General features: G+C 71.3%; 40 protein-coding genes. 24 read left to right on the top strand and 16 right to left on the bottom strand.

Annotation, left to right across the window (positions count from 1 at the left end; all coding sequences use genetic code 11):
* Positions 1–142 precede the first annotated feature (142 nt).
* From ABT025_RS29005 to ABT025_RS28995, 3 genes are read right to left on the bottom strand one after another with little or no spacing between them, the layout of a single operon-like run.
* Positions 143–1,078 (bottom strand): aminoglycoside phosphotransferase family protein, encoded by a 936-nt coding sequence (locus ABT025_RS29005; RefSeq protein WP_351000706.1) that lies wholly within the window; start codon positions 1,076–1,078, stop codon positions 143–145.
* A 27-nt stretch (positions 1,079–1,105) separates the two neighbouring features.
* The gene (locus ABT025_RS29000) at positions 1,106–1,624 is read right to left on the bottom strand and encodes a ferritin-like domain-containing protein (RefSeq protein ID WP_351000704.1); all 519 of its coding nucleotides are present in this window, start codon (positions 1,622–1,624) and stop codon (positions 1,106–1,108) included.
* A complete protein-coding gene (locus tag ABT025_RS28995) occupies positions 1,621–2,148 on the bottom strand; it encodes a hypothetical protein (RefSeq protein ID WP_351000701.1) in 528 nt (175 codons plus the stop codon). The genes ABT025_RS29000 and ABT025_RS28995 overlap by 4 nt, the downstream gene beginning before the upstream one ends.
* A gap of 177 nt (positions 2,149–2,325) precedes the next feature.
* Here ABT025_RS28995 and rimP point away from each other — a divergent pair, with 177 nt between their 5' ends.
* From rimP to ABT025_RS28950, 9 genes are all read left to right on the top strand, one after another.
* Positions 2,326–2,823 carry a ribosome maturation factor RimP gene (gene rimP / locus ABT025_RS28990; protein WP_351000698.1) on the top strand — a complete coding sequence of 166 codons (498 nt, stop codon included), beginning with the start codon at positions 2,326–2,328 and terminating at the stop codon, positions 2,821–2,823.
* A 2-nt stretch (positions 2,824–2,825) separates the two neighbouring features.
* On the top strand, positions 2,826–3,866 hold the full coding sequence (gene nusA / locus ABT025_RS28985) for a transcription termination factor NusA (RefSeq protein WP_351000695.1): 1,041 nt from the start codon (positions 2,826–2,828) through the stop codon (positions 3,864–3,866).
* 160 nt (positions 3,867–4,026) lie between these two features.
* The gene (locus tag ABT025_RS28980; RefSeq protein WP_351000693.1) at positions 4,027–4,305 is read left to right on the top strand and encodes a YlxR family protein; all 279 of its coding nucleotides are present in this window, start codon (positions 4,027–4,029) and stop codon (positions 4,303–4,305) included.
* Between the two features lie 148 nt (positions 4,306–4,453).
* Complete coding sequence (gene infB, locus ABT025_RS28975) at positions 4,454–7,597, top strand: translation initiation factor IF-2 (protein ID WP_351000690.1); 3,144 nt, start codon at positions 4,454–4,456, stop codon at positions 7,595–7,597.
* Between the two features lie 137 nt (positions 7,598–7,734).
* Positions 7,735–8,031, top strand: a complete 297-nt coding sequence (locus tag ABT025_RS28970; protein ID WP_136329549.1) for a DUF503 domain-containing protein — start codon at positions 7,735–7,737, stop codon at positions 8,029–8,031.
* 24 nt (positions 8,032–8,055) lie between these two features.
* Positions 8,056–8,505 (top strand): 30S ribosome-binding factor RbfA, encoded by a 450-nt coding sequence (gene rbfA, locus ABT025_RS28965; protein WP_351000687.1) that lies wholly within the window; start codon positions 8,056–8,058, stop codon positions 8,503–8,505.
* Entirely contained in the window at positions 8,502–9,398 is an 897-nt protein-coding gene (gene truB, locus ABT025_RS28960) for a tRNA pseudouridine(55) synthase TruB (RefSeq protein ID WP_351000684.1), read from the top strand. Before rbfA ends, truB begins: the two co-directional genes overlap by 4 nt.
* Positions 9,399–9,661: 263 nt before the next feature.
* Positions 9,662–13,369, top strand: coding sequence for a trypsin-like peptidase domain-containing protein (locus tag ABT025_RS28955; RefSeq protein WP_351000681.1), 3,708 nt, complete (start codon positions 9,662–9,664; stop codon positions 13,367–13,369).
* A gap of 43 nt (positions 13,370–13,412) precedes the next feature.
* Positions 13,413–14,366, top strand: a complete 954-nt coding sequence (locus ABT025_RS28950; protein WP_351000679.1) for a bifunctional riboflavin kinase/FAD synthetase — start codon at positions 13,413–13,415, stop codon at positions 14,364–14,366.
* Between the two features lie 78 nt (positions 14,367–14,444).
* Here ABT025_RS28950 and ABT025_RS28945 read toward each other — a convergent pair whose 3' ends face one another.
* The gene (locus tag ABT025_RS28945; protein ID WP_351000676.1) at positions 14,445–15,809 is read right to left on the bottom strand and encodes an MFS transporter; all 1,365 of its coding nucleotides are present in this window, start codon (positions 15,807–15,809) and stop codon (positions 14,445–14,447) included.
* 467 nt (positions 15,810–16,276) lie between these two features.
* On the opposite strand from ABT025_RS28945, the gene ABT025_RS28940 reads away from it, so the two are divergent.
* Positions 16,277–16,876 (top strand): MarR family winged helix-turn-helix transcriptional regulator, encoded by a 600-nt coding sequence (locus tag ABT025_RS28940; RefSeq protein ID WP_351000674.1) that lies wholly within the window; start codon positions 16,277–16,279, stop codon positions 16,874–16,876.
* A gap of 60 nt (positions 16,877–16,936) precedes the next feature.
* Entirely contained in the window at positions 16,937–18,046 is a 1,110-nt protein-coding gene (locus ABT025_RS28935; protein WP_351000671.1) for an XdhC family protein, read from the top strand.
* Between the two features lie 149 nt (positions 18,047–18,195).
* On the opposite strand, the gene ABT025_RS28930 is transcribed toward ABT025_RS28935, so the two are convergent.
* From ABT025_RS28930 to eccE, 8 genes are all read right to left on the bottom strand, one after another.
* Positions 18,196–19,191, bottom strand: coding sequence for an ABC transporter ATP-binding protein (locus ABT025_RS28930; protein WP_351000669.1), 996 nt, complete (start codon positions 19,189–19,191; stop codon positions 18,196–18,198).
* Positions 19,188–20,210, bottom strand: a complete 1,023-nt coding sequence (locus tag ABT025_RS28925; RefSeq protein WP_351000666.1) for an ABC transporter ATP-binding protein — start codon at positions 20,208–20,210, stop codon at positions 19,188–19,190. The genes ABT025_RS28930 and ABT025_RS28925 overlap by 4 nt, the downstream gene beginning before the upstream one ends.
* Positions 20,207–21,175 (bottom strand): ABC transporter permease, encoded by a 969-nt coding sequence (locus ABT025_RS28920; protein WP_502972052.1) that lies wholly within the window; start codon positions 21,173–21,175, stop codon positions 20,207–20,209. The genes ABT025_RS28925 and ABT025_RS28920 overlap by 4 nt, the downstream gene beginning before the upstream one ends.
* Positions 21,172–22,254: an ABC transporter permease gene (locus tag ABT025_RS28915; RefSeq protein ID WP_351000662.1), complete on the bottom strand. Its 1,083-nt coding sequence runs from the start codon at positions 22,252–22,254 to the stop codon at positions 21,172–21,174. Before ABT025_RS28915 ends, ABT025_RS28920 begins: the two co-directional genes overlap by 4 nt.
* Before the next feature lie 117 nt (positions 22,255–22,371).
* A complete protein-coding gene (locus tag ABT025_RS28910) occupies positions 22,372–24,249 on the bottom strand; it encodes an ABC transporter substrate-binding protein (RefSeq protein ID WP_351000659.1) in 1,878 nt (625 codons plus the stop codon).
* A 197-nt stretch (positions 24,250–24,446) separates the two neighbouring features.
* Positions 24,447–27,362, bottom strand: a complete 2,916-nt coding sequence (locus tag ABT025_RS28905) for an SCO5717 family growth-regulating ATPase (protein WP_351000656.1) — start codon at positions 27,360–27,362, stop codon at positions 24,447–24,449.
* A gap of 310 nt (positions 27,363–27,672) precedes the next feature.
* Positions 27,673–28,395, bottom strand: coding sequence for a hypothetical protein (locus ABT025_RS28900; RefSeq protein WP_351000653.1), 723 nt, complete (start codon positions 28,393–28,395; stop codon positions 27,673–27,675).
* The gene (gene eccE / locus ABT025_RS28895; RefSeq protein ID WP_351000650.1) at positions 28,395–29,711 is read right to left on the bottom strand and encodes a type VII secretion protein EccE; all 1,317 of its coding nucleotides are present in this window, start codon (positions 29,709–29,711) and stop codon (positions 28,395–28,397) included. The genes ABT025_RS28900 and eccE overlap by 1 nt, the downstream gene beginning before the upstream one ends.
* A gap of 223 nt (positions 29,712–29,934) precedes the next feature.
* Between eccE and eccB the strand changes: the two genes are divergently transcribed.
* The 4 genes from eccB to ABT025_RS28875 all read left to right on the top strand — a co-directional run bounded on the left by eccB (position 29,935) and on the right by ABT025_RS28875 (position 33,629).
* Positions 29,935–31,482 carry a type VII secretion protein EccB gene (gene eccB / locus ABT025_RS28890; RefSeq protein WP_351000647.1) on the top strand — a complete coding sequence of 516 codons (1,548 nt, stop codon included), beginning with the start codon at positions 29,935–29,937 and terminating at the stop codon, positions 31,480–31,482.
* Between the two features lie 53 nt (positions 31,483–31,535).
* Positions 31,536–32,756 (top strand): type VII secretion-associated serine protease mycosin, encoded by a 1,221-nt coding sequence (gene mycP, locus ABT025_RS28885; RefSeq protein WP_351000645.1) that lies wholly within the window; start codon positions 31,536–31,538, stop codon positions 32,754–32,756.
* Positions 32,757–32,932: 176 nt separating this feature from the next.
* Complete coding sequence (locus ABT025_RS28880) at positions 32,933–33,283, top strand: hypothetical protein (RefSeq protein WP_351000642.1); 351 nt, start codon at positions 32,933–32,935, stop codon at positions 33,281–33,283.
* A 40-nt stretch (positions 33,284–33,323) separates the two neighbouring features.
* The gene (locus ABT025_RS28875) at positions 33,324–33,629 is read left to right on the top strand and encodes a WXG100 family type VII secretion target (RefSeq protein ID WP_351000639.1); all 306 of its coding nucleotides are present in this window, start codon (positions 33,324–33,326) and stop codon (positions 33,627–33,629) included.
* A gap of 82 nt (positions 33,630–33,711) precedes the next feature.
* Here the strand turns inward: ABT025_RS28875 and ABT025_RS28870 are convergent, their stop codons facing one another.
* Entirely contained in the window at positions 33,712–33,945 is a 234-nt protein-coding gene (locus ABT025_RS28870; protein ID WP_351000634.1) for a DUF397 domain-containing protein, read from the bottom strand.
* A 139-nt stretch (positions 33,946–34,084) separates the two neighbouring features.
* On the bottom strand, positions 34,085–38,038 hold the full coding sequence (gene eccCa, locus ABT025_RS28865) for a type VII secretion protein EccCa (protein WP_351000631.1): 3,954 nt from the start codon (positions 38,036–38,038) through the stop codon (positions 34,085–34,087).
* A gap of 207 nt (positions 38,039–38,245) precedes the next feature.
* On the opposite strand from eccCa, the gene eccD reads away from it, so the two are divergent.
* From eccD to ABT025_RS28835, 6 genes are all read left to right on the top strand, one after another.
* Positions 38,246–39,721 (top strand): type VII secretion integral membrane protein EccD, encoded by a 1,476-nt coding sequence (gene eccD, locus ABT025_RS28860; RefSeq protein ID WP_351000628.1) that lies wholly within the window; start codon positions 38,246–38,248, stop codon positions 39,719–39,721.
* 176 nt (positions 39,722–39,897) lie between these two features.
* Positions 39,898–40,188: a 30S ribosomal protein S15 gene (gene rpsO / locus ABT025_RS28855; protein ID WP_018551846.1), complete on the top strand. Its 291-nt coding sequence runs from the start codon at positions 39,898–39,900 to the stop codon at positions 40,186–40,188.
* 271 nt (positions 40,189–40,459) lie between these two features.
* Positions 40,460–42,673, top strand: a complete 2,214-nt coding sequence (locus tag ABT025_RS28850) for a polyribonucleotide nucleotidyltransferase (protein WP_351000709.1) — start codon at positions 40,460–40,462, stop codon at positions 42,671–42,673.
* Complete coding sequence (locus ABT025_RS28845) at positions 42,670–44,049, top strand: M16 family metallopeptidase (RefSeq protein ID WP_351000623.1); 1,380 nt, start codon at positions 42,670–42,672, stop codon at positions 44,047–44,049. Before ABT025_RS28850 ends, ABT025_RS28845 begins: the two co-directional genes overlap by 4 nt.
* A 23-nt stretch (positions 44,050–44,072) precedes the next feature.
* Complete coding sequence (gene dapB / locus ABT025_RS28840) at positions 44,073–44,825, top strand: 4-hydroxy-tetrahydrodipicolinate reductase (RefSeq protein WP_351000621.1); 753 nt, start codon at positions 44,073–44,075, stop codon at positions 44,823–44,825.
* 14 nt (positions 44,826–44,839) lie between these two features.
* A complete protein-coding gene (locus ABT025_RS28835) occupies positions 44,840–45,310 on the top strand; it encodes a tetratricopeptide repeat protein (RefSeq protein ID WP_351000618.1) in 471 nt (156 codons plus the stop codon).
* Between the two features lie 83 nt (positions 45,311–45,393).
* Here the strand turns inward: ABT025_RS28835 and ABT025_RS28830 are convergent, their stop codons facing one another.
* Both ABT025_RS28830 and ABT025_RS28825 read right to left on the bottom strand, forming a co-directional pair.
* Positions 45,394–45,945 carry an SCO5741 family PH domain-containing membrane protein gene (locus ABT025_RS28830; RefSeq protein WP_351000615.1) on the bottom strand — a complete coding sequence of 184 codons (552 nt, stop codon included), beginning with the start codon at positions 45,943–45,945 and terminating at the stop codon, positions 45,394–45,396.
* 94 nt (positions 45,946–46,039) lie between these two features.
* Complete coding sequence (locus tag ABT025_RS28825) at positions 46,040–46,279, bottom strand: hypothetical protein (RefSeq protein WP_351000613.1); 240 nt, start codon at positions 46,277–46,279, stop codon at positions 46,040–46,042.
* Between the two features lie 186 nt (positions 46,280–46,465).
* Here ABT025_RS28825 and thyX point away from each other — a divergent pair, with 186 nt between their 5' ends.
* From thyX to ABT025_RS28810, 3 genes are all read left to right on the top strand, one after another.
* On the top strand, positions 46,466–47,203 hold the full coding sequence (thyX, locus tag ABT025_RS28820) for an FAD-dependent thymidylate synthase (RefSeq protein ID WP_351000610.1): 738 nt from the start codon (positions 46,466–46,468) through the stop codon (positions 47,201–47,203).
* A gap of 152 nt (positions 47,204–47,355) precedes the next feature.
* Positions 47,356–48,255, top strand: coding sequence for a 4-hydroxy-tetrahydrodipicolinate synthase (gene dapA / locus ABT025_RS28815; RefSeq protein WP_351000607.1), 900 nt, complete (start codon positions 47,356–47,358; stop codon positions 48,253–48,255).
* 131 nt (positions 48,256–48,386) lie between these two features.
* Positions 48,387–50,072 carry a ribonuclease J gene (locus ABT025_RS28810; protein WP_351000605.1) on the top strand — a complete coding sequence of 562 codons (1,686 nt, stop codon included), beginning with the start codon at positions 48,387–48,389 and terminating at the stop codon, positions 50,070–50,072.
* Positions 50,073–50,487: the final 415 nt, after the last annotated feature.

Here is a 50,487-nt window from a genome sequence, read left to right as displayed (position 1 = left end):
GCCCCCGCCGCCGGGCCGTGCGGGTGGCGCTCCCGGTCCGCTCGGGTGCCGCCCGAGACCCGTAGCTGGGATGACCCCCCCCCCGCCCTCGCCGGGGGGGCGCCGCACGGACATCCGTGCGGCGCCCTCCGGCGTACGGGCGCTACAGCCAGCCCGCGAACTCCAGCGTCACTTCGCCTTCCTGGCGGCGCCCGGCCGCCAGCGCGCGGGTGCCCGACTCGACCGCACGGAACAGCGTCCAGCCGTGCAGCCGCTCACGGTCCACGTCCAGCGCGTCCGCGAGCTTCTTGATCCTCCGCCGGGCGGTGACCGCACCACTGGGTGAGGCGATCAGGTCCTCGACCCGGTCCCGCACCAGCCGCGCCAGATCGTAGGCCCGCTCCCCGACCACCGGCTCGGGGCCGACGGTCAGCCAGGGTGCGCGTTCGCCCGACAGCACCTTGCTCTGCCGGAAGTTGCCGTGCAGCAGCAGATCGTCCTCGGGGGAGTGGGCGACCAGCTCCGCGCGCGCCGCCAGGGCCGCAGAGACCAGGGGCTCCAGGGCGGGATCGGCCGCCGCGGAGGCCCGCATTCCATCGATCCGGAGCCCGGTCCGCCCGGCGACGGTCTCGAAGGCGTGCCCGGCGGGAGGTTCGACCCAGAGCCGCCGCACCGTCCCGGCCGCCTCCAGCAGCGCCTTCGCCTCCGGGAGCGAGCGCAGCGACACCTCGGGATGCAGCCGCTCCAGCAGCAGGGCACCCTCCGCGGCATCCGTGGCGGGCACCTCGTCCGGGGGAGCGATCAGCTTCACCGCGCCCCAGCCGTTCCAGTGCGCCAGCGCCGCCCTTTCGAGCTCAGGCGCCGCCCCCGCCGGGGCGAGCTTCAGCGCTGCCCGGGTGCCGTCGGCCCCGCGTACCAGCAGGACCAGGCTGCTGCGTCCGCCCGGGGCGGCGACCCGTTCCACGGTCGCTTCCCGCCCGGTCGCGGCCAGCGCCTGCTCGGTCAGGCCGGGAAGCCGTGCGAGCCAGTCCCCGGCGGCCGTATCCCCGTACGACTCGCCGAGCGCTCGCACCAGACGCTGCGGCGGTTCAAAACCCATACGTGCCGTGTTCCCTTTCAGAGTTCCTCAGTGCGCCGTGCCGGCCTGGGCCTCGGACCGGCCTGCCGTCACCTCGTCGCTGTCAGCGGTCCCGTCGGTGCGGGACCCGTCCGCGGCCCGCTCGGCGAGCCCGGGAAAGGGTACGCCGCTGCCGCGCCAGCGGACCGCGCGCACCGCTGCCTCCCGCAGGGCGTCCGCCGCCGACCGCCGCAACGGCCCCTCACAGGCCCGCACGAGGTCGGAGTAGACGTCCGCGACCCGGTCCTCCAGCACGGCGGCGAGGCGCACGGCCGAGGCGGCGTCCGGTACCGCGAAGGGCAGAGCGTACGCCGGACCCGCGGCCACCGGCTCGCCGCCCAGGTCGCGCACCGTCCGCACCAGCGCGTCGCGCCTGGCCCGGTGGGCGTTGTACGCGGCGGTTGCTTCGGTGCGGCGGTCCGCGGCGACCCGGGCGCCCGCCACGCCGTATCCGTACACGGTCGCGTGTTCGGCGGCCAGCGCGGCCTGCGCGGCCTCCAGGACCCCGTCGTCGCTCTCGTCGCTCATGCCTTCGTCTCCTTGGCCAGTTCGGTCAGCAGATAGGCGTGGGCCGAGGCCGCCGCGGCGACCGACGCGAGCAGCCGGGCGAGCTCCGGCGGGGCCTTCATCAGCGCCTGGGTGTGGGAGGCCGCGGCACGGCGTTCCGCGGCGGCCAGTTCCCTGACCGCGGCCGCGGCGTCACCGGTGCCGGGCCGGGTCCGGACGAGGCCGAGCGCGTCGCCGGGTCCCAGGGCCGTGATGTGGGCGCGGACGGCGTCCCGCAGGGGGGTGAGCCCGGCCGCGGTCGCCGGATGGGCCCGGACCACGTGCTCGTACTGGGCGAACAGTGACGTGCTCACGCTGCGGGCCTGGGTCCGGAGCGACGTCTCGGCCGACGACCGGGCGGCCGCGGTCCGCGCGTCGGCCCGTGCGGAACCCTTGCGTCCGGCGCTCTCGTCATCGCCGCTGCCGCAGCCGGCCAGCACCGCCCCCATGGCGATCGCTCCCGTCGCGGTCAGGGCTCCCCTGCGCGTCGTCCCCGTGCGCCGCACTTGTTCTCCTTCGGGCCTGGACCTGTCTTGACTGGATCTGTCCGGAAGTGATCACCGTGGGCGAGCGTACCCGCGCCCCGGGGGCCGGCGGACAGCAACACCCCCTGGGACCGGATACCCTTTGACCAGACACACGACGATCCCCACAACAGCACACGCGGCCGAGGAGTCACCCGGATGAGCACCACCCAGAGCGAGAGGCTGCGCGGGCTGGTCGAACCGCTCGTCAGCGCCGAGCAGCTGGATCTGGAAGAGATCGAAGTGTCCCGGGCCGGCCGTCGCCGGGTGCTGCGGATCATCGTGGACTCCGAGGAGGGCGTGGAGCTCGACGCCTGTGCGGATCTGAGCCGCGCGATCTCCGAGAAGCTCGACGAGACCGACGCGATGGGCGAGGAAGAGTACGTCCTGGAGGTCAGCTCTCCCGGTGCCGACCGCCCGCTGACGGAGCACCGCCACTACGTACGTGCCACGGGCCGCCTGGCCAGGCTGACCCTGAGCGAGGGCGGCGAGCTGGTGGCCCGCATCCTCGCGGTCGACGAAGAGGGTCTGGATCTTGAAGTGCCGGGCGTCAAGGGCCGCAAGCCCACGTCCCGCAGGATCGCCTTCGCCGAGATCGCCAAGGCGCGCGTGGAGCTGGAATTCAACCGCAAGGACAAGAAGGAAGAGGAGGCGTAGCCGTGGACATCGATGTGAAGCTTCTGAAGGGCTTGGCGCAGGACAAGGAGATCCCGTTCGACGTGCTCGTCGAGGCGATCGAGTCGGCCCTCCTCATTGCGTACCACCGCACGGACGGCAGCCACCGCAAGGCGCGTGTCGAGCTGGACGAGCGCGGCCATGTGACCGTGTGGGCCAAGGAGGACCCGGCCGACCTCGAAGAGGGCCAGGAGGCCAAGGAGTTCGACGACACCCCGTCGGGCTTCGGCCGGATCGCCGCGACCACCGCCAAGCAGGTCATCCTGCAGCGGCTGCGCGACGCGGAGGACGACCGGACGTTCGGCGAGTACGCGGGCCACGAGGGCGATGTCGTGACCGGCGTCGTCCAGCAGGGCAAGGACCCGAAGAACGTCCTGGTCGACATCGGCAAGCTGGAAGCCATCCTGCCGGTCCAGGAGCAGGTGCCCGGTGAGGAGTACACCCACGGCCTGCGGCTGCGCACCTATGTCGTACGTGTGGCCAAGGGTGTCCGCGGCCCGTCCGTGACGCTGTCGCGGACCCACCCCAACCTGGTGAAGAAGCTCTTCGCGCTGGAGGTCCCGGAGATCGCCGACGGTTCCGTCGAGATCTGCGCGATCGCCCGCGAGGCCGGCCACCGCTCCAAGATCGCCGTCCGCTCCACCCGCTCGGGCCTCAACGCCAAGGGCGCCTGCATCGGCCCGATGGGCGGGCGTGTGCGCAATGTCATGGCCGAGCTGCACGGCGAGAAGATCGACATCGTGGACTGGTCGGACGATCCGGCCGAGATGGTCGCCAACGCACTGTCGCCCGCGCGGGTGAGCGAGGTCGAGGTCGTTGACCTCGGCGCCCGTTCCGCCCGGGTCACCGTGCCGGACTACCAGCTCTCGCTGGCGATCGGCAAGGAGGGGCAGAACGCCCGTCTGGCCGCGCGTCTGACGGGCTGGCGCATCGACATCCGCCCGGACACCGAGACCGATGCCGAGCGCGACGTCGCGGACCGTGAGCGGGCCGAGCGGGCCCGGGAGCGCTCCGAGCGGCGCTGACCGACGACGACCCCGAAGACCCCGTCGGACCCCGGTCCTGACCGGGGTCCGACGGGGTGACAAGGAATAGATCTCGTCGGCGCGCCGCTGAGATCACGACAACATCCGTTCGATTTTTGCCCCAAACGGGTGAGGTCGGTACGGGGAGGTAGACTTAAACGTGTCTGGCCGGACGCACGCCCGCGCTTGCCCCGAACGAACCTGTGTGGGATGCCGGGAGCGAGCGACCAAGAGCGAGCTGCTGCGCATCGTGGTGGACGGGGACGCATGCGTCCCTGATCCTCGCGGTACGCTGCCCGGCCGGGGTGCATATGTACACCCCGTCTCCGACTGTCTGGACCTGGCGGTTCGCCGCCGGGCATTCCCCCGGGCCTTCAAGGCCAAGGGGCCGTTCGACCCCGCTGCGGTGCAGCGGTTCGTCGAGCGGGTGACACCGTAAGAAATTGAACGGCACGGGTCCCCGTGCGGTCAGGTACCTCGCGAGTTGGAAGTAGGTCGAGATTGCGATGAGCACTCGATGAGTACGCGATGAGTACGCCCATGAAGTAGCGACGGTCCGGCGGTAACCCGGACCTAAAAGGAGCGAAGTGGCTAAGGTCCGGGTATACGAACTCGCCAAGGAGTTCGGGGTTGAGAGCAAGGTCGTCATGGCCAAGCTCCAAGAACTCGGTGAATTCGTACGTTCGGCGTCCTCGACGATCGAGGCGCCGGTTGTACGCAAGTTGACTGACGCACTGCAGGGGCCCGGCGGCAACGCCGGCAAGTCCGCTGCGAAGCCCGGCGCGCCCCGCAAGGCCGCGCCCGTGAAGCCCGCAGCGCCCTCCCCGGCCGCTGCGGCACGTCCTGGTGCCCCGAAGCCCGGCGCACCGGCTCCCAAGCCGGCCGCCGCCGAGGCCCCGGCGAGCACCACCCCCGCTGCACCTTCCGCGCCGTCGGCGGGCCCGCGTCCGGGCCCCAAGCCCGCGCCGAAGGCCGCCCCGGTCACCCCGGTGCCCGCAGCCGAGTTCTCGGCTCCGGCCCCGGCCCAGCCGGCAGCGCCGCAGCAGCAGCAGGCCCCGCGTCCCGCGGGTGCCACCCCGGGTCCCCGCCCCGCCCGTCCGGCTCCGGCCGGCGGTCAGCGTGACGGTGGCCGCGAAGGTGGTCAGCGTGACGGCGGCCGCGGTGGAGAGCGTGGCGCCGAGCGCCCCGCCCGCCCCGCAGGCCAGGGCGCCCCGCGCCCCGGCGGCGCACGTCCGGCGGGTCCCCGTCCGGGCAACAACCCCTTCACCTCCGGTGGCTCGACGGGCATGGCCCGTCCGCAGTCGCCCCGTCCCGGTGGCGCCCCGCGTCCCGGTGGCGGCCAGGAGCGCCCCGGCGCCCCGCGTCCGCAGGGCGGCCCCGGCGGCGCCCCGCGCCCGCAGGGTCAGGGCCAGGGCGGCGCACGTCCGTCTCCCGGCGGCATGCCGCGCCCGCAGTCCCCTCGTCCCGGCGGCGCCCCCGGCGCCGGCGGTAACCGTCCGAACCCGGGCATGATGCCGCAGCGTCCCGCTGCAGGCCCGCGTCCCGGTGGCGGCCCCGGCGGTGGCCGTGGTCCCGGTGCCGGCGGCGGCGGTCGTCCCGGCGGCGGTGGCGGCGCAGGCCGTCCCGGTGGCGGCGGCGGCTTCGCAGGCCGTCCGGCCGGTCCCGGTGGCGGTGGCGGCGGCTTCGCCGGTCGTCCCGGTGGCGGCGGTGGCGGTGGCGGCGCAGGCCGTCCCGGTGGTGGCGGCGGCTTCGGCGGTCGTCCCGGATTCGGTGGCCGTCCCGGCGGCCCCGGTGGCCGTGGTGGCACACAGGGCGCCTTCGGCCGTCCCGGCGGTCCCGCGCGTCGTGGTCGCAAGTCGAAGCGGCAGAGGCGCCAGGAGTACGAGGCCATGCAGGCCCCGTCGGTGGGCGGCGTCATGCTGCCCCGTGGCAACGGACAGGCCGTCCGGCTGTCGCGCGGTGCCTCCCTCACCGATTTCGCCGAGAAGATCAACGCCAACCCGGCGTCGCTCGTCGGCGTGATGATGAACCTCGGCGAGATGGTCACTGCCACGCAGTCCGTCTCCGACGAGACGCTGAAGCTCCTCGCGGACGAGATGAACTTCGTCCTGGAGATCGTCAGCCCGGAGGAGGAGGACCGCGAGCTGCTCGAGTCCTTCGACATCGAGTTCGGCGAGGACGAGGGCGGCGAAGAGGCCCTGGTCTCCCGTCCGCCGGTCGTGACCGTCATGGGTCACGTCGACCACGGTAAGACCCGACTGCTGGACGCGATCCGCAAGACGAACGTCGTTGCGGGCGAGGCCGGCGGCATCACGCAGCACATCGGTGCGTACCAGGTCGGCGCCGAGGTCAACGGCGAGGACCGCAGGATCACCTTCATCGACACCCCGGGTCACGAGGCGTTCACCGCCATGCGTGCACGTGGTGCGAAGTCCACCGACATCGCGATCCTCGTGGTGGCGGCGAACGACGGTGTGATGCCCCAGACGATCGAGGCGCTGAACCACGCCAAGGCGGCCGACGTGCCGATCGTGGTCGCGGTCAACAAGATCGACGTCGAGGGTGCGGACCCGACCAAGGTGCGCGGTCAGCTCACCGAGTTCGGTCTGGTGGCCGAGGAGTACGGCGGCGACACGATGTTCGTCGACATCTCGGCCAAGCAGGGCCTCAACATCGAGGCGCTTCTGGAAGCCGTCGTCCTCACCGCCGACGCCTCGCTCGACCTGCGGGCCAACCCGGAGCAGGACGCGCAGGGTATTGCGATCGAGTCCCACCTCGACCGCGGCCGTGGTGCCGTTGCGACCGTCCTGGTCCAGCGAGGCACGCTGCGGGTCGGCGACACGATGGTGGTCGGCGACGCGTACGGCCGAGTCCGCGCGATGCTCGACGACAAGGGCGAGAACGTCGAGGAAGCGGGTCCCTCGACCCCCGTCCTCGTGCTGGGTCTCACCAATGTCCCGGGTGCCGGCGACAACTTCCTGGTCGTCGACGAGGACCGTACGGCCCGTCAGATCGCCGAGAAGCGTGCCGCTCGTGAGCGCAACGCCAACTTCGCCCGCAAGGGTGTCCGGTTCTCCCTGGAGAACCTGGACGAGGCGCTCAAGGCCGGTCTGGTCCAGGAGCTCAACCTCATCATCAAGGGCGACGCGTCCGGTTCGGTGGAGGCTCTCGAGTCCTCGCTGCTCCAGCTCGACGTCGGTGAAGAGGTCGACATCCGGGTCCTGCACCGCGGTGTGGGTGCGGTCACCGAGTCGGACATCGACCTGGCGACCGGCTCCGACGCCATCGTGATCGGCTTCAACGTGCGCGCCGCAGGGCGTGCCGCGCAGATGGCCGACCGCGAAGGTGTGGACGTCCGGTACTACTCGGTCATCTACCAGGCGATCGAAGAGATCGAAGCGGCCCTCAAGGGCATGCTCAAGCCGGAGTACGAAGAGGTCGAGCTCGGTACGGCGGAGATCCGCGAGATCTTCCGCTCGTCCAAGCTGGGCAACATCGCCGGTGTGCTGGTCCGGTCCGGCGAGGTCAAGCGCAACACCAAGGCGCGCCTGCTGCGCGATGGCAAGGTCATCGCGGAGAGCCTCAACATCTCCGGTCTGCGCCGCTTCAAGGACGACGTCACCGAGATCCGCGAAGGCTTCGAGGGCGGTATCAACCTCGGAAACTTCAACGACATCAAGATCGACGACGTCATCGCGACGTACGAGATGCGCGAGAAGCCGCGAGGCTGACCCGTACCTCAACAGTCGGGGCCGGTCGACGGGACGTATTTCCGTCGATCGGCCCCGGCCGTTCCGTGTACGGTTCTTGTGTCCCTGCCAATCACCGGCAGGGCGCGAACCCGAACCGGCGGGATATCCGGACACACATGTATGTGGGGACACTGTCCTTCGATCTGCTTCTCGGCGACGTACGGTCGCTGAAGGAGAAGCGCTCCATAGTCCGTCCGATCGTTGCCGAGCTCCAGCGCAAGTACGCGGTGAGCGTGGCGGAGACGGGCGGTCAGGACCTCCATCGCAGGGCCGAGATCGGCCTCGCCGTGGTCTCCGGGGAAACCGGGCACCTCACAGACGTACTCGACCGGTGCGAGCGATTGGTCGCGGGCCGGCCGGAAGTGGAGCTGCTGTCCGTACGGCGGCGGCTGCACAGCGACGAAGACGATTGAGCAAGGCGAGAAGGAGACGGACCAGTGGCCGACAACGCGCGGGCTAAGAAGCTGGCGGACCTCATCCAGGAGGTGGTCGCCGAGAAACTGCAGCGTGGAATCAAGGACCCGCGCCTGGGTACGCACGTGACCATCACGGACACCCGCGTCACCGGTGACCTGCGGGAGGCCACGGTCTTCTACACGGTCTACGGCGACGACGAGGAGCGCGCGAGCGCGGCGGCCGGGCTGGAGAGCGCCAAGGGCATCCTGCGCTCGGCGGTCGGTGCGGCGGCGGGGACGAAGTTCACCCCCACCCTCACCTTCATGGCGGACGCGCTGCCCGAGAACGCCAAGGCGATCGAGGACCTCCTCGACCGGGCACGGGCCTCGGACGCCAAGGTGCGCGAGGCGTCCTCGGGCGCCACGTACGCGGGCGAAGCGGACCCGTACCGCAAGCCGGAGGACGAGGACGAGGACTCACCTTCCGCATGACGCAGAACAAAACGCCGGACGGCCTTGTCATCGTCGACAAGCCGTCCGGCTTCACTTCGCACGACGTCGTCGCCAAGATGCGCGGTATCGCCCGGACCCGCCGCGTCGGACACGCCGGCACGCTGGACCCGATGGCGACCGGCGTGCTCGTGCTCGGCGTCGAGAAGGCCACCAAGCTCCTCGGCCATCTCGCACTGACCGAGAAGGAGTACCTCGGTACGATCCGGCTCGGCCAGGACACCGTCACCGACGACGCGGAGGGCGAGATCACCTCGTCCACCGACGCCTCCGGTGTGACGCGCGAGGGCATCGACGCGGGCGTCGCCGCCCTGACCGGCGCCATCATGCAGGTGCCGTCCAAGGTCAGTGCCATCAAGATCGACGGCAAGCGGTCCTACGCACGGGTGCGTGGCGGCGAGGAGTTCGAGATCCCGGCCCGGCCGGTGACCATCTCGTCCTTCCGCGTCTACGACGTCCGTGAGGCCGTCGCCGAGGACGGCACCCCGGTGGTCGACCTGGTCGTCTCGGTGGTCTGCTCGTCGGGTACGTACATCCGGGCCATCGCCCGGGACCTCGGCGCCGGGCTCGGCGTGGGCGGGCATCTGACCGCTCTGCGGCGCACCCGTGTCGGTCCGTACGGTATCGACGCCGCGCGGACGATCGACCAGCACCAGGAGGAGCTGGTCGTGATGCCGGTGGCCGAGGCCGCCGACTCGGCGTTCCCTCGGTGGGACGTCGACGACAAGCGCGCCAAGCTGCTGCTCAACGGCGTGCGGCTCGACATGCCCGCGTATCCGCCGGGGCCGGTCGCGGTCTTCGGGCCCGACGGGCGGTTCCTGGTACTCGTCGAGGAGCAGAAGGGCAAGGCCAGGAGCCTCGCCGTCTTCGCCTGACCTCCGGAGCCCCTTCCGTGACCCAGGGCCTTCCGTCCGGATCGTGCACGGCCCCGCGAGCCCTGCGTGATCCGGACGGAAGGCCCTGATCGTGGAGCGGGCAGGGCCTCTGTGCCCGCTCCACGCCCCCCACCGGAGTCTGTCCGGCGAACGTCCCTGATTCACCCCAACGGGCAGGCGCTCGGAGTGAATCGAGGGTGCAAACGGGGCGCTTTTACCCTGTTCGCCTCTCGTGCCGATCATCGCCGTCCTAACGTCGGATCATGGGATGCGGGGACCGGGCGACGCTGGTACGACTGTGCGATCCGGCGGGCCGGCCGCGGGGGACGGGGTTCGTCGCGGACGACCGGGGCACGGTCGTGACCAGCCACGAAGCGGTCGACGGCCTCCCGCACCTTCTTCTGCACGGCCAGGACGGCCGCAGCTGCCGCGTCGAGGCCCACGACATCACCGCACTGCCGGAGCTGGACCTCGCGCTCCTGCCCACCGGTGGACCGGACGTACTCGGAGCGCCGCCCCTGCCGATCGTCCAGCGGGAGCGGATCGACGCCGGTACCTACGTGGCGATCGCCGCGCACGGCTGGCGTGAGGCACGCGTCCTCGGCGCGACCCCCGTGACGTACACCGCGGGCGGCCGCACCCACACGATCGGCCGGGCGCTGGAACTGGCCCTCGGCACGGACGGCAGCGATGCCCTCCGGCTCGGCGGCGCGGCCGTCGGCGGGCCCGTGCTCGACCCGGACAGCGGCGCCGTGATCGCCGTCCTGGGCACCGCCCTGCGCGCCGGTCACGCCGCCGCCGGATGTGCGGTGCCGCTCGCCGGATCGGACCGGGACGGCGCGCTGGCAGCGCTGCTGCGGCGCAACGCGATGGTGGTACCCGGATACGGAATCGATCTGAACGCGGCGGGGGCGCTCCAGCTCACCGCCATGTCGGTCGGCTCCGCGGGCGGCCCGGGTGCCTGGCCCGATCCGGTGGAACGGCCCGAAGCCCTCACGGAGTTCAACGCCTTCACGAGGGCCGACCGGACGGTGGACGGGGACCGTCCCGCGGTGGTCCTCGGCCTGGTCGGAGCGCCCGGCACCGGCCGCACCACCGAACTCGCCGCGCTCGCCGCACGACGGGCCCGGGGCGAGGTACCCGCGCTCACGCTGTGGCTGCGCGGAGCCGATCTGCTGGCCGACGACACCTCCGTGGCCGACGCGATCGCCCGCACCCTGCGGCAGGCCGGGCGCATCGTCACCGCCGCCGGAGCGGCCGGTGACATGGCGACCGCCACTCCCGAGCGGGTGGCCCGGCTGGCCGCGGACGCCGGCAGCCCGCTGCTCGTCCTGCTCGACGGCCCCGAGGAGATGCCGCCCGTCCTGGCACACCGGCTGGCCGGGTGGACCTGCGGGACGGTCGACTGGCTGCGGGAGCACGGGACGCGGCTCGTCGTCGCCTGCCGGCCCGAGCACTGGGAGACCGCGGGAGCGCTCTGCCCGCCCGGCGCGCTGCACCGCCCGGCCCGTCCCGCCAGGCGGCTCCCGTCGGCCGTCCGCATCGGGGACCTGACGGTGGACCAGGCCGAGCGGGCCCGGACGGGGTACGGGCTGCCGCCCGACGGCATCGCCGCCGGTCACGACCGGCACCCGCTCACGCTGCGGCTGCTCGCGGAGGTACGCGAGGCCCTCCCGGCGGACGTCCCCGGGCGTCCCGACACGGAAGAGGTCTTCGGCGCCCACCTGGACCTCATGTGCCTGCGCATCGCCGTCCGGATCGCCGCCCAGTGGCGCCCCGCGCCGCACGGCACGGTGGTGCGACGGCTGGCCGCGCGGGTGGCGGGCCAGGTCCACGAGGCGGCCAGGCGCTGTCTGGGGCCGGGGCAGGGGGAGCTGGACCGGGCCGCGTTCGAGGAGGTCTTCCCGTGGCGCACGGGCTGGGCGTCGGCGGTGCTGGCCGAGGGCCTGCTGGTGCCGGCGGGAGCGGGATACCGGTTCGCGCACGAGGAGCTGGGCGACTGGGTGCAGGGGGCGCACCTGGATCTGGAAGCGGCCCTGCGGGCGCTGGTGCACCGGTGGCACGCGGATGCGGTGGCGGGAGCGGCGACAGGGGAAGGGGACCGGGTGCCGCAGCCCCGTCGGCCGGGCGGGCAGGCCGTGCCGGAGGCGGCACCCGCACCGGAGCGGCCTCACACCCTTCCTGTCCCGCGCCACCGGATCGGGCCGGTGATCCAGGCGCTCCTCCTTCTGGGCCGCCGCCAGGGCCCGGCCGCGCTGGCCCACCGGCTCGCCGATCTGATCGAGGCGCTGGACCGGCTCTCGGCGGGGGAGGCCGCCGCGGCCGCCGCGGCCGCACAGGCGGCAGGGGCTACAGAGGCTGCACAAGCCGCGGACGCCACGGATGCCGCACCGGACAGTGGCGTGCCCTTTCCCGACGCGCGCTGGTGGGCCGTGCACCTGCTGTCCGAGACGCTGCTGCGGGTCCCCGACGCGAGGCCGCACCTCGGGGTGCTCCGGCTGCTCGCCGGGCGCATCGTCCGGAGCTCGGCCGATGGCGGCGGGGCCGGTGCGCGGGGTGCGTACGCCGAGTTCGGGCCGTGGTTCTGGCGGCGGCTGCGGCTGCCCGAGGCGGACCGGACGGATCTGTTCCGGCGGCTCGTCCCCGCCGACGGGCCACCGCGCGCCGACGCCGACGGCGGTGGGCGGTTCCTGGACGCCGTGGCCCGGCGGCTCGCCGCCCATCCGCGTACGCTCCAGCCGCTCCTGTGCACCTGGTTCACCGACGACCGACCGCTCGCCGCCGAGGAGGGAGTGGCCCTGCGGCCCACCGTGGCGGCGGCCGCGCAGGCGCTCCTCTACGCCCGCCGCGACCTCGCCGTGGACGATCTGACCGACGCGCTCGTGTCCTCGGGCCATCCCCGGGCGGACGAGCTGCTCGCCGCGCTGGCCGAGGACGAACCGGCCGCGCTCTGCCGGGCCGTCGAGCGGTGGTCGCGCGACGACGACTGCCGCGTCCGACGGATGGCGGCCGCCTCGTACGGGGCGCTCGTCGCCCCGCATCTGTCCCGTGAGGCGGACCGCGCCCTGCTGCGCCGCGCCGCGCTCGCCCTGCTGGCCCGCCCCGCCGACAGCGATGTGCACGGCTCCGTGCTCGCTCTTCTCGTGGCCGATCCGCAGACCCGGGACCGCTATCTGCCGCAAGCACTCCGGGCCTTCGCCGCGGACGGGCCGAAGGTGTCCGCCGCCGCGCTCGCCGTCGCGCTGCCCACGCATCCGGAGCCGGTGCTGTCCGCGTACCGGGGGCGGCTCGTGCGGCCAGGAGACGGTGCCGGCGAGGTGCTCCGGGCGCTCGCCGGGCTCGACGCCCCGGCGCTCGCCCTGCACACCGCCGGGCTGGTGCGCGCCTTCGTCGACAGCCACCCCGGGGACACTTCGCACACCGCCGCGTACCTCGACCGCAGGCTGGAGCACGGGCCGGCCGCACGGGCTCTGCTGCTTCCCCTGCTGACCGGACTGTTACGGGACCGACCCGCGCCGGCGCCGGTCCGCGGCGCACTCGCGGGGGTGCTCGCCTCGCCCGGCAGCCCCGCGTCCCAGCAACTGCGGGACACCTTGCTCGAGGTGCTGCTCGACTTCGAGCAGGGCGGCGCGTACCGCGACCCGATCGTGCTGGAAGCGCTGCTGCGGGCCGCCGCTGCCGGCTGCGCGAGGCGGTCACCGGCCCGCACCCGGGCCCTGGTGCACCGCACCGGGATGCTGCTGGTCCGCACCACCGAAGGGGCCGGTCTGTTCGACCGGCTGCTGGTCGCGCTCGCCCGTGAGGTGCCCGGGTTCGGCGCCCTGGTCATCGGGTGGCTGGCCGACGCCCCGCAGGAGTGGGCGGCGGTCATCGGGCCCAGTGCGCGGCGCACGGTGGAGGCACTCGGTGCCCCGATGACCATGCCGATGCAGGCCGCAGGGCGTGAGCATGGCAGTCTTAGACCTGCGTAAGAGACAAACCCACGTACACAGGTTCGGGCGAGGAGCGGTCAGAGTGCAGCGCTGGCGTGGCTTGGAGGACATCCCCCAGGACTGGGGACGCAGCGTCGTCACCATCGGTTCCTATGACGGGGTGCACCGCGGACACCAGCTGATCATCGGCCGGGCCGTCGAGCGGGCCCGCGAGCTGGGGGTGCCGTCGGTCGTCGTGACGTTCGACCCGCACCCCAGCGAGGTCGTCCGGCCCGGCAGCCATCCGCCGCTGCTCGCCCCGCACCACCGCCGTGCCGAACTGATGGCCGAGCTCGGCGTGGACGCGGTGCTGATCCTGCCGTTCACCACCGAGTTCTCGAAGCTCGCTCCGGCCGACTTCATCGTGAAGGTGCTCGTCGACAAGCTGCACGCGCAGCTGGTCATCGAGGGTCCCAACTTCCGGTTCGGTCACAAGGCCGCCGGGAACGTGCAGTTGCTCACCGAGCTCGGCGACACCTACGACTACCGCGTCGAGGTCATCGACCTTCGGGTGCGCGGCGAGGCCGGGGGCGGCGAGCCGTTCTCCTCGACCCTCACCCGGCGCCTGGTCGCCGAGGGGGACGTGGCCGGTGCGGCGGAGATCCTGGGCCGTCCGCACCGCGTCGAGGGCATCGTCGTCCGCGGGGCGCAGCGCGGCCGTGAACTCGGCTTTCCCACGGCGAACGTGGAGACCCTGCCGCACACCGCGATCCCGGCCGACGGCGTCTACGCGGGCTGGCTGCATGTGAACGGTGAGGCGATGCCCGCCGCGATCTCGGTCGGCACCAACCCGCAGTTCGACGGCACCGAACGGACGGTGGAGGCGTACGCGATCGACCGCGTGGGCCTCGACCTGTACGGCCTGCACGTCGCCGTGGACTTCCTCGCCTACGTACGGGGCATGCTGAAGTTCGACTCGATCGACGATCTGCTCGTGGCGATGGCCGCCGATGTGAAGCGGTGCAGCGAGCTGATCGCCGCGTACGACAAGGGCTGAGGACTCATCCCGTCCCCTACGGCTCCGGCCGGGACCGCCACGCGGTCCCGGCCGGAGCCGTAGCAGAATGCGGGCTGCTCAGCTGTTGAGCTCCTCCAGCGTCTTCCCCTTGGTCTCCACGGCGAACAGCGCGATCACCGCGCCCACCACCGCGATACAGCCCAGCTGGGTGAAGACCATGGTCAGACCGGCGCCGGAGCTGATGATGGCGCCGACCACGATCGGTCCCAGAATGACTCCGAGCCGGTTCCACACCCCGCCGAACGACGCCCCGCGCGCCCGGCTTCGGGTCGGGTAGAGCTCGGGTGTGTAGAGGTAGAGGCTCACGTTGGTGGCGAAGACGAAGAGCGTCGCGACCGAGGCCCATGCCGCGACCTGGCCACCGGACGTGGCGCCGGAGACGGCGAGCGAGAGCAGTGCGACGGCCGCCCCGCCGAGACCAACGGCCAGGGACACCCGGCGCCCCACCTTGTCGATGACGAGAGCGACCAGCAGACAGCCGATCAGACCGGTCACATTGCTCAGCAGCGAGTAATTGAGTGCGGTCCGCAGATCGAGACCGAACTCCTTGGTGTAGAGCGACGGCAGCCACGTGGCGATGCCGTGGTTGACGTAGTACGCGACGAACCACAGCGCCGACACCACGACCGTGCGCCGCAGGTACCGGCCGGTGAACAGGTCACGCAGCCCGCCCCGCTCGGTCTCGACGGCCGTCGCCGGTCCGGGTTCGGGGAGCGGCGCGCCGGTCGAACTCGCCACGTCCTTCTCGATGCGCGCGATCACCTGCTCGGCCTCCGCGACCCGGCCCCGGGAGAGCAGCCAGCGGGGCGACTCCGGGACCTGACGGCGCAGGACGACGACGAGGAGGACGGGCAGGGCACCGATCATGAACATCGCCCGCCAGCCGAAGCTGGGCACCACCCATCTCGCGACGAGCGTGGCCGCGGCGAGACCGGCCGGGAAGATGAGTTCGTAGAGCAGCACGAACCGTCCGCGGTGCTCGGCCCGGGCGATCTCGTTGATGTACGTGGCGGCGACCGGCACGACACCGCCGATGCCCAGGCCCTGGACGAACCGGAAGAGGGTGAACAGGGCGAAGCCGGGGGAGACGGCGACGGCGAGGCTGGCCAGCGCGGTCACGGCCACACCCAGCGCGACGGTGTTCACCCGGCCGATGCGGTCACCGAGCCAGCCGGCCACCAGAGCGCCGAGCAGCATGCCGACGGAGCCGCTGGTGACGATCATCGTGCCCTGACCGGTGCTCAGCTTCCACTGTTCGGTCAGGACGGGCAGGGCGGAGGCGGTCAGCAGCTGATCGAACGCCTCGAAGAACGTGACGGTGCCGATCAGGGTGCGGACCTTGATGTGCCAGCGAGAGTTCGGCAGGCGTTCGAGCCTGGCCGAGACAGAGCTCAGCGTGGGGCCGTTGGCCACGATTGACATGGGGATCCTTCCGCGAACAGAGGAGTTGCGGTGACCCTAGAAAGAAGTGTCTTAGCGGTCAATAACTAAGTGCTTAGATTTAATAACGAAGTGAAACCGGCCCTGAGCTGGTGTTTTGTGGATGCGGGATGACTCCGGGCGTGACCGACCGACCCGGGGCGGCCGACGACCGGCATCCGGCGCCAGGCTCTGGGTGGCGGATGTCGGTGCGGGGTCGGTGCGGGTGGGGTCGCCGGGTGGCGAGGGCTCGCATCCCGTTGGGGGTAGGGGTGCGGCCCGCGCCGATGGCAGAAAGTTACCTAGTAGCTCAAACAGCTACTGGCGAGAGTTCTAGCACTAAGGAATTTCCGTCGCAAGGGTTCCGCGACCGTCACCGGTTGTATCGTGAACACCTCACCGCTGCGCCGTGCGCGGTGTTCAGGTAAGGAGGCGCGGGGTCGCGGCATCGCGCCGGTCTCCCAACGCACATGACTCGTGGAGCTTCCCGCCGCCCCGACGCGGTCGACCTCATCCTGGAGCAGTGGAAGCGGGAGCTGCCCGCTCTCGATGCCTCGCCGATGGAGGTGCTCGGCCGGCTCCACCGCAGCTTCCTGCGCTACCAGGGGCTGCTGTCCGACCTCTTCGAATGCTTCGACCTGAACATGGCGTCCTTCGATGTGCTGGCAGCTCTTCGCAGGTCAGGGCCACCGTACCGACAGACCGCCGGTCAGCTTGCGGACATCGCCCTGGTCACCACGGGCGGCATCACGCTCCGGCTGGACCGGCTGGAGAAGGCCGGCCTGGTGACCCGGGAGCGTGATACGACGGACCGCAGGATCGTCTACGCACGGCTCACCGAGCGCGGGACCGAGATCGCCGACGTCGTCGCCGTCGCGCACTTCGCCAACGAGGAGCGGATGCTCGCCGAGCTGTCCGCCACCGACCGGCGCAGCCTGAGTCTGCTGCTCGGCAAACTCGAACGCTCCCTGGAGACGGCGGAGCAGACCCCGCCCGACCGTGCCGCACTGAACGCACCCATCCGGCGGGATGTCACCCCGGACCCGGAGCGCTCAGTATCTCAGCGCTGAAGCTTCGCTTATGGTGAGCCCAACGGGGCCGGGTGTGCCGGGCCGGAGGAGGTCCGAACCGTGCGTGAACTGCTGTCGGAACTGCGCGCCTGGCACGACGCCGGCACGCCCTTCGCGCTGGCGACCGTCGTCTCCGTCCGAGGCAGCGCTCCCCGGGCGCCCGGCGCCACGATGGCGGTGACGGCCGACGGCACGGTGGCGGGCAGCGTCTCCGGGGGATGCGTCGAAGGCGCGGTGTACGAGGTGGCCGGCGAGGTGCTCGCCACCGGAACCCCGCAGCTGCAGTCGTACGGGATCAGCGACGACGAGGCCTTCGGCGTGGGTCTGACCTGCGGCGGCACCATCGACGTCCTCGTCGCCCCCTTCACCGGAGCGGCCGACCGGACCTGGCTCCGGGACGTCGGCGCAACCGTCGCACGCGGCGAACCGGTCGCCGTGGCCACCCTCCTTCCGGACGCCGCCCGTGCGGGCGCGCGGCGGGTCGTCCGGGCGGACGGCGCGGAGGGCTCCCTGGGCAACGAGGGACTCGATGCCGCCGTCACCGACGACGCCCGGGGCCTCCTCGCCCAGGGGGCGACCGGGCGGCAGCGGTACGGGGTCCATGGTGAGCGCCGGATGCAGGACGTGTCCGTCTTCATCCAGACGTACGCGCCACCGCCCCGCATGATCGTCTTCGGCGCCATCGACCACGCGGCGGCGACCGCCCGCATCGGGTCCTTCCTCGGCTACCGGGTCACCGTGTGCGACGCCCGCCCGGCCTTCGCGACCCGCGAGCGCTTCCCCACCGCCGACGAGGTCGTCCGCGCCTGGCCGCACACCTATCTCTCCGACACGGACGTCGACGAGCGCACCGTCCTCTGCGTGCTCACGCACGACCCCAAGTTCGACGTCCCCCTGCTGGTCGCCGCACTGCGCACCCCGGCGGCCTACATCGGGGTGATGGGCAGCAGGCGCACCCACCTCGACCGGCTGGCACGGCTCCGGGACGAGGGCGTGAGCGAGACCGACCTGACCCGGCTCTCCTCACCGGTGGGCCTCGACCTCGGGGCCCGGACGCCCGAGGAGACGGCCGTCTCGATCGCCGCGGAGATCATCCAGCACCGGTGGGGCGGCACCGGTCGGCCGCTCGGCGAACTGTCCGGCGCGATCCACCACCACGGACAGCCGTAGCCGGCGCCCTTCCTGTAACGGGAGAACCATCCACCACCGCGGACAGCGGTAGCGGGCGGCCCCCTGGAACGGGAGAACCACTCACCACCGCGGACAGCGGTAGCGGGCGGCCCCCGGAACAGGAGAACCGCCCGCACCGCATCACCGTCCTACGGCCGTGCGGCCACCGCCGCGTTCGCCCAGTGGCACGCCACCTGGGTCTCGCTGCCGCCCGCGAGCACGGGCAGGTCCTTCGTGCGACAGGCGTCGGCGACACCGGCCCGCTCCGCCTCGCCCGAGGCCAGGACCTGGCAGCGCAGGTGGAAGCGGCAGCCGGACGGCACCTTGGACGGGTCCGGCGGCTCACCGGTCAGCACTACCGGTTCGCCCTCGGCCTCCGGCAGCACCGACAGCAGTGCCTGCGTGTACGGATGCTGCGGAGCCGTGAGGATCTGCTCCACGTCACCCGTCTCCACGATCCGCCCGAGGTACATCACCGCCACCCGGTCCGCGATGTTCCACGCAAGACCGAGATCGTGCGTGACCACCAGCGCGGACAGGCCCAGCTCGTCCCTCAGCCGCAGCAGCAGCGCCAGGATCTCGCCGCGCACCGAGGCGTCCAGGGAGGCCACCGGTTCGTCCGCCACGATGAGTTCCGGTTCCAGCACCAGCGCGCCCGCGATCACGACGCGCTGGCGCTGACCGCCCGACAGCTCGTGCGGATAGCGCAGGAGGAAACGTTCCGGAGGCCGCAGCCCCGCCCGGGACAGGGCGTTCGTCACCGCCTCCCGCTCGTCGCCGCCGTACCGGTGGATCCGCAGACCCTCGGCCACCGCGTCGTACACCGTGTGCCGCGGGTTCAGCGAACCGCTGGGGTCCTGCAGCACCAGCTGGACCCGCTTGCGGTACGCCTTCAGCGCCCGGCTGCCGTAGTCGAGCGGCTTCCCGTCGAAGGTGACCTGCCCGCCCGTCGGCGGGACGAGGCCGAGCAGTGAGCGGGCCAGGGTCGTCTTGCCGCACCCCGACTCGCCGACCAGCGCGACGATCTCGCCCGGCCTGATGTCCAGGTCGACCCCGTCCACGGCACGGGCCGGGTCGGCGCCGTGCCTGCCGGGGAACGCGATCCGGAGATCGCGTGCACTGAGCAGGTCCGTGGTGGTGGTCATGATGTGCTCCTTGCTTCCTCGGCGCCCTCCGGGGCCGCGGCCCCTTCCGGCCCCACCAGCACACAGGCGGCCTGCCGCCCGGGCCCCGACACCCGCAGCACCTGGTCCTGCGTGGTGCAGGAGTCCACGGCCACCGTGCAGCGCGGATGGAACGTGCAGCCGGCCGGCAGCGCCGACGGGTCGGGCGGATCGCCCGGCAGCCCCCGCGGAGCGAACCGCGAGGCGGGGTCCCCGATCCGGGGGAAGGCACCCGACAGTGCCTTGCTGTACGGATGGTGCGCCCGCTCGTAGACCTCGGACGCCGGGCCCTGCTCCACGACCCGTCCCGCGTACATCACCGCGAGCCGGTCGCAGGTGTCCGAGAGCACCGCGAGGTCATGGCTGATCATGATCAGCCCGAGGTCCTGCTCGGAGACCAGCTGCTCGATCAGCCGCAGGATCTGGGCCTGGATCATCACGTCGAGGGCCGTCGTCGGCTCGTCCGCGATGATCAGGCCGGGGTCGCAGGCGAGCGCCATCGCGATCATCACGCGCTGCCGCTGACCGCCGGAGAGCTCGTGCGGATAGGCGTCCGCCCGGGCGGCGGGCAGACCCACCTGCTCCAGCAGCTCACCGGCGCGCTTGCGCGCGGCGGCCTGTGTGGTCTTCCTGTGCAGCACGATCGGCTCGGCGATCTGGTCCCCGATGCGGTGCACCGCGTTCAGGGAGTGCATCGCGCCCTGGAAGACGATCGACGCACCCGCCCAGCGCACGGCCCTGACCTGGCCCCATTTCATGGCGAGGACGTCCTCGCCGTTCAGCAGGATCTCGCCGGTGACCTTCGTGCCCGCGGGCAGCAGCCGCAGCAGCGCGAGCGCCAGCGTGGACTTCCCGCACCCCGACTCCCCGGCGATGCCGAGCTTTCGGCCCGCTTCGACCTCCAGGTTCACCCCGCGGACCGCCTGGGCCCCGCCGGCGTACGTCACCGTCAGATCGCGTACCTCGAGAAGAGGCGTCTTGCGGATACTCGTCGTGCTCAACGGGCCACCCCCAGCTTGGGATTGAGGACGGACTCGATGGCGCGGCCGCACAGGGTGAACGCCAGGGCCACCAGGGCGATGGCGATGCCGGGCGGCGCCAGGTACCACCAGTCGCCCGCGCTCACCGCGCCGGCTTCGCGCGCGTCCTGGAGCATGCCGCCCCAGGAGGTGATGGTCGGGTCGCCGAGGCCCAGGAAGGCCAGGGTGGCCTCCGTCAGGATCGCGCTGGAGATCACCAGTGTGGTCTGCGCGAGCACCAGCGGCATCACGTTGGGCAGTACGTGCCGGAGCATGATGTGGCCGTGCCCGCCGCCCAGTGCGCGGGCGCGCTCGATGTACGGGCGGGACTCCACGGCAAGGGTCTGCGCCCGCACCAGCCGGGCCGTCGTCGGCCAGGTCGTGACGCCGATCGCGATGATGACCGTCCACAGGGAGCGGTCCATCACGGTGGCGAGCGCGATCGCCAGGACCAGGGTCGGCATCACCAGGAACCAGTCGGTGACCCGCATCAACACCGTCGAGTACCAGCCGCGGAAGTGCCCCGCGACGATCCCGACGACCGTACCGATGGCCACGCAGAGGAAGGCCGCGAGCAGCCCCACGGTCAGTGAGACGCGCGCACCCCAGATCAGCAGGGCGAGGACGCTGCGTCCGAACTGGTCCGTGCCGAGCGGGAATTCCGCACTCGGCGACTCCAGTGCACCGCCCGGTGCCTCGGTGACGCTCTGTGCGTTCGCACCGGTCAGCAGTGGTGCGCACACGGCGATCAGTGCGATCAGGACGAGTCCGGCAAGCCCCCACAGGCCGCCCCGGTGGCTGCGGTACTCCCGCCAGAACCGGGCCAGGGAGCGCCGCTTGCGGGCGCGGGCCAGTGCGCCCGGGCTCTTGGCCGCCTCGGGTCCGGATTCCTCGGGTGCGGGGGCCTTCGCCCCCGGCGTGGACGCGGGCATGGATTCGGTCGTCATCGGCCCACCCGGGGATCGAGCAGCGGATACAGCAGATCGGCCAGGGTGTTCGCCAGGATCACCGCGGTGGCGAAGACGAAGAACAGCCCCTGGACGAGCGGAAGGTCGGGGACGCTCAGCCCTTGGTAGAAGAGGCCGCCGAGACCCGGCCAGGAGAACACGGTCTCGACCAGGATCTGTCCCGCGACCACATGGCCCAGGTTGACGAACATCAGCGTGAACGTCGGGAGCATCGCGTTGGGGACGGCGTGCCGGCGACGGACCGCGTCGTCGCGCAGCCCCTTCGCGCGCGCCGTCGTCAGATAGTCGCTGCCCATCTCGTCGAGGAGAGAGGAGCGCATCACGAGCAGCGTCTGCGCGTAGCCGACCGCGACCAGGGTGATCACGGGAAGCACCATGTGGTGCGCGACGTCGAGCACGTAGGCGAAGCCCGATTCGTTGCCCGACTCCAGGCCGCCCGTCGGGAACATGCCCGGGATCGGTCCGACGCCCACCGAGAAGACGATGATCAGGAGCAGGCCGAGCCAGAACGACGGCACGGAGTAGAGCGTGAGGGCCAGCGCGGTGTGGAAGCGGTCGCTCTTCGACCCGTTACGCCAGGCGGTACGGGTGCCGAGCCAGATGCCCAGCGCGCTGTAGAGGACGTACGCCGTTCCGGTGAGGAGCAGGGTCGCCGGGAGCGCCTCGGTGATCTTGTCCATGACCGGGGCGTGGTACTGGAACGAGGTGCCGAAGTCGCCGGTGAGCGCGTCGCCCACGTAACTGGTGAACTGCTGCCACATCGGCTGGTCGAGACCGAACTGACGTCGCAGCGAATCGAGTTGTTCGGCGGACACGGGGCGCCCGCCGGTCATCTGCTTCACCGGGTCGCTGGGGATGAGCCGGAAGAGGAAGAAGCTGGTGACCAGTACGGCGAACAGTGAGACGGCCGCGCCGGCGATCTTGGCGGCCACGTACTTCAGATAGGCCTTGGTGTTGCGCGCCCGTGGGCCGCGGGCGGCCGGGGGCGCGGCCGGAGCCGGGCCGTCCGTGTCCGCATCCGCCTGTTTCACGAGCGCCGGAGTGCTGTCAGCTGTCATGGGAACTCTCGTTACTCGTGCTGCACTTAGAGGGATCGGCCGACGGGGCCCGGCTGCCCGGACCCCGTCGCCGATCGCTCTCATCCCGTCCGCGGGAACCACCCGCGGTCCGCGGAGCTACTCGCGCTCGTCCGCGGTGGTGCGGCGGCGCCTGGAGAGGAGGAACCCGCCACCGGCGAGGACCACCACGGCCACCACGATGCCGATGACGATCCCGGTCGAGCTCGAACCGGAGTCGCTGTCACCGTCTCCGCCTTCGCTGCCCGCCGGCACTGCCGACCACCAGCTCCAGTACCCGTCCTGGCCGTAGATGTTGCCGGCCGCCTCGGGCATGGTCGTGATCGACTTGATCTGGTCGGTGCGGTAGGCCTCGACCGCGTTCGGGTACGCGATGACGCTCATGTACCCGGAGTCGTACAGCCAGGACTGCATCTGCCCGACGAGGTCCGCCCGCTTGGCGGGGTCGTACTCCGCGAGCTGCTTCTTGTACAGCTCGTCGTACGTCTTGTCGCAGATGAAGTTGTCCGTGGACGCGCTCGCCTTGGCCTTGAGCGGCAGGGCGGAGCAGGTGTGGATGCCGAGGACGAAGTCCGGGTCCGGGTTGACGGACCAGCCGTCGAAGGCGAGGTCGTACTCACCGGCGTACCAGGGCACGGAGACGTCGTCGAGGCAGTCGACCTTGAGGCCGACGCCGAGCTTGCCCCACCACTCCTTGAGGTACTTGCCGATCGCCTTGTCGTTCGGGTCCGTCGCGTGGCACAGGATGCGCAGGTCGAGCGCCTTGCCGTCCTTGCCGACGCGCTTGCCGCCCTTGAGCTCGTAGCCCGCCTGGTCCAGCAGCTGTCCCGCCTTGGCGGGGTCGTAGGCGAGACTCTGGCTCGCCGAGGGCTGCCAGTTGTACGCCGAGAAGCGCGGCGGGATGTACCCCTGGCCCTCGACGGCGTGCCCCTGGAAGACCTTGTCGATGATGGTCTTGCGGTCGATCGACAGGAACAGGGCCTGGCGGACCTTCTGGTCGAGCAGCGCCTTGTTGCCGTTGCCGAACTTCTTGCCGTCCTTGGTCTGCGCGCCCGGGTTGGTCGCCAGCGCGAAGAAGCGGCGGCCGGGACCCTCGTTGACCTTGATGTTCGCGTCGCCCTTGAGCGAATTGGCCTGGGCGGGCGTCAGCGCGGGCGAGCCGGCGACGAAGGAGACCTCGCCCTTGCGGAGAGCGGCGACCGCGGCGTCCTGGTCCTTGTAGGTCTTGAAGACCAGCTCGTCGAACTTGGGCGTGCCGCGCCAGAAGTTCTTGTTGGCCTTGAGCTTCACGTACTGGTCGACCTTGTAGTCGCTCAGCACGAAGGGGCCGTTGCCCACTACGGGGAAGTCCGTGTCGTTGTTGAACTTCGAGAAGTCCTTGACCTTCTCCCAGACGTGCTCGGGGACGATCGGGACATCGAGCGCGGCCATCGTGGCCTGCGGTTCCTTGAGCTCGATGACCAGCTTCGTCGGGCTGGGGGCCGTCACCTTCTTGAAGTTGGTGACGAAGCTGCCGTTCGCCTGGGCGGCGCCCTCGTCGTCCATCATCTTGTTGAACGTCCAGGCCGCGTCCTCGGCGGTGGCCTGCTGACCGTCCGACCACTTGGAATTCGACCGAATGGTGTACGTCCACGTCAGCTTGTCGGCCGACGGCTCCCACTTGGTGGCGAGACCCGGGACGGCGTGGTTGTCCTTCGGGTCGTAGTTCGTCAGGAAGTCGTACATGAGCCGGGAGACGCTCGTGCTCAGCAGCTTCTGGGCGAGGAACGGGCTCAGGGAGTCGACGCTCTGCGCGACCGCGACGGTCAGCGTCTTGTCACCGCTGTCGGCGGCCTGCGCCTGCTGGGGCGCGGCCACGAGGGGTACGCCCGGCACGATGGACCCGGCCGCGAGAGCAAGGGCGGCGGTGCCGGAGGCCAGGAGGACACGCCGACGTGAGCGTGGCTGGGCTGAGGACGGTGGAACTCTTTCGACCATGGTCAGGGACCTCGCGTCATGACTCGCACGGAGAAGGCGGGTTGATCTGTGGTTCGCCAGCTGGTGAAGCGAAGGTTTATCAGCGGTGGTCGAGCCGCGTCAACGGTCACCGAAACGGCGTGTGGTCTGCGGGAATGCAATGAGGGTCCACATCGCGAGAACGATGTGGACCCTCATTGGTTCAGACCTCTGACGCCTTACTGCTGAGGCGCTGGCGGTGGCTGCGGCGGCTGCTGCTGCCACCCCGCGGGCGGTACCGGGCCCTGGAGTTCGGGGTGGGCGGGCTGCCCCGGTTGACCTGGCTGTCCGCCGTACTGCGGCTGCGGCGGCGGACCCGCGTGGCCGGCCGGAGGCTGCGCCTGGGAGGGCGGCTGCTGCTGCCAGTTCTGCCCGGCGCCGGGGGCCGGCTGCGGGGGATAGGGCTGCTGCGGCTGACCGCCGTAGGGCTGTTGGGGGTACGCCTGTCCGGGCTGCTGCGGGTACGGCTGCTGGGGTGCGTACGGCTGCTGTCCGGGTACCGGCTGGCCCGGCTGCTGGTACCCGGGCATCGGCGGGGCGTACTGCGGCGGCGGGTTGCTGCCGTTCGCCGTCCACAGCCCCTGCTGCTGCTGGGCGCGCGCGAAGTCCTCGGCGACGAGGGCGGAGAGGTGGAAGTACGCGTCCCGGGTCTTGGGACGCATCATGTCGAGGTCGACCTCGGCACCGGCCGACAGGTGCTCGTCGAACGGTACGACGACCACGCCGCGGCAGCGCGTCTCGAAGTGCTGGACGATGTCGTCGACCTTGATCATCTTTCCGGTCTCGCGGACCCCGGAGATGACGGTGAGGGACCGCTGGACCAGTTCCGCGTACCCGTGGGCCGACAGCCAGTCCAGCGTGGTGGAGGCGCTCGACGCACCGTCGACCGACGGGGTCGAGATGATGATCAGCTGGTCGGCGAGGTCCAGTACGCCGCGCATCGCGCTGTAGAGCAGCCCGGTACCCGAGTCCGTGAGGATGATCGGGTACTGCTTGCCCAGTACCTCGATCGCACGCCGGTAGTCCTCGTCGTTGAACGTGGTCGAGACCGCCGGGTCCACGTCGTTGGCGATGATCTCCAGGCCGGAGGGCGCCTGCGAGGTGAACCGCCTGATGTCCATGTACGAGTTGAGGTGCGGGATCGCGTGGACCAGGTCGCGGATGGTCGCGCCGGTCTCGCGGCGGACCCGGCGGCCCAGCGTGCCCGCGTCGGGGTTGGCGTCGATGGCGAGGATCTTGTCCTGCCGTTCGGTGGCCAGGGTCGAGCCGAGGGCGGTGGTCGTCGTGGTCTTGCCCACGCCGCCCTTGAGGCTGATCACCGCGATCCGGTAGCAGGAGAGCACCGGGGTGCGGATCAGGTCGAGCTTGCGCTGCCGCTCGATCTCCTCCTTCTTGCCGCCCAGCTTGAAGCGGGAGGCGCCGGACGGGTTGCGGCTGCTCTTCGCCTTCTGCTTGCCCCGGACGAGCCGGTCGGACGAGAGCTCCACGGCGGCCGTGTAACCGAGCGGGGCACCCGGAACCGAACGCTCGCGCTGGTCGTGGGTGACCGGTGTGGGCCATGCGCTACCGGCCCGCGGGTCGGCGGGCGCACCCTGTGGCATTCCCTGCGGCACTTCCTGTGGCGCGAGTTGCTGCGGGTACTGCTGCTGCGCGTGCTGCTGGGGCTGTTGCGGGTGCTGAGGCTGCTGCGGGGGGATCTGCGCGGGCAGATTCGGGGTGGGCTGAGCCGGCGGCTGGGCGCCCTGGGGAAATCCGTAGCCGCCCTGCGGCTGCGGCTGTTGCGGGGCCTGGGGCAACTGCGGTGTCTGGGGTGCCTGCGGGGGCAGTGCCGCGCCCTGCTGCTGCGGGGGCCACTGGTGTGCCTGAGGCGTCTGGGGCGCTTGGGGCGCTTGCGGTGCCGGGGGCTGCGGGAGCTGCGCCGGAAGGGCGGCTCCCGGCATGGCCTGCTGGGGGTGCGGCTGCTGCGGGAAGCCGTACCCTCCCTGCGGTGCAGGGGCGGCCTGCTGCGGGAACGCGGAGGCCTGCGGGTTCGCCGGAGCCTGCGGGATTCCGTAGCCGCCCGGCCCTGCGTCGGCCGGGGCCTGCGGAGGCCAGTGGGACGCCGGCTGAGGTGCGGCGGGCTGTGCCGTCGCGGGCTGGAAGGAGGGCGGCAGGGGCGGAAGTCCACCCGTTCCCGGCGTGGGCGTCCAGGGGGCCGGTGCCGCGTCCTGGGCGGCGCTGTCCGACGGTGCGTCGAGGGGGGTCGCGCCGGTGGGGGCGGCCGGGGGCGCGGAGTCCGTGGGTGCGTCGCCGGCGGGCTCTCCGGCCTGCGGGCCGTCACCGGAGTCGTCGTGGCTCGCGGCGGCCGCGGCACCGTCCAACGACGGGGTGGCGAAGGGGCCGTCCCCGGCGGTCACGCGGGGCTCCTCCTCCGCTGCGGAGGACGGCCCGGAGTCGGCGGGTGCCTGAGCTGCGTCGGACGGCGCGGAGTCGTCCGACGGCGAGGGGGAATCGGGCGCGGAGGAGTGCGGATCCGCCCCGGTCTCCCCGGAACCGGTCTCTCGGGCACCGGCCTCCCCGGAACCGGCCTCCCCGGCTTCCCCGGAATCGTTCTGCGTGGCGCCCGCGGCCGCATCGGCCCCGGGCTCCGCGGCCTCCTCGTCGGCAGCGGCACCTGCCGCCGCCCCGGCGGCGGCCTCGCGCTCGGCGATCTCCTGCTTCAGCGCGGCGGCCGGGAACCGCATGGTCGCGCCGCTCTCCACGTCGCCGCCCCCGAAGGGATCCGAGGCGCCGCCCGCTCCGGCCGCATCCGGCGCCGGATGACCGGCTGCCGCATCGTGGGCCGGTGCCGGTGCCGGCGGGGCGGGAGTCCAATCGGGTTCGAAGCCGCTCCCGGGCGGCAGTCCGGGCACGGACACCGGGGAGCCAGTGGGCGGCGGCGGTGCCAGGTGCGTTCCGGCGCCGCCCGACGAGTCACCCGGCGCGTTCTGCGTGTACCAGGCGGGCGGGGTGTAGTCGATGGTGAACTCACCCGTCATCTCGGCGGGTTCCGCGTCGGACGACTCGTCGACGGGCATGTTCCAGCCCCCGCGCATCTCGTCCCGATCGCCGTTCACTTTGCCTCCTGGTGTGGTCGAGCACCCTTGTGCCGTGGGGGGTGGGGGCGCCCGTTCCCGCAGTGCGAACCGCCCGGCTCTCCCCCTGGGACGCGCCTTGCCTGCCCGCTGGTTCTTCTGCCGCGCCCGGACCCACCCTAATCGTCATCGGGCTCTCCACGGCAGGCTGTACGGCACCGCGGCCGCTGTCCCGTACGTCACGTACTGCCCCCAAGTGGTCTGAGTGCAGCCGGGAGTGAGATACAAAGCGGTCAAACATGCACATCTGCACAGGCGAATCTGAACAATTCGCACGCGTGGTGGTGTGCTGTCAGTCCATCCTCCGGGCGCTGCCCAGCAGTCCCGATTCCGCATCGGTCGGATGGATCATCACGAACCGGCGGTCCTGGCGGGTGCACCAGAGGGTGACTCCGTCGGTCAGGGTGGACAGGGACCGGGTCTCGCCAGGCCCCAGGCGCATGAGATGACCGATCTGTTCCGCTTCGCCGGGAGACACCCGTTGAATGCCGACCAGGGACGACTTCTCCATCAACCCGGACGCCACCGGGCTCAGATACGGCAGCAGCGTCACCACCGACTGCCAAGGGCCTGCCGCCACCCGCCCGCGCGGTGGCCTCGTGCCGCAGTCCCGTACCACCACGACCGGCGATCCGGCCGAGGGCCCCTGCGGCGGCACCCGGCCCACCTCGTGCAGCGCGATGCCGCAACCGTCACCGCCGGCCGCCCGCACCAGCCCGCCCCAGGCACCAGCCCGCCCCGTCTCCACCACGATCCGGGCGCCGGTCGCAGCCGCCCGCAGCGCGAGCACCTGCGCTGTCCACAGCCCCCCGATCAGGGTGACGTCGTAAGGAACCGGCCGGATGATGCCGAGCACGGCGGGGCGCCCCTCGCCGTCCACGCCGATCACCACACCGTCGTCGCCGACCGGCAGGGCCAGTGAAGCCAACTGCTCGGGCCGGACCGTATGGCGTGGCCGGCGCGGGCCCGTCAGTCCGAACCCCAGTCGCCCACGGCCTCCCGCGGATACGGACATCAGTGGGTGCCTCCGAGGGGCAGGGTGGCGAGCACCCCGGGCAGCTGTTCATGGTCCAGCCGCACCAGAGACGTCTTCACGCCGCGGGCGGTGAGTTCCAACTCATGGCGGGCGGACCTCAGTTCCCGGTCGTCGCGACCGGTGACGCGGATGTGGCCGGTGACCGTGATCTCCTGCCGGTCGCCGTGTCCCAGCGTGAGAACGAACGTCGTGGCCAGGGCCGGGACCGAGGTGAGCAGTGCGACGAGCCGCGGCAACGGGGCCCCGCCCCCGCCCAGCTCCGGCCAGCGGCGCACCCAGTACGTGGTGTGCAGCCGGTCGTCGCACTGCCAGGTGCGCGAGGTCTCCCGGGTGCGGCGTGCGGGCGCCCCGTTCCGGCCGGCCCGTGCCGTGGCGGACGGGCTCGCGCAGGCGGACGTGGCGATCGCCGCGCCGAGCTCCTGTTCCGTGAGCACCGTCGCACGCAGCCCCGCCCCTGTCAGCCTGCCGGCCAGCTGGTCGGCCGTGCGCACCAGGCACTTCTGCGCACCGGTGAAGCCGCCGCCCCGCGCCCGTACGGCCTCCGGGCAGAGTTCCGGGGCCAGCTTCAGCGCGATCCAGGTGATCCGGACCGCGGGGGAGCCCGTCCGCGCCTGCAGGGGCGCGTAGTTGCCGGCCGCTACCGACTGCTCCGGCAGATGCGACGCGGGTGCCGGCTGGGTGTGCTGGACGACCTGGGCCGACTCCAGCCGGATGCCGTCGACGTCCAGTGCGTCCCGCACGAGTGCGAGGGGGAGCGGCCGCGTGGAGCGGTCGGGGCGCAGTGCCGTGCCGTCCGCGTCGATCCTGAGGACGGCCGTCAGGTACGTACCGTCGCCGATCATGCCGACCGGCCGCCGGTCCGGGCCCCCGAACGAGTGCGTACGCAGGGCCGGTTCGCACTCGACCGCGGGCGCGATGCCCGGTTCGGTGCCGGCCGCCGGGACCGTCGACGCGGACCTGCGGTTACGGGCCCGCAGAGCGAGGACCGCGTACAGCAGTGCCGGAAGCGAGCGGCGGTGCCGGCGTACGACGGCGAGCGTCACCAGCAGTGCGGCCGGCACCGAGGCAGGGGCCAGCAGCAGTGGATCCACGACCCCGGCCCAGAGCAGCAGCGCCCCCGCGATCTCGCACAGGACGAGCTGGTGCAGCCGGAACGGCCCGAACGATCCGGCCCGCCCGCCCCACCGCACGATGCCGGGCCCGCCGCGCACCGATGCGTCCGGCGCACCGGCCCGGGGCGATCCGGGCGGCCGTGTGCCCGGGGCCGGAGCCGTCCGCGTCGCGGAAGCCGTCATCGGCATCCCCCCGTTCATCCGGGTCCGGTGTCTCACGACCCGACCCGTGCCACGCCCGTCCCGCCGAGGTCTCCGGCGGGGTGAATCACCCTACCCGGACCGCAACACCCCTGAATCGACAGGCATAGTAGGGAGCCGGTCCGGCATCGGGGGTCCGGCACGGGGCGCCGGCCGCGGTCGCTCCCGGCGCCGCGCGGTCGGACACGGGGAGACGGACGGACTCATGGCATCGCGGCGCGACGACCTCAACGCGTACACCTTCGAGAAACGTCGCGTGGTGGCGGCATTCCTCCAGCCCTCGCCCACCGGTTCCGACGAGGGCGCCCCGCGTCCCCTGCGCGCCGTCCTGCCGGGCCTCGTCGCCGGCACCCTGATCCTCGCGGGGTTCGGCGCCTACGGCATGTTCAGGCCGGCGGCCCCCCAGGACTGGGACAGCCCCGGCACCAAAGTGATCGTCGGCAAGACGTCGACCACCCGCTACGTGGTGCTCACCACCGGCAAGGGCGGGAACCGCAGGACGCTGCTGCACCCCGTGCTGAACCTCGCCTCGGCCCGGCTGCTGCTGACTCCGCAGAACTACGGCGTCGTTCAGGTCGCCGACGACATCCTCGACGCGGGCAAGCCCCCGCGCGGGCCCGTCCTCGGCATCCCGTACGCCCCCGACCGGCTGCCCGAGAAGGAGGACGCGGGCACCGCCAAGCGCTGGGCCGTCTGCGTACAGCCCGGCAGCGGGAGCACCGTGCAGAAGGCCGCCTTCGTCCTCGCCGAACGCGACAACGACCTGATGGAGAACGGCGGCCGGCTCAGCGGCGGTCAGGTGCTCTACGTCAAGGGACAGGACGGGACCCGCTACCTCGTCGACGCCCGCGGCACCAAGTACCGCATCGACGAGACCGCCGCCGACCTCGGCCATCTGACCGGTGCCCTGGTCGGCAGCGCGCAGCCGCAGCCCGTCACCGACGACTGGCTGGCCACGCTGCACGACGGCAGCCCGGTCTCCTTCCCTCGGATCCCCGGCGACGTCGGCGCCCCGGCACACATCGAGGGGAACCTGTCCGCGCAGGAGAACCGCGTCGGCACGGTGCTGCGCACCAGGAACGGAGAGGGCACCGCCCACTACGTCGTCCTCGACGGCGAGGTCCGGCCCGTCTCCGAGTTCACCGCCTGGCTGCTGATCAACTCCCCGCAGACCGCGGCCCTCGACCTGGCAGGCGAGGCGCGCCCCGCCGGTCTCCAGGACTTCGTCCCCGGCCCCGAGCCCTTCGCGGGCCAGGCCGCGCACTGGCCCGCGCGCAGGGCCGTCCGCGTCAACGCCACCGACGCGGGTGCCGCCGGCCGCGACACCGTCTGCAACGTGCTGCGCGGCACGGACGGGACGGGCCGGACGACGCTGAGTACCTGGGCCGGCGCCGCGTACCCCGCCTCCGTCGGCGCGGGCGGCACGAGCACCTATGTGACCCCGGGCAGCGGGCTGCTCTACACCCAGGTGAGGGAAGGGCAGAGCAGCCCGGACGGATCACTCTTCCTGGTGACGGACACCGGACTGAGGTACGCGGTCCAGGCGAACGGCGACAGCGACGCCGAACGGTCCGGCATCGGGACCGGCGGAGCGAAGGACGGCGTCGGCGGGCGGCCCGAACCGAGTCAGGCGCAGATCAGGCTCGGATACGAGAAGGTGACGCCCGCCCTCGTTCCGATCGCCTGGTCGGAGTTCCTGGCCAAGGGCCCGAGGCTCGACACCAACAGCGCCCGTCGGCCCCAGGGTTCGTGACGCATCCGGGCGGGGCGGCGGAACACCGGAACACACGCGGGGGAGAGAGCGCGATGCCGTACCGGAAAAGGGTCCTGCTGACGGCGGCCGCCGCCGCGCTGGGCGCCCTGGCGGGGCCGCAGGCCGCGCACGCCGTTCCGGACCCGGGCGGTCTGCACCTGGACGGCGGCGGTGCGTGCGAGTTCCCCATGAAGGAGCAGTTCGAGGGACGCCCGTGGCCGCTCCAGCGGGTGCTCCTCGACGAACTGTGGCAGGACACCCGGGGCAGGGGAATCCGCGTCGCCGTCATCGACACCGGGGTGGATGACACCAATCCTCAGCTCAGCGGCGCCGTGGACGCCTCCGCGGGCATCGACTACACCGACGGTGGCGGGAGCGACGGGACGGTGGACGAGGTCGGCCACGGCACCAAGGTCGCCGGCATCATCGCCGCACGCCCCCGTGGCGGCACCGGCTTCGTCGGCCTGGCCCCCGAGGCCACCGTCATCCCGATCCGTCAGAACGACGGACGGCACAACGGCAGGGACAGCGCGATGGCCGCCGCCATCGACCACGCGATCGCCGAGGGCGCCCAGGTCATCAACATCTCCCAGGACACCACCAGGCCGCTGGCCGACGACTCGCTGCTGGGCAGGGCGGTGGCGCGGGCGATCGCCGAGGACGTCGTGGTCGTCGCCGCCGCGGGCAACGGCGGCATGGACGGCATACGGAGAAGCACCTACCCCGCAGCCTTCGACGGTGTCCTCGCCGTCGCCGCGTCCGACCGGAACAACGAACGCGCCCCCTTCTCCCAGGCAGGGGATTTCGTGGGGGTCGCCGCCCCCGGTGTCGACATCGTCTCCACCGTCCCGGGCAACGGCCAGTGCACCGACAGCGGCACCAGCTTCTCCGCGCCGTACGTCACCGGGGTCGTCGCGCTGATGCGCGCCAAGTACCCGGACTGGACGGCGGCGCAGATCATCGCCCGTATCGAACAGACGGCGGAGCGCTCCGTCAACGGCCGTGACGCCTTCATCGGATGGGGTGTAGTCGATCCGGTCCGCGCCCTGTCCGGGGACGACGCTCCGCAGGGCGCCCCCCACCCGGACACGCCCGCCGCCGGGGCCCAGGCTCCGGAGCCGGCGCGCCTGGTGACGTCGGAGACCTCGCAGCAACGCAGCAAGCGGTACGCGACCTACGCACTGGCCGCGGCGGCCGTGCTGGTGGCCGTGGTGGCCGGTGCCGCGACCGTGGCGCGCGACCTCCGCAGACGCCGCGTTCCGCGCCGGAGGTGACTCTCACCGAGGCGGCCGGCCACTGCCGGGGGGTGCCGGGACGAGGCGCCGAAGTGGCTAGGGTGATCGCGGACTTGAGACGGGCGACGGGGGATCAGGGACCGGCCGGAGTGCTCCGGAGCCGGTGCGGCGACCCCTGCCCCGCACCCCCCAGCGAACCGAGGGAGGACCTCCGCATGACCAACCCCGCGGGCGGTTTCGGACTTGCCGACGAGCCGGTCATCCAGGCCAGGAACAAGATCGTCAAAACCGCCGAGGCGGTCTCCGCGCAGTCCAGGGAACTGGCCGACATCCTCTCGACGGCCGCGGCGGGATGGACCGGTGCCGGCGCCTCGGGGTTCACGTCCGCACAGCTCGTGATCAACGAGGACCACGACGAGATCCGCCGGCTGCTGAATGTGCTGCTCCACGCGGTGGGCAGTACGAAAAACCTCAGCAACGCCAATGACGAGGAGGTCCGCGCGGCCTTCAACGCGGTCAGGACACCGGCCTCGGCGGGCAACGCCTCGGGGCTCAACGGAGTCTGAACCGGTCCTTCCACCGCACCCGAAGCAGAGGAGAACCCGGATGGGGCACGACCCGCACACCAAGGTCAAGTACGAAAGCGTCCAGGAGATGGCGAACCGCATCCGCGTGGTGTCGCAGAACATCTGCCGCGACCTGGAGGAGATGGACGGCGCGCTCAAGGTGGTCACCGACACCTGGGACGGCGAGGCCCACACCGCGTACGTGGTGCTCCAGAACAAGTACCGGGGCAAGGCCGACGACATGAAGGGCCGCCTGGAGCACGTCGCGAGGATCATCGAGAACGGCAAGCACAACTACCGAGCCACTGACCTCAGGGCCTCACGCCTGTTCACCGAGGCGTACTGAAGGCGCGGGGCGGGAGGCACGGGGCCGTGCACAACAGGAGGGGCACGTTCGGGTGAACGTGCCCCTCCCGTATGCCCCGCCCCTACGTCAGATCGAACTCGCCGTCCCGGGCGCCGAGTACGAACGCGTGCCACTCGGCCTCCGTGTACCGCAGCACGGTGTCCGGGTCCAGCGAGGACCTCATCGCCACGGCCCCGCCCGGCAGATGCGCGATCTCGACGCGCTCCTCCGCCTCCTCGGTCCCGGGCGCACTCAGCCATTCCACCCCCGAGATGTCGAGTGCGTACAGCTCGTCCTTCTCCGCCTGCGTGCCCATGGTCAGGGTTCCTCTCCGTACGTGGTTCTGCACGGCACCGTACAGGCAGCGCCGCGGCCTTTGGCGAGGTCGCCGATTCCCCGGCGAACGGCGCTCTTCTGTGCTCCCGTGACGCCGTGCGCGCTCCCCCTCGCACGCCTCAGGGCCGCTCCGGAAGCCTTCCGGTCTGCACCAGCGCACTGCCGTGGCGCCGGGAGGCGAAGTACCCGCGCCCCGGCGGCATCGGGTGCCCCCGCACCGCACCGATGAGATCCCCCTCGGCCGGGTTTCCGGACAGCACCACCCCCTGCGCCCCCAGCTCCTTGATGCGCTGCATGAACACCTCGTACATCGCCCGCGAGGCCCCCGCCGAACTGCGCGCGATGACGAAGCGCACCCCGGTGTCGCGGGCGAACGGCAGATACTCCGCCAACGGGGCCAGCGGACCGCCCGCGCCCGTCGCCACCAGGTCGTAGTCGTCGACGACGACGAAGATCTGCGGACCCGTCCACCAGCTCCGGTCCCGCAGCTGCCGCGGAGTCACGTCGGCCGGGGGCTGCCGCCGCGCGAACACACCGGCCAGCGCCTCCATGTGCGTCCCCAGCGCATCAGCCGTCGGCGCGTACTCCAGCAGATGGCTCTCCGGCAGCGCGCCCAGCAGCCCGCGCCGGTAGTCCCCGACGACGAGCTTCGCCTCGTCGGGGGAGTACCGCTCCGCGATCTGCTTCGCGACCAGACGCAGCAGACCGGTCTTGCCCGACTCGCTCTCGCCGAAGACCAGGAAGAACGGATCGGTGTCGAAGTCGACGAACACCGGTTCCAGGTCGGTCTCGGCGATCCCGATCGCGATGCCGCGGTGCGGGAACTCGAACCCCTTCGGCAACCGCTCCGCGGGCAGCCTGAGCGGCAGCAGCCGTACGGCAGGTGCCGGAGCGCCCGCCCAGTTCTCCCGCACCGTGCCGACGAGTGCGGCGGTCGCGTCGGCGAGGCCCGTCGCGTCCGCGACCGAGTCGATGCGCGGCAGCGCGGCCATGAAGTGCAGCTTCTCCGCCACCTGGCCGCGGCCCGGCGCCCCGGCCGGCACCCGGCCCGCGACCTTCCGGTCGAACTCGGAGTCCATGACGTCACCGAGCCGCAGTTCGAGCCGTCCGAGGATCTGGTCCTTGAGCGCGGCGCGCACCTCCATGTAGCGCGCGGCCGACAGCACCACGTGGACTCCGTAGCCGAGACCGCGCGCGGCGATGTCCGTGACGACCGGCTCCAGCGACTCGTACTCGTTCCGGAACCCGCCCCAGCCGTCGATGACCAGGAAAACGTCCCCCCACGCCTCGCCGGGCAGTTCACCGAGAGCGCGCCCGCGCCGGTAGGTGGCGACGGAGTCGATGCCCCGGGCGCGGAAGAACTCCTCACGCCGGCTCAGCACCCCCGCCACCTCCGCGACCGTACGCCGCACCCGCTCCGGATCCAGCCGCGAGGCGATCTGCCCCACGTGCGGCAGCTCCGACAGCGGGGCAAGGCCGCCACCGCCGAAGTCGAGACCGTAGAACTGCACCTCCTGCGGGGTGTGCGTGAGCGCGAACGACGCGATCAGGGTCCGCAGCAGCGTCGACTTGCCGGACTGCGGCCCTCCGACCACCATCAGATGCCCAGCCGCCCCGGAGAAGTCGCGGTACAGCACCTCGCGCCGCTGCTCGACCGGCTTGTCGACCAGACCCAGCGGGACCGTCAGCCCGCCGGGCCGGTCGTACTCCGTGGCGGTGAATCCGCGCCCCGCGGCCGGCGCGAGCCCCGGCAGCAGCTGATCCAGCGCCGGGGCCCGGTCCAGCGGCGGCAGCCACACCTGATGGGCGGGCACCCCCTGACCCTCCAGCCGCCGCACGACCACATCGAGCACGGTGTCGGCCAACGCGTCGTCCCGCACCGGGCCGGCCGGCCGGGCGGCCCCGCCGGGTTCCGTCCCCGCCGACGGCACCGGCAGCGCGCGGAACACGGCGGCCCGCAGCGCGACCGGCACCTGACCCACGGCTTGGGCGGCGCCGCCCGTGCGGTACATCCCCGACACGTACGCCGCCTTGAACCGCACCATCTCCTCCGTACCGGACTTGAGGAGGCCCGAGCCCGGCACCGACGGCAGGTGGTACGCGTCCGGCACCCCCAGTACCGTCCGCGACTCGGCCGCCGAGAAGGTCCGCAGCCCGATCCGGTACGAGAGATACGTGTCCAGGCCGCGCAGCCTGCCCTCCTCCAGCCGCTGCGAGGCCAGCAGCAGATGCACACCCAGCGAACGGCCGATACGGCCGATCTGGATGAACATGTCGATGAAGTCGGGCTTGGCGGTGAGCAGTTCGGAGAACTCGTCGATCACCAGTACCAGCGATGCCAGCGGCTCCAGCGCCGCGCCCGCAGCCCGCGCCTTCTCGTAGTCGTGGATGTTGGCGAAGTTGCCCGCCGAGCGCAGCAGTTCCTGCCGGCGCTGGAGCTCCCCGCGGATCGCGTCGCCCATCCGGTCCACGAGTGCCAGGTCGTCGGCCAGGTTGGTGATCACCGCGGCCACGTGCGGCAGTTGCGCCATACCGCTGAAGGTCGCCCCGCCCTTGAAGTCCGCGAGCACGAAGTTCAGCGTCTCGGACGGGTGTGTGACCGCGAGCCCCAGCACCAGCGTCCGCAGCAGCTCAGACTTGCCGGATCCCGTCGCGCCGACGCACAGCCCGTGCGGCCCCATGCCGCCCTGGGCCGCCTCCTTGAGGTCCAGCATCACCGGCAGCCCGTCCTCGCCGGCCCCGATGGGCACCCGCAGCCGCTCGGAGACCGGTCGCGGCCGCCAGGCGCGTGCCACATCGACCGTGTCCGCGTCGCCGAGGTCCAGCAGTTCGGTGAAGTCCAGGTCGGACAGCAGCGGTTCGCCGTCCCGACCCCCGCCCGTCCGCAACGGCGCCAGCTGCCGGGCCAGCGCCTCGGCCACGGGCAGCGAGATGCCGTCCGGTACACCCTCGTGCACCGCACCCGTCCCCGACTCCACCCGCAGCAGACCCGGCCGCGCCATCACGGTGAGCCCGCCGCGGGCGGCGGCCGGTTCACCCCGCACCACCTCGACGACGGTCACGCCCTGGAGCCCCTCGGGTGCCGCCAACACCGAGCCGGGTGACTGCCACCCGCCGTCCACGACCACCACGATGTGCGGCTGGTCCGGCAGCGGCACGCTCTCCCCGCCGAACCGCGGCCGCCCCTCCAGCCGGCCGGCGAGCAACGGCTCCAGACCGGCCAGGTCCGCCGCGAACAGCCGCTTCGGGCCGGCCCCGTCGAACTGCCCCGGCACCTGCGCGTGCGGCAGCCACTTCGTCCAGTCCCAGCCCGCCACCGCTTCGGGCCCCGCCACGACCGCGACCACCAGGTCGTCGGGCGAGTGCAGCGTCACCAGCTGGGCCACCATCGCCCGCACCGCCGACCGGGCCGACTCCGGCAGGCCGCACACCGTCACCCGGTGGAACGCCCGTACCGGGAACGCCACAGGTAACCCGTTCAGCGAGCCGTGCACCGCCAGGAAACGCCGCAGCGCGCCCGCGCACACCGGCTCCGGATCGCCGGCCGGATCGGTGTCCGGCGCCGACAGGGGCGTCGACAGCCCCTGAACGCCGAGCCCGATCCGAACCTGCCCGAAGTCCTGGTCACCGGGCCGCCGTTCCCAGACCCGGACGCCCTCGGCCACCACCGTCCGAAGCTGTTCGGGGCCGGGGTGCAGATACAACTGCGCGTCACGCTGGGCGCGCGCGGTCCGGCGCACCGTACGCCGGGTATGCGCCAGATACATGAGGTAATCACGCCGGGCATCCGCCAACTGCCCCTGCGTCCCCCGCCGATGACGGACCAGCTGGGCGACCGCCATGGCGGCCGTCGACACCAGCATCAGCACACCCATGATCCGCATGAACGGCGGCGCCTGGGGCGAGAAGAAGAAGACCACCGACGAACCCATACCGAGCACCGGCAGGATCTGCATCAACCAGCCCTCCCGCTGCCCACGCGGAAGCGGGGGAGGGGCCTTCAACAATAGCCCGTCCGCAGGCAGTTCCGGCGGCACGGCCCGCGGTGGACGCTTCACGACGATCTGGCTCACCGGTGCATCAATCCCTCGGTACGGACGGGCCGGGGCGGAGGCCGGACTGACCCGCACCGGCGCCCCCGTGGCTGCCTCCGCCCACGGATCGGCCTCCGCGCGACCGCGATCCTATGTGCCGGACTCCTGCGGAGATTGCGGGATTCACCCTTTCCAGTAGGGTTGCGCGCGCATCGTGCGCAATTGCGGACCAGGGGGACCAGACACGTGAGTACGACCGCAGCGACCGGTTTCTGCCGCGTCACCGTCGTGGCACCCGACAGCCGCATCGACGTCGCGCTGCCCGAGGACCTCGCCGTCGCCGACGTCTGCCCGGAGGTCCTCCGCCTCACCGGCCGGACCCAGGCCGTCGCCACTCCCACCGGCTACCACCTCGTACGACGCGACGGCACCGTCCTCGACGACACCCGCACCCTCGCCGCCCAGCAGGTGCTCGACGGCGAGATCCTCAGCCTGCGTCCGTTCGCCGAATCGCTGCCGCCCGCCGTGTTCGACGACGTCCCGGACGCCATCGCCTCGGCCGTGAGCCGCGACCGCCATCTCTGGAGCGACGACCTGCTGCGCGGCGCAGGCCCGGCGGGCGCAGCCCTGCTCCTGGTCCTGCTGGGTTTCGTCCTCTGGTTCGCCGACCCTGTCCACCACGACATGCACGGCCTTCCCGGCCTCATCGCGGGCGCCACCGGAGTGTTGCTCACCGCCTTCGCCGGGGTGCGCGCCCGGGTCTACGCGGACCGGACCACCGCCGTCGCGCTCGGCCTCGGCGCCCTGCCCCTCGTCCTCGTCGCGGGCTCCGGCATCATCGGCCCGGACGCCGGCCAGGGGCCGGGCAGGCTTCAGCTCCTGCTCGGCTGCGTCGCGGTGCTGGTCGCCACCGTCGTCCTGGTCGCCGTCACCCCGGGCGGCGACGCCCCGTTCGTCGCGGCGGCCTTCCTCGCCGCCGCGGGCGCCCTGGCGGCCTTCGCCGCGATCCTCACCGCGTCCTCCGCCGCCGCGGCGGCAGCCGTCTGCGCCCCGGCCGCCATCGGGCTCGTCGCCTTCCTGCCCGGCCTCTCGGCCCGCTTCGCCCGGCTCCCCGTCGGGGACGCCCCGCAGCGCCCCGCCCGGACCGGCTACGACGACCCCTTCGCCGATCCCGGCGCAGGCCACCGGGACGCCCCCGTCGACGCCGCGCACATCGCGGAGCGCGCGCGGCGAGGCCACGAGCTCCTGCTCGGCCTCGTCGGAGGCTGCGCGGCCCTCGTCGCCGCGTCCGCCGCGGTGCTCGGCTTCTCCGGCGACGCCCGGGGGCAGCTCCTCGCCCTGGCCGCCGGGCTCGCCACGCTGCTGCGGGCCAGGCTCTTCCGCTACACCTCGCAGGTCGTCTGCCTGCTCGCGGCGGGCCTCGGAGCCCTCGCCCTGCTGGTCCTCGGCCTCGCGCTGAATCCGCCCGCGGGCCTGGCGGCGGAGCCGGCCCGGTACGGAGACGGCGGCTCGCTCGACATCCGTACGGTGTGGCTTTCCGCGGCCGTCGCCGCCGGTGCGGCCCTGCTGACCGCGGCGGGGCTGATCGTCCCCCGCAAGGGCCTCTCCCCCTTCTGGGGCCGGGCCCTGGACCTGACGGAGAGCGCGCTCCTGCTCTCCCTCGTACCGCTCTGCATGGCGGTCCTCGACGTCTTCGCGCGAGCCAGGGCCCTCACGGGCTGAGGCCAGTCGGAGCCGCTCCGAACGGCTGGTAGTCTGGCTGTGGCCGTTTGTGTACGCGTTCCCGGTTGTCTCTGGGGGCTGCGCTCATCGGACCTTCGCTCCCGAGTCACTCAAGCTCCCCTGAGATCAAGACCAGGGGCACTCGTGGGCGCATCGAACACCAAGAGGAGTACCGCGTGCCGCTCGACGCCGCTACGAAGAAGCAGATCATGACCGAGTTCGCGCAGAAGGAGGGCGACACCGGTTCCCCCGAGGTTCAGGTCGCCATGCTTTCGCGCCGCATCTCGGACCTGACGGAGCACCTCAAGACGCACAAGCACGACCACCACTCCCGTCGTGGTCTGCTGATCCTGGTCGGCCAGCGTCGCCGCCTCCTGCAGTACCTGGCCAAGAAGGACATCCAGCGCTTCCGTGCGCTCGTCGACCGCCTCGGCATCCGCCGTGGCGCGGCCGGCGGCGCCAAGTAAGGACGCTGTGAAAGGGAGCGGTTCCCACTTCTAGGGGGCCGCTCCCTTTGCCGTACGTGCGGTACCGGGGGCAACCTCAGTAACCTGGACGTACAACAACAAGACGAGGAGAGGCGCGCCCCGGCCGCCGCCGGTCCTCGGTAGTGGCCTCCGGGACAACGCCCGGGAGCTTCGATCGAAGACCGGCCCCGCACACACGGTGCGCCTCTCCGCACCGTCCCGCGCCACACGGGCGTACGGACGAAAGACGACGAGTATGGAGAAAACACTAGTGGAGAACGAGACCCACTACGCCGAGGCCGTTATCGACAACGGAACCTTCGGCACCCGCACCATCCGCTTCGAGACGGGCCGCCTTGCCAAGCAGGCCGCCGGCTCCGCCGTCGCGTACCTGGACGACGACACCATGGTGCTGTCGGCCACCACCGCTTCCAAGCGGCCCAAGGACCAGCTCGACTTCTTCCCCCTCACGGTGGACGTCGAGGAGCGGCAGTACGCCGCAGGCAAGATCCCCGGCTCCTTCTTCCGCCGGGAGGGACGTCCCTCCGAGGACGCGATCCTCACCTGCCGCCTGATCGACCGCCCGCTGCGCCCCTCCTTCAAGAAGGGCCTGCGCAACGAGATCCAGATCGTCGAGACGATCATGGCGCTCAACCCCGACCACCTGTACGACGTGGTCGCGATCAACGCCGCCTCCGCTTCCACGATCCTGGCGGGCCTGCCCTTCTCCGGCCCGATCGGCGCCACCCGCGTCGCCCTGATCAAGGGCCAGTGGGTCGCGTTCCCGACGCACACCGAGCTCGAGGACGCGGTCTTCGACATGGTCGTCGCCGGTCGCGTCCTCGAGGACGGCGACGTCGCGATCATGATGGTCGAGGCCGAGGCCACCGAGAAGACCATCCAGCTCGTCCAGGACGGTGCCGAGGCCCCGACCGAAGAGGTCGTCGCCGCCGGTCTGGAAGCCGCGAAGCCCTTCATCAAGGCGCTCTGCAAGGCCCAGTCGGACCTCGCCGCCAAGGCTGCCAAGCCCACCGGCGAGTTCCCGGTCTTCCTCGACTACCAGGACGACGTCCTGGAGGCCCTCAGCAAGGCCGTCAGCACCGAGCTCGCCAAGGCGCTCACCATCGCCGGCAAGCAGGAGCGCGAGGCCGAGCTGGACCGCATCAAGGAGATCGCGGGCGAGAAGCTCCTCCCGGCCTTCGAGGGCCGCGAGAAGGAGATCTCCGGTGCCTACCGCGCGCTGACCAAGAAGCTGGTCCGCGAGCGCGTCATCAAGGACAAGGTCCGCATCGACGGCCGCGGCGTCACGGACATCCGTACGCTCGCCGCCGAGGTCGAGGCCATCCCGCGCGTGCACGGCTCGGCGCTCTTCGAGCGTGGCGAGACCCAGATCCTGGGCGTCACCACCCTCAACATGCTCCGGATGGAGCAGCAGCTGGACACCCTTTCCCCGGTGACCCGCAAGCGCTACATGCACAACTACAACTTCCCGCCGTACTCCGTCGGTGAGACCGGCCGCGTGGGCTCGCCCAAGCGCCGCGAGATCGGCCACGGTGCGCTCGCCGAGCGCGCCATCGTGCCGGTGCTGCCGTCGCGCGAGGAGTTCCCCTACGCGATCCGCCAGGTCTCCGAGGCGCTGGGCTCCAACGGCTCGACGTCCATGGGCTCGGTCTGCGCCTCCACCATGTCCCTGCTGAACGCCGGTGTGCCCCTCAAGGCCGCCGTCGCCGGTATCGCCATGGGCCTGATCTCGCAGGAGATCGACGGCAAGACCCACTACGTCGCCCTCACCGACATCCTCGGTGCCGAGGACGCGTTCGGTGACATGGACTTCAAGGTCGCCGGTACGAAGCAGTTCGTCACCGCGCTCCAGCTCGACACCAAGCTCGACGGCATCCCCGCCTCGGTCCTGGCCGCCGCGCTGAAGCAGGCCCGTGACGCGCGCCTCCACATCCTCGACGTGATGAACGAGGCCATCGACGTCCCGGACGAGATGTCCCCGAACGCCCCGCGGATCATCACCGTCAAGATCCCGGTGGACAAGATCGGTGAGGTCATCGGCCCCAAGGGCAAGATGATCAACCAGATCCAGGAGGACACCGGCGCCGACATCACGATCGAGGACGACGGCACCATCTACATCGGTGCCCAGCAGGGCTCGCAGGCCGAGGCCGCGCGCGCCACGATCAACGCGATCGCCAACCCGACCATGCCGGAGGTCGGCGAGCGCTACCTGGGTACGGTCGTCAAGACCACCACCTTCGGTGCGTTCGTCTCCCTGATGCCCGGCAAGGACGGCCTGCTGCACATCTCGCAGATCCGCAAGCTCGCCGGTGGCAAGCGCGTGGAGAACGTCGAGGACGTGCTCGGCGTCGGTGCCAAGGTCCAGGTCGAGATCGCGGAGATCGACTCCCGCGGCAAGCTCTCTCTCATCCCCGTCGTCGAGGGTGAAGAGGACGAGAAGAAGGACGACACCGACAAGTGACGTCCCGTAGTTCCGTGACGACGGCCCGCCCCTCTTCGGAGGGGCGGGCCGTCGCCCGTACCCAAACGCTTCTCAAGGGCACCAACGGCATCGGCACGGTCCGTCGCACGGTCCTTCCCGGCGGCCTGCGCATCGTCACCGAGACGCTGCCCTCCGTACGCTCCGCCACCTTCGGCATCTGGGCCAACGTCGGATCACGCGACGAGACCCCGACGCTGAACGGCGCGACGCACTACCTCGAACACCTCCTCTTCAAGGGCACCGACAAGCGCAGTGCCCTCGACATCTCGTCCGCGATCGACGCGGTCGGCGGCGAGATGAACGCCTTCACGGCGAAGGAGTACACCTGTTACTACGCGCGGGTCCTCGACACGGACCTGCCGCTGGCCATCGATGTCGTCTGCGACATGCTGACCGGCTCCCTGATCGCCTCCGAGGACGTCGACGCCGAGCGCGGCGTCATCCTCGAAGAGATCGCGATGACGGAGGACGACCCGGGCGACTGCGTGCACGACCTGTTCGCGCACACCATGCTCGGCGACACCCCGCTGGGCCGCCCGGTCCTCGGCACGGTCGACACGATCAACGCCCTGAACCGCGGCCAGATCGCCCGCTTCTACAAGAAGCACTACGACCCCACGCACCTGGTCGTCGCCGCGGCAGGCAACGTCGACCACGCCACGGTCGTACGCCAGGTCCGCAAGGCCTTCGACCGCGCCGGAGCGCTCTCCCGCACCGACGCCGTTCCGACGGCGCCGCGCGAGGGCTCCCGCACGCTGCGCACCGCGGGCCGGGTCGAAGTGCAGAACCGCAAGACCGAGCAGGCCCACGTGGTCCTCGGCATGCCGGGGCTGGCCCGCACCGACGAGCGCCGCTGGGCGCTCGGCGTGCTCAACACCGCCCTCGGCGGCGGCATGAGCTCCCGCCTCTTCCAGGAGGTACGGGAGAAGCGCGGCCTGGCCTACAGCGTCTACTCGTACACCTCGGGCTTCGCGGACTGCGGACTCTTCGGCGTGTACGCGGGCTGCCGGCCCAGCCAGGTCCACGACGTCCTCAAGATCTGCCGCGACGAGATCGACCGCGTCGCGTCGGACGGACTCGGCGACGAGGAGATCAGCCGCGCGATCGGCCAGCTCTCCGGCTCCACCGTCCTCGGCCTGGAGGACACCGGCGCCCTGATGAACCGGATCGGCAAGAGCGAACTGTGCTGGGGCGAGCAGATGTCGGTCGACGACATGCTGGCCCGCATCGCGCAGGTGACACCGGACGACGTCCGCTCGGTGGCGGGCGAGGTCCTCGGACACCGCCCCTCGCTCTCCGTCATCGGCCCGCTCAAGGACAAGCAGGCCGGCCGCCTCGACGAAGCGGTCTCCTAATCCCTTTGTAAGGAAGCAGAGCAATGAGCAAGCTGCGCGTAGCCGTTCTCGGCGCCGGGGGCCGTATCGGCTCCGAGGCGGTACGAGCGGTCGAGGCCGCCGACGACATGGAACTGGTGGCCGCACTCGGCCGCGGCGACAAGCTGGAGTCCCTCACGGACGCCGGCGCCCAGGTCGTCGTCGAGCTCACCACCCCCTCGTCGGTGATGGAGAACCTCGACTTCTGCACCGGCCACGGCATCCACGCCGTGGTCGGCACCACCGGCTGGACCGACGAACGGCTCGCGCAGCTCACCGCCTGGCTGTCCCGCTCTCCGGAGACCGGAGTGCTCATCGCGCCGAACTTCTCCATCGGCGCCGTCCTCACGATGAAGTTCGCGCAGCAGGCAGCCCGCTACTTCGAGTCGGTCGAGGTCATCGAGCTCCACCACCCCAACAAGGCCGACGCCCCGTCCGGCACCGCGGCCCGCACCGCCCAGCTGATCGCCGAGGCCCGTCGCGAGGCGGGCTGCGCACCCCAGCCGGACGCCACCGCCACGGCACTGGACGGCGCGCGAGGCGCCGACGTGGACGGCATCCCGGTCCACTCGGTACGGCTCCGCGGCCTCCTGGCCCACCAGGAGGTGCTGCTGGGGGGCGAGGGCGAGACCCTCACCATCCGGCACGACTCCCTGCACCACAGCAGCTTCATGCCGGGCATCCTGCTCGGAGCACGCCGCGTGGTGACCACGCCGGGCCTCACGTTCGGCCTGGAAAACTTCCTCGACCTGAACTGACTGAGTCCACCGCCATGCGCGCAAAGATCACTTATACCGTCACCGCCGCCGTCCTGGTCTTCTACTTCGTCCTGGTCGGCAGCCGAGGTGTCCTGCTCATCAAGCACGGCACGCTGCTGACGGTGACCTTCGGGGTCGCCGTGCTGATCCTTCCGGTCATCGGCATCTGGTTCCTCTGGAAGAACACCCAGTTCGTCCAGCGGGCCAACGCCCTGGCAGCCGAACTCGACGCCGAGGGCGGCCTGCCCGTCGACGACCTGGTCCGTACCCCGAGCGGGCGTATCGACCGGGACTCCGCCGACGCGGCGTTCGCCCGCCGCCGGGAGGAGACGGAGGACGCCCCGGACGACTGGCGCTGCTGGTTCCGCCTCGCTGTCGCCTACCAGGACGCCCGGGACACCCCCAGGGCCAGAAAGGCCATGCAGCGGGCCATCGCCCTCCACAGAGGCCGCACACCGGCCTCAGCGGCCCCGTCCGGCAACTAGCACGTTCCCGCACGACAAGACCGTCCGGCGTTCATCACGAACGCCGGACGGTCTCGTCGTTTCCGCTGAGGGCAGGCGAGCCCTCAGTGCTGCCGGTACTCGTCCCCCCACGCCTCGATCGTGTCGGCGGCCCTGTCGAACGCCTCACCGCGCGCCAGGAAGTCCGCGTTGGAGTCGGTGAGCAGCGGTGGCACCGCGTCCCCACCCTTGCGTACGACGATCAGGGCCTGGCCCTGCACCGTGCGGGGGAACCCGAGCCACTTCACCGGCTGCTGCACCGTACGCACCGCGGCGGCGCGGTTCCACGGCACGGTCGTCGTCCGGAAGAAGCCCACCCGGCGTACACCGTGCCGGCTCACCCAGGCGCCGATCCGCAGCATCCGCAGGGCGCAGATGATCACCGCGAGGGCCAGGGCGAGGCATGCGCCGGCCCCGGGCAGCGCCCCTGCGAACGCCGTGATCATCCCGGCGAACAGGATGAACGAGGCAAGCAGCAGCAGGCCGGCCGCAGCGGCGACACGCCAGGGCCCGGGGCGGTAGGGGCGCCGCCAGCTGTCGTGGTCGTCGAACGGCAGCGCGACGTCCTCAGCGCTCGCGTCAAATGCGCGGTCGGCCGTCAGAAAGGGCAGGGGCACGACTGATCCTCACTCACAAGCACGCTCGATTGCTGTGCCCGGTGAGGCTACCGAGGAGCGTACCGACCGGGCCACCCCAGGGGGCCCGGTCGGGTCAGCGCCCCTGTGCGGCCTCGGCCTGCTGATGGTGCAGCGGCGACTGTTCGGGAGCCAGGGCGGGCAGACCGAGCAGCAGCGATCCGGCGAGTCCGGCGACCACGGCGAGCCCGGTGAGGGTGCGGCCCGCCTTCTCGGACAGGGAGACGCGCTCCCGCGGGGGCGGTGTGACGTTACTGCGGAATCGGTCGGCCTCGGCTACGAACGAGAACGGGACGGATTCACGCCGGCGGAACATGAGGTAACTCTCCTTGAACTCTGATTCGGGTGGTGCTAATGAGTCAGACGCACGGGAAGCCCGATCGGTGCCCCGAATCGCCGGATTGGCCGAAGAAATCCCGGGACGGGCGGTGCGGACGGCGTTGTCAGTGGCTGCCCGTAGAGTGGGCGCCGCCCGAGCGACGCCATTGGAAGGACCCCGCCGGTGACCGAGACCCCCGAGCCCGCAAAGCCCAGCTTCCGCAGCGATGTCACCGTTGACCTGGTGAAACACGCCGCCGGTGATTCCGACGTGCTGTTCGCCGCCCGTGTTTCCACGGCCGGTGAGCAGTCCCTCGAAGAGGTCACCAAGGACCCTGAGCGCTCCAAGGGGCTCATCAACTACCTGATGCGGGACCGGCACGGAAGCCCGTTCGAGCACAACTCGATGACCTTCTTCATCAGCGCCCCGATCTTCGTGTTCCGCGAGTTCATGCGCCACCGCGTCGGCTGGTCGTACAACGAGGAATCGGGCCGCTACCGGGAGCTGGAGCCGGTGTTCTACGTCCCGGGGGAGTCCCGCAAGCTCGTCCAGCAGGGCCGTCCCGGCAAGTACGAGTTCGTCGAGGGGACCGAGGCGCAGGCGGAGCTCACCGGCCGTGTCATGGAGGACTCGTACCGCCAGGCGTACGACGCCTACCAGGAGATGCTGGCGGCAGGCGTGGCCCGCGAGGTCGCCCGTGCGGTCCTCCCGGTGGGCCTGTTCTCCTCGATGTACGCCACGTGCAACGCCCGCTCGCTGATGCACTTCCTCGGGCTGCGCACGCAGCACGAGCTGGCGAAGGTTCCCTCGTTCCCGCAGCGGGAGATCGAGATGGTCGGAGAGCAGATGGAGGCGCACTGGGCGCAGCTCATGCCGCTCACCCATGCAGCCTTCAACAAAAACGGACGCGTTGCCCCGTAAGTGGTGTCCGTATTGCGGCGTTTCGTGAAGTTCATCTAGGCTGATCAAACGGACCCGGCACTGCTTGAACCCCCGAGCAGGCAGTGCCGGGCTCCTCTTGCTTGTCCCCCCGAGGGGACACCGGGCGCCGAGCAACGAGTAGCGTGGTACCCATGGCTCCGATCTCCACTCCGCAGACCCCCTTCGGGCGGGTCCTCACCGCGATGGTCACGCCCCTCACGGCGGACGGCGCGCTCGACCTCGACGGCGCCCAGCGGCTCGCCACCCACCTGGTGGACGCAGGCAACGACGGCCTGATCATCAACGGCACCACCGGTGAGTCCCCGACCACCAGCGACGTGGAGAAAGACCAGCTCGTGCGGGCTGTGCTGGAGGCCGTCGGAGACCGGGCGCACGTCATCGCCGGCATCGGTACCAACGACACCCGCCACAGCGTCGAGCTCGCCCGCACGGCCGAGCGCACCGGCGCCCACGGCCTTCTCGCGGTCACCCCGTACTACAACAAGCCGCCGCAGGAGGGCCTCCTCCGCCACTTCACGGCGATCGCGGACTCCACCGGCCTGCCGGTGATGCTCTACGACATTCCCGGGCGCAGCGGTGTGCCGATCGACACGGAGACCCTGGTCCGGCTGGCCGAGCACCCGCGCATCGTGGCCAACAAGGACGCCAAGGGCGACCTCGGCCGCGCCAGCTGGGCCATCGCACAGTCCGGCCTGGCCTGGTACTCGGGCGACGACATGCTGAACCTGCCGCTCCTGTCGGTCGGCGCGGTCGGTTTCGTCTCCGTCGTCGGCCATGTCGTCACCCCGGACCTGCGCGCCCTCATCGAGGCTTACCTCGGCGGCGACGTACAGAAGGCCACGGAGATCCACCAGAAGCTGCTGCCGGTGTTCACGGGCATGTTCCGTACGCAGGGTGTGATCACCACCAAGGCCGCGCTGACCCTCCAGGGCCTCCCGGCGGGTCCGCTGCGCCTCCCTCTGGTGGAACTCAGCGCACAGGAAACGGCACAGCTCAAGATCGATCTCGCCGCCGGTGGGGTACAGCTGTAACCACAGACTTCACAACTGAATAGGCGAAGAACCTTCGCGACAGAGCAACACCAAAGACAACAGCAAGTGCACGAATGACATGCGCGCCACGTGCCCAAGCGGTACGTGGCGTGCGTGGTAAGGAGAGTCTTTTGAGTCATCCGCATCCTGAACTCGGCACCCCGCCGAAGCTCCCGAAGGGCGGCCTGCGGGTCACCCCTCTGGGCGGCCTCGGCGAAATCGGCCGCAACATGACGGTCTTCGAGTACGGCGGCCGCCTGCTCATCGTCGACTGCGGCGTTCTCTTCCCGGAGGAGGAGCAGCCCGGAATCGACCTGATCCTTCCGGACTTCACCACCATCCGGGACCGTCTCGACGATGTCGAGGGCATCGTCCTGACGCACGGACACGAGGACCACATCGGTGGTGTCCCGTATCTGCTGCGCCTGAAGCCGGACATCCCGCTCATCGGCTCCAAGCTGACCCTCGCGCTCATCGAGGCGAAGCTCCAGGAGCACCGGATCCGTCCGTACACCCTTGAGGTCAAGGAGGGGCAGCGCGAGCGGCTCGGAGTCTTCGACTGCGAGTTCATCGCGGTCAACCACTCCATCCCCGACGCTCTCGCGGTCGCCATCCGCACGCCTGCGGGCATGGCCGTCGCCACCGGCGACTTCAAGATGGACCAGCTGCCGCTGGACGGCCGCCTCACCGACCTGCACGCGTTCGCCCTGCTGAGCGAGGAAGGCATCGACCTTCTGCTCTCCGACTCGACGAACGCCGAGGTCCCGGGCTTCGTACCGCCGGAGCGGGACATCTCCAACGTCCTGCGCACGGTCTTCGCCAACGCGCAGAAGCGCATCATCGTGGCGAGCTTCGCGAGCCATGTGCACCGCATCCAGCAGATCCTCGACACGGCCCACGAATACGGCCGCCGGGTCGCCTTCGTCGGACGTTCGATGGTCCGGAACATGGGCATCGCCCGTGACCTGGGCTATCTGAAGGTTCCCGCGGGCCTGGTCGTCGACGTGAAGACCCTCGACGACCTGCCGGACGACGAGGTCGTGCTGGTCTGCACGGGCTCGCAGGGCGAGCCGATGGCGGCTCTGTCCCGCATGGCCAACCGCGACCACCAGATCCGCATCGTCCAGGGCGACACCGTCATCCTGGCCTCGTCCCTGATCCCGGGTAACGAGAACGCGGTCTACCGCGTGATCAACGGTCTGACCCGCTGGGGTGCCAACGTCGTCCACAAGGGCAACGCCAAGGTCCACGTCTCGGGCCACGCCTCGGCCGGCGAGCTGCTGTACTTCTACAACATCTGCAAGCCGAAGAACCTGATGCCGGTTCACGGCGAATGGCGCCACCTGAGGGCCAACGCGGAACTGGGCGCCCTCACCGGCGTCCCGAAGGACCACATCGTCATCGCGGAGGACGGCGTGGTCGTCGACCTGATCGACGGCAAGGCCAAGATCGTCGGCAAGGTCCAGGCCGGCTATGTGTACGTCGACGGCCTCTCGGTCGGCGATGTCACCGAGACCTCCCTCAAGGACCGTCGCATCCTCGGTGACGAGGGGATCATCTCCGTCTTCATCGTGGTCGACAGCTCCTCCGGCAAGATCGTGGGCGGCCCCCACATCCAGGCCCGGGGCTCCGGCATCGACGACTCGGCGTTCAGCGCGGTCGTGCCGAAGGTCGAGGAGGCTCTCAACAAGTCGGCGCAGGACGGCGTCATGGAGCCCCACCAGCTCCAGCAGCTGGTCCGCCGCACGGTGGGCAAGTGGGTCTCCGACACCTACCGTCGGCGTCCGATGATCCTTCCCGTGGTCGTCGAGGTCTGATCCCGACAGGTGTGAACTCCGGAGCGGGGCCCCCGATTTGCATCGGGGAGCCCCGCTCCAGTACGTTTACGTCTCCGCCTCACCGGGAACCACCGCGCACACACGTGTGCCGGTAGCCCCGCAGAGGGGCGGAAATCCCGGCTCATCACTTCTGATAAAGTCGGGTCCGCCGAAAGGCAAGGCCACTTCAACGGTCATCAGAATTCAAATCCGGACCGGAAACGGAACGAATTGGGTCTGGTAAGGTTGAAACCGCTGGAAAGGGAAAGCGCGAAAGCGAAGAACTGGAAAGCGAAAATGCGAGGCCCGCTTCGACCGGAAATCGGACACGAAAGAGTCTGATAGAGTCGGAAACGCAAGACCGAAGGGAAGCGCCCGGAGGAAAGCCCCAGAAAATGTTCTGAGGGTGAGTACA

The organism is Streptomyces sp. NPDC002809 (assembly GCF_040295435.1).
Lineage (GTDB): Bacteria > Actinomycetota > Actinomycetes > Streptomycetales > Streptomycetaceae > Streptomyces.
Note: the sequence above shows the minus strand (reverse complement) of the source record. Positions and strands in the feature narration are given on the sequence as shown.

Excerpts from the sequence above, each read along its gene's own strand:
- ABT025_RS29005 (WP_351000706.1), bottom strand. The coding sequence starts at position 1,078 with ATGGGTTTTGAACCGCCGCAGCGTCTGGTGCGAGCGCTCGGCGAGTCG.
- ABT025_RS29000 (WP_351000704.1), bottom strand. The coding sequence starts at position 1,624 with ATGAGCGACGAGAGCGACGACGGGGTCCTGGAGGCCGCGCAGGCCGCG.
- rimP (WP_351000698.1), top strand. The coding sequence starts at position 2,326 with ATGAGCACCACCCAGAGCGAGAGGCTGCGCGGGCTGGTCGAACCGCTC.
- ABT025_RS28970 (WP_136329549.1), top strand. The coding sequence starts at position 7,735 with ATGTATGTGGGGACACTGTCCTTCGATCTGCTTCTCGGCGACGTACGG.
- truB (WP_351000684.1), top strand. The coding sequence starts at position 8,502 with ATGACGCAGAACAAAACGCCGGACGGCCTTGTCATCGTCGACAAGCCG.
- ABT025_RS28955 (WP_351000681.1), top strand. The coding sequence starts at position 9,662 with ATGGGATGCGGGGACCGGGCGACGCTGGTACGACTGTGCGATCCGGCG.
- ABT025_RS28945 (WP_351000676.1), bottom strand. The coding sequence starts at position 15,809 with ATGTCAATCGTGGCCAACGGCCCCACGCTGAGCTCTGTCTCGGCCAGG.
- ABT025_RS28940 (WP_351000674.1), top strand. The coding sequence starts at position 16,277 with ATGACTCGTGGAGCTTCCCGCCGCCCCGACGCGGTCGACCTCATCCTG.
- ABT025_RS28930 (WP_351000669.1), bottom strand. The coding sequence starts at position 19,191 with ATGACCACCACCACGGACCTGCTCAGTGCACGCGATCTCCGGATCGCG.
- ABT025_RS28920 (WP_502972052.1), bottom strand. The coding sequence starts at position 21,175 with ATGACGACCGAATCCATGCCCGCGTCCACGCCGGGGGCGAAGGCCCCC.
- ABT025_RS28915 (WP_351000662.1), bottom strand. The coding sequence starts at position 22,254 with ATGACAGCTGACAGCACTCCGGCGCTCGTGAAACAGGCGGATGCGGAC.
- ABT025_RS28910 (WP_351000659.1), bottom strand. The coding sequence starts at position 24,249 with ATGGTCGAAAGAGTTCCACCGTCCTCAGCCCAGCCACGCTCACGTCGG.
- ABT025_RS28900 (WP_351000653.1), bottom strand. The coding sequence starts at position 28,395 with ATGTCCGTATCCGCGGGAGGCCGTGGGCGACTGGGGTTCGGACTGACG.
- eccE (WP_351000650.1), bottom strand. The coding sequence starts at position 29,711 with ATGACGGCTTCCGCGACGCGGACGGCTCCGGCCCCGGGCACACGGCCG.
- eccB (WP_351000647.1), top strand. The coding sequence starts at position 29,935 with ATGGCATCGCGGCGCGACGACCTCAACGCGTACACCTTCGAGAAACGT.
- mycP (WP_351000645.1), top strand. The coding sequence starts at position 31,536 with ATGCCGTACCGGAAAAGGGTCCTGCTGACGGCGGCCGCCGCCGCGCTG.
- ABT025_RS28880 (WP_351000642.1), top strand. The coding sequence starts at position 32,933 with ATGACCAACCCCGCGGGCGGTTTCGGACTTGCCGACGAGCCGGTCATC.
- ABT025_RS28875 (WP_351000639.1), top strand. The coding sequence starts at position 33,324 with ATGGGGCACGACCCGCACACCAAGGTCAAGTACGAAAGCGTCCAGGAG.
- ABT025_RS28870 (WP_351000634.1), bottom strand. The coding sequence starts at position 33,945 with ATGGGCACGCAGGCGGAGAAGGACGAGCTGTACGCACTCGACATCTCG.
- dapB (WP_351000621.1), top strand. The coding sequence starts at position 44,073 with ATGAGCAAGCTGCGCGTAGCCGTTCTCGGCGCCGGGGGCCGTATCGGC.
- ABT025_RS28835 (WP_351000618.1), top strand. The coding sequence starts at position 44,840 with ATGCGCGCAAAGATCACTTATACCGTCACCGCCGCCGTCCTGGTCTTC.
- ABT025_RS28825 (WP_351000613.1), bottom strand. The coding sequence starts at position 46,279 with ATGTTCCGCCGGCGTGAATCCGTCCCGTTCTCGTTCGTAGCCGAGGCC.
- dapA (WP_351000607.1), top strand. The coding sequence starts at position 47,356 with ATGGCTCCGATCTCCACTCCGCAGACCCCCTTCGGGCGGGTCCTCACC.